This window comes from Mucilaginibacter celer, assembly GCF_003576455.2.
In the GTDB taxonomy this organism is placed as follows: domain Bacteria; phylum Bacteroidota; class Bacteroidia; order Sphingobacteriales; family Sphingobacteriaceae; genus Mucilaginibacter; species Mucilaginibacter celer.
In genome coordinates this window covers 6512078-6569748 of record NZ_CP032869.1, presented here as the reverse complement: position 1 = coordinate 6569748, position 57671 = coordinate 6512078, and the positions used below count along the sequence as shown (strand labels likewise).

55 protein-coding genes (1 of these 55 cut by a window edge) are annotated in these 57671 nt (G+C 43.0%); 22 read left to right on the top strand and 33 right to left on the bottom strand.

Translation table 11 applies throughout. The features are described 5' to 3' along the window. Both HYN43_RS27440 and HYN43_RS27435 read right to left on the bottom strand, forming a co-directional pair. Positions 1 to 799 carry the beginning of a sensor histidine kinase gene (locus HYN43_RS27440; protein WP_119407044.1) on the bottom strand. The gene continues 848 nt to the left of window position 1, outside the view, so only the first 799 of its 1647 coding nucleotides appear in the window; its start codon is at positions 797 to 799; its stop codon lies off the left edge, out of view. A 9-nt stretch (positions 800 to 808) separates the two neighbouring features. After that, positions 809 to 2701, bottom strand: a complete 1893-nt coding sequence (locus HYN43_RS27435) for an alpha/beta hydrolase family protein (protein ID WP_119407043.1) — start codon at positions 2699 to 2701, stop codon at positions 809 to 811. A 153-nt stretch (positions 2702 to 2854) separates the two neighbouring features. Between HYN43_RS27435 and HYN43_RS27430 the strand changes: the two genes are divergently transcribed. The 3 genes from HYN43_RS27430 (at position 2855) to HYN43_RS27420 (ending at position 6680) form a co-directional block, all read left to right on the top strand. Beyond that, on the top strand, positions 2855 to 4657 hold the full coding sequence (locus HYN43_RS27430) for a tetratricopeptide repeat protein (RefSeq protein ID WP_119407042.1): 1803 nt from the start codon (positions 2855 to 2857) through the stop codon (positions 4655 to 4657). 126 nt (positions 4658 to 4783) lie between these two features. Then, positions 4784 to 5086, top strand: coding sequence for a DUF4286 family protein (locus tag HYN43_RS27425; RefSeq protein WP_119407041.1), 303 nt, complete (start codon positions 4784 to 4786; stop codon positions 5084 to 5086). A gap of 274 nt (positions 5087 to 5360) precedes the next feature. Further along, positions 5361 to 6680, top strand: coding sequence for an IS110 family RNA-guided transposase (locus HYN43_RS27420; protein WP_119406063.1), 1320 nt, complete (start codon positions 5361 to 5363; stop codon positions 6678 to 6680). Positions 6681 to 6847: 167 nt separating this feature from the next. Here HYN43_RS27420 and HYN43_RS27415 read toward each other — a convergent pair whose 3' ends face one another. The 21 genes from HYN43_RS27415 to HYN43_RS27315 all read right to left on the bottom strand — a co-directional run bounded on the left by HYN43_RS27415 (position 6848) and on the right by HYN43_RS27315 (position 27388). Then, on the bottom strand, positions 6848 to 7678 hold the full coding sequence (locus tag HYN43_RS27415; protein ID WP_119407040.1) for an OmpA family protein: 831 nt from the start codon (positions 7676 to 7678) through the stop codon (positions 6848 to 6850). A gap of 25 nt (positions 7679 to 7703) precedes the next feature. Further along, positions 7704 to 8366 (bottom strand): DUF2461 domain-containing protein, encoded by a 663-nt coding sequence (locus HYN43_RS27410; protein ID WP_119407039.1) that lies wholly within the window; start codon positions 8364 to 8366, stop codon positions 7704 to 7706. Beyond that, positions 8344 to 8721, bottom strand: coding sequence for a DUF983 domain-containing protein (locus HYN43_RS27405; RefSeq protein ID WP_245447044.1), 378 nt, complete (start codon positions 8719 to 8721; stop codon positions 8344 to 8346). The genes HYN43_RS27410 and HYN43_RS27405 overlap by 23 nt, the downstream gene beginning before the upstream one ends. Before the next feature lie 95 nt (positions 8722 to 8816). Then, complete coding sequence (locus tag HYN43_RS27400) at positions 8817 to 9095, bottom strand: hypothetical protein (protein WP_119407037.1); 279 nt, start codon at positions 9093 to 9095, stop codon at positions 8817 to 8819. A 25-nt stretch (positions 9096 to 9120) separates the two neighbouring features. Next, a complete protein-coding gene (locus HYN43_RS27395; protein WP_119407036.1) occupies positions 9121 to 9696 on the bottom strand; it encodes a DUF420 domain-containing protein in 576 nt (191 codons plus the stop codon). A 6-nt stretch (positions 9697 to 9702) separates the two neighbouring features. After that, on the bottom strand, positions 9703 to 10401 hold the full coding sequence (locus HYN43_RS27390) for an SCO family protein (RefSeq protein ID WP_162996655.1): 699 nt from the start codon (positions 10399 to 10401) through the stop codon (positions 9703 to 9705). Next, entirely contained in the window at positions 10401 to 10748 is a 348-nt protein-coding gene (locus tag HYN43_RS27385) for a cytochrome C oxidase subunit IV family protein (RefSeq protein ID WP_119407035.1), read from the bottom strand. The genes HYN43_RS27390 and HYN43_RS27385 overlap by 1 nt, the downstream gene beginning before the upstream one ends. A gap of 13 nt (positions 10749 to 10761) precedes the next feature. Then, positions 10762 to 11481, bottom strand: a complete 720-nt coding sequence (locus tag HYN43_RS27380; protein ID WP_119407034.1) for a cytochrome c oxidase subunit 3 — start codon at positions 11479 to 11481, stop codon at positions 10762 to 10764. 21 nt (positions 11482 to 11502) lie between these two features. After that, complete coding sequence (locus HYN43_RS27375; protein ID WP_245447042.1) at positions 11503 to 12087, bottom strand: cytochrome c oxidase subunit 3; 585 nt, start codon at positions 12085 to 12087, stop codon at positions 11503 to 11505. 1 nt (position 12088) lies between these two features. After that, positions 12089 to 12952 (bottom strand): heme o synthase, encoded by an 864-nt coding sequence (cyoE, locus tag HYN43_RS27370; RefSeq protein ID WP_119407033.1) that lies wholly within the window; start codon positions 12950 to 12952, stop codon positions 12089 to 12091. Further along, the gene (locus HYN43_RS27365) at positions 12949 to 14007 is read right to left on the bottom strand and encodes a COX15/CtaA family protein (RefSeq protein WP_119407032.1); all 1059 of its coding nucleotides are present in this window, start codon (positions 14005 to 14007) and stop codon (positions 12949 to 12951) included. Before HYN43_RS27365 ends, cyoE begins: the two co-directional genes overlap by 4 nt. Before the next feature lie 141 nt (positions 14008 to 14148). Further along, positions 14149 to 16038, bottom strand: a complete 1890-nt coding sequence (locus tag HYN43_RS27360) for a cytochrome c oxidase subunit I (RefSeq protein WP_205589836.1) — start codon at positions 16036 to 16038, stop codon at positions 14149 to 14151. Between the two features lie 20 nt (positions 16039 to 16058). Beyond that, positions 16059 to 17246, bottom strand: a complete 1188-nt coding sequence (locus HYN43_RS27355; RefSeq protein WP_245447041.1) for a cytochrome c oxidase subunit II — start codon at positions 17244 to 17246, stop codon at positions 16059 to 16061. Positions 17247 to 17295: 49 nt separating this feature from the next. After that, positions 17296 to 18564, bottom strand: a complete 1269-nt coding sequence (locus HYN43_RS27350; RefSeq protein WP_119407029.1) for a quinol:cytochrome C oxidoreductase — start codon at positions 18562 to 18564, stop codon at positions 17296 to 17298. Positions 18565 to 18579: 15 nt separating this feature from the next. Next, on the bottom strand, positions 18580 to 19164 hold the full coding sequence (locus HYN43_RS27345) for a c-type cytochrome (protein WP_205589835.1): 585 nt from the start codon (positions 19162 to 19164) through the stop codon (positions 18580 to 18582). Next, complete coding sequence (locus HYN43_RS27340; protein WP_119407027.1) at positions 19148 to 19684, bottom strand: DUF3341 domain-containing protein; 537 nt, start codon at positions 19682 to 19684, stop codon at positions 19148 to 19150. Before HYN43_RS27340 ends, HYN43_RS27345 begins: the two co-directional genes overlap by 17 nt. 7 nt (positions 19685 to 19691) lie before the next feature. Next, positions 19692 to 21164: an NrfD/PsrC family molybdoenzyme membrane anchor subunit gene (gene nrfD, locus HYN43_RS27335; RefSeq protein ID WP_119407026.1), complete on the bottom strand. Its 1473-nt coding sequence runs from the start codon at positions 21162 to 21164 to the stop codon at positions 19692 to 19694. A gap of 25 nt (positions 21165 to 21189) precedes the next feature. Beyond that, entirely contained in the window at positions 21190 to 24252 is a 3063-nt protein-coding gene (locus HYN43_RS27330; protein ID WP_119407025.1) for a TAT-variant-translocated molybdopterin oxidoreductase, read from the bottom strand. A 36-nt stretch (positions 24253 to 24288) separates the two neighbouring features. Further along, the gene (locus tag HYN43_RS27325; RefSeq protein WP_119407024.1) at positions 24289 to 25572 is read right to left on the bottom strand and encodes a c-type cytochrome; all 1284 of its coding nucleotides are present in this window, start codon (positions 25570 to 25572) and stop codon (positions 24289 to 24291) included. 252 nt (positions 25573 to 25824) lie between these two features. Continuing rightward, entirely contained in the window at positions 25825 to 26805 is a 981-nt protein-coding gene (locus HYN43_RS27320) for a deoxyhypusine synthase family protein (RefSeq protein ID WP_119407023.1), read from the bottom strand. A gap of 109 nt (positions 26806 to 26914) precedes the next feature. Then, a complete protein-coding gene (locus HYN43_RS27315) occupies positions 26915 to 27388 on the bottom strand; it encodes a hypothetical protein (RefSeq protein ID WP_119407022.1) in 474 nt (157 codons plus the stop codon). A gap of 100 nt (positions 27389 to 27488) precedes the next feature. Here HYN43_RS27315 and HYN43_RS27310 point away from each other — a divergent pair, with 100 nt between their 5' ends. Further along, positions 27489 to 28616 (top strand): BamA/TamA family outer membrane protein, encoded by a 1128-nt coding sequence (locus HYN43_RS27310; protein ID WP_162996654.1) that lies wholly within the window; start codon positions 27489 to 27491, stop codon positions 28614 to 28616. Between the two features lie 117 nt (positions 28617 to 28733). Here the strand turns inward: HYN43_RS27310 and HYN43_RS27305 are convergent, their stop codons facing one another. Further along, positions 28734 to 29336: a hypothetical protein gene (locus HYN43_RS27305; RefSeq protein ID WP_119407020.1), complete on the bottom strand. Its 603-nt coding sequence runs from the start codon at positions 29334 to 29336 to the stop codon at positions 28734 to 28736. Between the two features lie 44 nt (positions 29337 to 29380). On the opposite strand from HYN43_RS27305, the gene HYN43_RS27300 reads away from it, so the two are divergent. From HYN43_RS27300 to HYN43_RS27290, 3 genes are all read left to right on the top strand, one after another. Continuing rightward, on the top strand, positions 29381 to 30256 hold the full coding sequence (locus tag HYN43_RS27300; protein ID WP_119407019.1) for a transglutaminase family protein: 876 nt from the start codon (positions 29381 to 29383) through the stop codon (positions 30254 to 30256). A gap of 239 nt (positions 30257 to 30495) precedes the next feature. After that, entirely contained in the window at positions 30496 to 32025 is a 1530-nt protein-coding gene (locus HYN43_RS27295) for a sensor histidine kinase (RefSeq protein ID WP_205589834.1), read from the top strand. A gap of 3 nt (positions 32026 to 32028) precedes the next feature. Beyond that, the gene (locus HYN43_RS27290) at positions 32029 to 32706 is read left to right on the top strand and encodes a LytR/AlgR family response regulator transcription factor (RefSeq protein WP_245447039.1); all 678 of its coding nucleotides are present in this window, start codon (positions 32029 to 32031) and stop codon (positions 32704 to 32706) included. Between the two features lie 500 nt (positions 32707 to 33206). On the opposite strand, the gene HYN43_RS27285 is transcribed toward HYN43_RS27290, so the two are convergent. From HYN43_RS27285 to HYN43_RS27270, 4 genes are all read right to left on the bottom strand, one after another. Further along, positions 33207 to 33638 (bottom strand): hypothetical protein, encoded by a 432-nt coding sequence (locus tag HYN43_RS27285; RefSeq protein WP_162996653.1) that lies wholly within the window; start codon positions 33636 to 33638, stop codon positions 33207 to 33209. Between the two features lie 102 nt (positions 33639 to 33740). After that, positions 33741 to 34655, bottom strand: a complete 915-nt coding sequence (locus tag HYN43_RS27280; RefSeq protein ID WP_119409149.1) for an alpha/beta hydrolase — start codon at positions 34653 to 34655, stop codon at positions 33741 to 33743. Positions 34656 to 34947: 292 nt separating this feature from the next. Further along, positions 34948 to 36040 (bottom strand): peptide chain release factor 2 gene (gene prfB, locus HYN43_RS27275; protein ID WP_119407017.1). Its coding sequence is split into 2 segments (ribosomal slippage): positions 34948 to 35979 and positions 35981 to 36040, totalling 1092 coding nucleotides; the frame shifts between segments, so codons are not numbered across the junction. Positions 36041 to 36148: 108 nt separating this feature from the next. Then, on the bottom strand, positions 36149 to 36586 hold the full coding sequence (locus HYN43_RS27270) for a hypothetical protein (protein WP_119407016.1): 438 nt from the start codon (positions 36584 to 36586) through the stop codon (positions 36149 to 36151). 253 nt (positions 36587 to 36839) lie between these two features. Between HYN43_RS27270 and pgi the strand changes: the two genes are divergently transcribed. Further along, positions 36840 to 38486 carry a glucose-6-phosphate isomerase gene (gene pgi / locus HYN43_RS27265; protein ID WP_119407015.1) on the top strand — a complete coding sequence of 549 codons (1647 nt, stop codon included), beginning with the start codon at positions 36840 to 36842 and terminating at the stop codon, positions 38484 to 38486. 316 nt (positions 38487 to 38802) lie between these two features. Here the strand turns inward: pgi and HYN43_RS27260 are convergent, their stop codons facing one another. From HYN43_RS27260 to HYN43_RS27240, 5 genes are all read right to left on the bottom strand, one after another. After that, positions 38803 to 39879 (bottom strand): glutaminyl-peptide cyclotransferase, encoded by a 1077-nt coding sequence (locus tag HYN43_RS27260; RefSeq protein WP_119407014.1) that lies wholly within the window; start codon positions 39877 to 39879, stop codon positions 38803 to 38805. A 4-nt stretch (positions 39880 to 39883) separates the two neighbouring features. Next, the gene (locus HYN43_RS27255) at positions 39884 to 40252 is read right to left on the bottom strand and encodes a YraN family protein (RefSeq protein ID WP_119407013.1); all 369 of its coding nucleotides are present in this window, start codon (positions 40250 to 40252) and stop codon (positions 39884 to 39886) included. Next, positions 40252 to 42195 carry a DNA primase gene (gene dnaG, locus HYN43_RS27250; RefSeq protein ID WP_119407012.1) on the bottom strand — a complete coding sequence of 648 codons (1944 nt, stop codon included), beginning with the start codon at positions 42193 to 42195 and terminating at the stop codon, positions 40252 to 40254. The genes HYN43_RS27255 and dnaG overlap by 1 nt, the downstream gene beginning before the upstream one ends. A gap of 92 nt (positions 42196 to 42287) precedes the next feature. Next, complete coding sequence (locus HYN43_RS27245; RefSeq protein WP_162996652.1) at positions 42288 to 42704, bottom strand: hypothetical protein; 417 nt, start codon at positions 42702 to 42704, stop codon at positions 42288 to 42290. Positions 42705 to 42785: 81 nt separating this feature from the next. Continuing rightward, positions 42786 to 43655 carry a DMT family transporter gene (locus tag HYN43_RS27240; protein WP_119407010.1) on the bottom strand — a complete coding sequence of 290 codons (870 nt, stop codon included), beginning with the start codon at positions 43653 to 43655 and terminating at the stop codon, positions 42786 to 42788. A 106-nt stretch (positions 43656 to 43761) separates the two neighbouring features. Here HYN43_RS27240 and HYN43_RS27235 point away from each other — a divergent pair, with 106 nt between their 5' ends. The 14 genes from HYN43_RS27235 (at position 43762) to rpsJ (ending at position 57625) form a co-directional block, all read left to right on the top strand. Further along, positions 43762 to 44253, top strand: coding sequence for a hypothetical protein (locus HYN43_RS27235; RefSeq protein ID WP_119407009.1), 492 nt, complete (start codon positions 43762 to 43764; stop codon positions 44251 to 44253). A 62-nt stretch (positions 44254 to 44315) separates the two neighbouring features. Further along, entirely contained in the window at positions 44316 to 44525 is a 210-nt protein-coding gene (locus HYN43_RS27230; protein WP_119407008.1) for a hypothetical protein, read from the top strand. A gap of 181 nt (positions 44526 to 44706) precedes the next feature. Further along, positions 44707 to 46146 carry an asparagine--tRNA ligase gene (gene asnS / locus HYN43_RS27225; protein ID WP_119407007.1) on the top strand — a complete coding sequence of 480 codons (1440 nt, stop codon included), beginning with the start codon at positions 44707 to 44709 and terminating at the stop codon, positions 46144 to 46146. A gap of 111 nt (positions 46147 to 46257) precedes the next feature. Continuing rightward, positions 46258 to 46737: an SRPBCC family protein gene (locus HYN43_RS27220; RefSeq protein WP_119407006.1), complete on the top strand. Its 480-nt coding sequence runs from the start codon at positions 46258 to 46260 to the stop codon at positions 46735 to 46737. A gap of 351 nt (positions 46738 to 47088) precedes the next feature. Further along, on the top strand, positions 47089 to 47460 hold the full coding sequence (locus HYN43_RS27215) for a methionine-R-sulfoxide reductase (RefSeq protein ID WP_119407005.1): 372 nt from the start codon (positions 47089 to 47091) through the stop codon (positions 47458 to 47460). A 560-nt stretch (positions 47461 to 48020) separates the two neighbouring features. Further along, positions 48021 to 48995 (top strand): ribonucleoside-diphosphate reductase small subunit, encoded by a 975-nt coding sequence (locus HYN43_RS27210; protein WP_119407004.1) that lies wholly within the window; start codon positions 48021 to 48023, stop codon positions 48993 to 48995. A gap of 172 nt (positions 48996 to 49167) precedes the next feature. Continuing rightward, positions 49168 to 51540 carry a ribonucleoside-diphosphate reductase subunit alpha gene (locus HYN43_RS27205; protein ID WP_119407003.1) on the top strand — a complete coding sequence of 791 codons (2373 nt, stop codon included), beginning with the start codon at positions 49168 to 49170 and terminating at the stop codon, positions 51538 to 51540. A 216-nt stretch (positions 51541 to 51756) separates the two neighbouring features. Beyond that, positions 51757 to 51963 (top strand): cysteine-rich CWC family protein, encoded by a 207-nt coding sequence (locus tag HYN43_RS27200; RefSeq protein WP_119407002.1) that lies wholly within the window; start codon positions 51757 to 51759, stop codon positions 51961 to 51963. A gap of 121 nt (positions 51964 to 52084) precedes the next feature. Next, positions 52085 to 52963, top strand: a complete 879-nt coding sequence (locus tag HYN43_RS27195; RefSeq protein WP_162996651.1) for a PepSY domain-containing protein — start codon at positions 52085 to 52087, stop codon at positions 52961 to 52963. 103 nt (positions 52964 to 53066) lie between these two features. Then, the gene (locus tag HYN43_RS27190) at positions 53067 to 53246 is read left to right on the top strand and encodes a hypothetical protein (RefSeq protein ID WP_119407000.1); all 180 of its coding nucleotides are present in this window, start codon (positions 53067 to 53069) and stop codon (positions 53244 to 53246) included. 700 nt (positions 53247 to 53946) lie between these two features. Beyond that, the gene (gene rpsL, locus HYN43_RS27180; RefSeq protein ID WP_073405808.1) at positions 53947 to 54360 is read left to right on the top strand and encodes a 30S ribosomal protein S12; all 414 of its coding nucleotides are present in this window, start codon (positions 53947 to 53949) and stop codon (positions 54358 to 54360) included. 19 nt (positions 54361 to 54379) lie between these two features. Next, complete coding sequence (rpsG, locus tag HYN43_RS27175; RefSeq protein WP_022830654.1) at positions 54380 to 54847, top strand: 30S ribosomal protein S7; 468 nt, start codon at positions 54380 to 54382, stop codon at positions 54845 to 54847. Between the two features lie 188 nt (positions 54848 to 55035). Continuing rightward, a complete protein-coding gene (fusA, locus tag HYN43_RS27170; protein WP_119406998.1) occupies positions 55036 to 57147 on the top strand; it encodes an elongation factor G in 2112 nt (703 codons plus the stop codon). 172 nt (positions 57148 to 57319) lie between these two features. Further along, entirely contained in the window at positions 57320 to 57625 is a 306-nt protein-coding gene (gene rpsJ / locus HYN43_RS27165) for a 30S ribosomal protein S10 (protein ID WP_022830652.1), read from the top strand. Positions 57626 to 57671 lie beyond the last annotated feature (46 nt).

Sequence of the window (57671 nt, the reverse complement as noted above, 5' to 3'; positions counted from 1 at the left end):
GGAATGCCACCTCGGTAATCAGTTTATCGCCTTCACTATCTATCGGATCATACACAACGGGCGCAATGGTTACATTTTCATAAAGTTCGGGATGGGTGTTTTTTACCTTCATCAAATACGGATCAAGATAAAAAGTCATCATGTTTTGCTTGTATGATGCCCCCCTGCTGTTACCCAGCAATTGCAGATCACGGTAAATCCGCACATCCTCCCTACGCAAAATATTGGTATAACTTATCTTATCGGGTTTTACATCCCAAAAGGCTTTAAACAATTCATCCTGGCTGGATACCCGCGAAGTATCCGAAAAGGCAACGTAATTACTCAGCTTAACGGCCATCTCCCTAAAATCATCTTCATTTGCCGGGTTGTGCTGCTTAACGCCTTTTACTACCCCTTTAATATGCCAATATTGATAAACCGCCCTGGCGGCTATGCTCAGGTTGTTTTTGCGCACCGTCATGGCCGTTTTGCCACCAATAAGGGCATCGTAAAAAATAATACGGCGTACAAAGCCATAATCGTTAAAAACCGTTGTAGCATATTTGCCCGCCGAAGCCGAATCCAGGAAACCCTGGTATGAAGTTATTTCGGGAATTTTGTTCTGAAAAAAATCGTTGTAAGGTTTGATGGTTTGTTCCAGCACTTCAATTTTTTTCGAGGCAAACTCGTTTTCAACATATTTGGCCGTTAAGTTATAAGATATAAACAAGGCCACCACAAAAGTTATGGAGATGAACACCAGGAAAATGATGATCAACAAACGATTTTGCCGGTAAGCGTTTTTCTGTACTGCCATAACCGCGGCTTACGGTTTAACCCGCATATTCTTATCCAAAAATTTCTCAATCTCAGTATACATTTCCATGCGGTTATGTTCGCTCCTGAACCAGGCCCGCTCGTTGGGTTTTAAAAAGTACTTAACATCAACATTGCGTTTGCGCAGTTCGCGCACAAACTGGTTAAGCTCGCTGATATTTGCCCGCTGATCTTTTGCACCCTGGAAAATAATCAGAGGTACTTTAATCTTGTCGGTATGGAAAACCGGCGAAATAGCCCTCAACTGGTCGGCATCAGTTTCGGGATTGCCCACCATTTCGTAGGTCATTTTTAGATAGGGCTTAACAAAAGGCGGAGCATCTTTAATGTAAGTAAAAAAGTTAATGAGGCCATACTGCACCACCGCGCAATTGTACAGTTCAGGGTGGAACGACACGCCGTACAAGGCCGAGAACCCGCCGAAACGGCCGCCAAAAATAGCTATCTTTTTAGGATTGGCTATTTTGGTATCAATAAGCCAATGCACCCCATCGGTAATATCGTCCTGAATTTTGCCACCTACCTGTTTGTACCCTGCGCTGCGGAAAGCCTTGCCATAGCCTGTTGATCCGCGGTAATTAACCTGGAAAACGGCGTAACCACGGTTGGCCAAAAACTGAACCTGCTCGTCATACCCCCAAGAATCGCGGTTCCATGGCCCATCATGAGGCAGTACAACTACCGGAAAATTATCTTTTTTATCGCCGCGGGGCAAAGTTAAATAACCGTTAATCAGCAAACCATCGCGGGCTTTGTAGGATATCGGTTTCATTTCACATAACTCAGCCGGCACCAGGCTCGGATTCGCATCGGCAAGCTTGCTGAGCTTACCTGAACTTTTTTCATAAAGGTAATACGAACCCGGATTGCGGTCGGTATAAGTATTTACTATAAACTTATTTTCGGAACTGTCGCGGTCAACCACCCTAATCTGGTTGCCTTTTAACTGCTGCTGAATTGTATTGTAAACCTGCTCAATATCCGGTGCCAGGAAATGTTTATGTGGCATGGCCTCATCCCAGGCCGCAAACTCAACACGGCGCTTATTCCTCGAATAATCAACCCAGGCAATATCGGCCTTGTTACAACTAAAAATAGTTTGTTGTTCTTTGCCATCTTCGGCATTAATTTCTACGAGGGCTGTTTTGTCTCTATTAACATTTGATAGTGCGTAGAAATAGTTTTTTACCCCGGTAAAAGCTATTGGCCGTACGCTGTTTTTAAAATTATTTTCAATGATGGGCTTAAACGGCGCATTTTCATCCGGGCGGAATAAAATGGTTTCATTCACCCCGTCGGATGCCCGCTCCAGCCTGATGCGTCCATCGGCGTCGGCAAACCAGTCGGTAATATTGCCGGGGTTAAGCAGGTAGGTTTTCATTTCGCCGGTTTTGATGTTCAGGCGGTAAACATCAAAATTGGCCGGATCGCGTTCGTTTGTTTTTATGGTGATGATATCCGGCTGCAGCCTGTTGCGGTTTACCAGCCCGATGCGCACGTTGCCGAGCGAAAGAATGGTGCGGATACTGTTTGATGCAACATCAAGCGCATACATTTTCACCGAATCGGTAGCGATAAGATCCTGCGAAAAAACGAGTTGGTTGGCGTAAGTCCAGAAATAATCGCCTCTTACCGAGTAGTCTGCAAAAGATGTAGCCATATGCTCCTTACCATCTGTAAGCGATTGTATAAAGATGTTTTGCTTATCTTTATAAGGCTTAAGGTAGGATACATACTTACCATCGGGCGAGATCTTGTAAGAGCTTCGCTCGGGAGTTTTGAAAAAATCGATAATAGGGATGCGCCTTACCTTATTTCCGTTGCAGGAAAAGAAAGTGATGATTACGCTTACAAAAAGAAAAAACCTGGTCCGGCTCAGCATGTTATAAGTACCCTATTTTATTAGTGGCGTCAAATTAGATAAATAAGTTCGATGTTATCAAGATGTCACTACAATTTTACCCTGATATTCCGTTATATAAATAATACCATAAACTACGTAAATGGATACCTTTAATTGATTATTTTTGGACAGATGAGGGTTTTATATGCAGTTATTATTTTAGTTTTTTGCTTTAGTGCCAACCTGTTGGCTCAGGATAACGAGCTGTTGTTGGCCAGGCAGTACAGCGCCAACGGCGAACCGCAAAAAGCACTCGAGATCCTCCAGAAGCTCTACAAGCAAAACAACGAAACGTATTACGGCAACTATGTAAACGCCCTGCTTAATCTTAAAAAATTTGATGAGGCCGAAAGCATCACCAAAAAGCTCCAGCGCCGCCATCCCGAAGATCATCAGTATGCCATAATGCTGGGCAATATTTACACCCAGCAGGGCAACAGCGCCAAGGCCGATGCCATTTATGATGATCTGCTTAAAACGCTCCCGGCCGATCAGGGCGAAATTTCGGCCCTGGCATCGCAGTTTTATCAGAACGCCAATATGGATTATGCCATCAGGATTTTTCAGCAGGGCCGCAAATTGCTTAAAAACGATAATGCCTTTACTTACGAACTGATTAACCTGTACCGTTTTAAACGCGATAAGGTGGCATTAACCGAAGAGTACCTTAACTTTTTGCCGCAAAACCCCAGCTTTATCAACCAGGCTCAAAACGCTTTTTCAAATGTATACGAGGGAAGTACCGATTATGATATGCTGAAATTTGCGCTTTTAAAGCGTATTCAAAAAGATCCGCAGCAGACCATTTATGCCGATTTGCTTACCTGGCAATACCTGCAGCAAAAGGAGTTTGGCCTGGCACTTAACCAGGCTTTAGCCCTCAGCCGCCGTCAAAATGATGATGGCAACAGCATTTATGATTTGTGCCGCACCCTTATCCAAAACGAGGCTTATGATGAAGCTATCCGCGGTTATGAATATATTATTGAAAAGGGTAAAGCTTCGCCTTTGTACATTACCGCTAAAATTGAGCTGATTAACACCAAAAATCTTAAAATAACATCGGGCAAATACCAACAGGCCGATTTGCTTGGCCTCGAAAAAGATTATACCGATTTGCTTACCGAGTTTGGCCGCAACGCCAGTACCGCGTTTGCCATGCAAAAACTGGCCAATTTACAGGCCTTTAAACTGCACAAAACCATCGATGCGCAAAAGCTGCTTGAAGAGGCCGTTAAACTTGCCGGCGTACGCCCTGCCCTGCTTGCCGATTGCAAACTTGACCTGGGCGATATTTACCTGCTTAACAACCAGCCCTGGGAAGCCACCCTACTTTACAGCCAGGTTGAAAAAGATTTTCCTGCCACGGCCATCGGGCAGGATGCCATATTCCGTAACGCTAAACTGGCTTACTACACCGGCGATTTTACGTGGGCCAAAGGCCAGCTGGATGTATTAAAAGTGGCAACATCGCAACTGATAGCTAACGATGCGTTAAACCTGTTGTTGCTGATCCAGGATAATCTTGCAGCCGACAGCAGCGGTGCTGCGCTGAAAATGTATGCCCGGGCCGATTTGCAGATCTTTGCACAAAATCCGGATAAAGCGGTAATGACGCTGGACAGTATTGATAAAAAATTCCCGAACAATAACCTGGATGATGATATCCTGATGTCGAAATCGCGGATCCTCATCCAGAAAAAGGATTATGCAGGCACCGTTCCATTATTGAAAAAAATAGCCGAAGAGCATCCCAACGGTCTCTGGGCAGATGATGCCGTTTTTATGCTGGGCGATATTTACGAAAACCGACTGGAAGATAAAGCCACCGCCAAAAACTATTATCAAAAAATCATAACTGATTACCCCGGCAGCCTTTGGATTAATGAGGCCCGGAAGCGGTTTAGGCTATTGAGGGGGGATAAACCGGTTTAGTCATTGTTTCATTGTGTCATTAAGTCATTGCTCAGCACCTGGGGTATCTACGCTACTCAAAAAAATGACTCAATGACCTAATGACTCAATGACTCAATGACTGATGGAAAATGATTATTTTTGAAGATGATTGTATACAACGATACCATAATAATTGACGAAAGCATTCACGATGAATGGCTTAACTATATCAAAACCGTGCATATACCGGCCATTATGGCTACGGGGCTCTTCAATTCATATAAAATGCTTACGGTGATTGATTCGCCTAACGAGGGCGTTACTTACTGTATCCAATACAATGCAGATACTATCGATCATTTTCACCAGTTTTACATGAATCATCTGCACAAGTTTCAGGCTACCCACCAGGAAAAATTCGCCGAAAAGTTTGTGATGTTTAACACTTTGATGGAAGAGGTGGAGTAGGCGGGATTTGCCTGTCACCCTGAGTAGGGTTTATTTGCGCACAAATAATAGCATTGCAGATGACAAGCGAATGCTGAACTTTGCAAAAGCAACTTATGGCAGAGTAGCAGTTTAGCTCTTGGTGTTATTTACCCGCCCCTGAGATTTGCTTTAGGAAATAGCGTAAGCATTTTGGTGATACTGTTACCTGCAGTATTCCCGTATGGCAGCGTGCCTTTTATTTATCGCTTTCCTGAGCCATAAGTTGCTTGATTTTAAAATCTAAAGTAAAGTTATGGCAAAAGAAACGACTTTTGAAACAGTCCACCAAAATGTTGCAGGTATTGATATCGGTGCTGAGCAGATTTTTGTATCCCCTGATGGGAAAGAGGTGGTCAGCTTTGAAACCTTCACATCAAGTTATTATGCTTGTGCAGTGTATCTGAAAGAGAGAGGCGTAAAAAAGGTAGCAATGGAAGCCACAGGTGTTTACTGGATCGCTTTATACTTTCTGTTAGAAGAACTTGGCATATTGGTTTGCCTGGTCAACCCTAAAGAAACCAAACAGGTGAAAGGCAGAAAAACTGATGTAAGGGATTGCCAGTGGATCCAGAAGCTGTTTTCTGCCGGCATCCTCAGACATAGCTTTATCCCCCAGGGCAAGTTCATGGAACTTCGTCATTTGGTGCGGGAACGCCTGGATATCATCAGTATGGGCAGTACCTATGTTAACAAGATGCAGAAATGCCTGGAGTTGATGAACATCAAACTTCCGGAGGTACTTAGCCAGATCCATGGTACCAGCGGCATTAATATGATCAAAGCTATATTATCCGGGAACCGGGACAGCAACTATTTACTTAGCCTTTGTGATGAACGCATTCAAAAATATAAAGGTGAAAAAGTATTAAAAGCATTGGAAGGCCGGTATAATGATACCTATTTATTCATGCTTGAGCAGAACATGCAGCTTTGGGATATACACCAAAACCAAATAAAAAAGATAGACGGGGAGATTAGCCGCCTGTTGGACGAACTAAGTGTAGATAAAGAAGAGGTAGTTACAGGAAAAGCCAAAGCAGTACGGCATCATGCCCCAAAAATACCGGGGCTTCACGCCACTATGGCGCGCTTATACGGTGTTGACCTTACCAGCATTCCCGGGATAAATGATTATACGGCATTGCGGCTGATTGGGGAAACTGGTGTGGATATGAGCCGTTTTCCTACAGTTAAAAGCTTTGTAAACTGGTTAACCTTATCCCCTAAAAGTCATCGGAGCGGAAAAATGAAAAAGAATGTCAGGGGTATGCCTTGCAATGTTGCCGGGCAGATCTTTAAACAATGTGCCCAGTCATTATTGAATAGTAAGAATAATGCTATCGGTAGTTTCATGAGAAAGCTCCGTGGCCGTAAAGATTCGCGGATTGCTATAAAAGCCGGTGCCAGAAAGTTGGCCATTGCTTACTATAATACATTAACCAAAGGAACCGCATATGTTGAGGAAGGAACTAAACGCTACGAAGATCAATTGCAGAGAAGAGAAATGGCATTGTTGAAAAAAATGGCTAAAAAATACAATATGCAACTTTCTGAAAACCAAATAGCTGCATAATGTGTCAATGGCAGCCTGTCGAAGGGTCGCGCGTAAAGGCCCTCCCCACCATGCTTCGACAGGCTCAGCATGACACCCATTTTCAAAAATGTTATAGGTAGGCGCGGTGATTACCGGGCAGGTATTTAACAAAAAAGGCTTCCGATATTCCCGGAAGCCTTTTTCATTTATTTGGTAGTTATCAAATTATATAACTCATCCAGTTTCGGCGTAAGCACAATTTCAATCCGCCGGTTTTTGGCACGGGCTTCATCGGTGCCTGTAGCATCTATCGGCTGAAACTCGCTTTTACCTGTAGCGGTGAGCCTGTGCGGATCTACCCCTTCAACTTCTGTAAGGTAGCGGGTTACGGATGTGGCGCGTAGTACACTCAAATCCCAGTTATCCTTTATCTGGCCAAGGTTTTTCACCTTTTTATCATCGGTATGGCCTTCAACAGCCATATTTATATCGGCCTCCTTATTCACAACAACCGCCAGTTGTTTCAGCGCAGCCTTGCCTTTTTCATCAATAATAATACTGCCCGACGGGAATAGCAGTTTATCGGCCAGCGATACATAAACCTTTCCGTTCCTGATATCAACCGTTAAGCCGCTTTGCTGAAAGCCCAGCAGTGCCTTTTGCAGTTTATCTTTCAGGGCATTAGTGGCTTCGTCGCGCTTCTTTAATATATCTTCCACCTCTTTTAAACGGGCTTCGCGCTTTTTCAAATCATCGGCTAATTTTCTTGTTTGCGCTGCCAGCTCGTTTGCTTTTGATGAGGTGGCATCAAGGTTACTGTTCAGCACATTATTGTTGCTGCGTAAATCGGCAAGCTGGCGATGCAGGCGCATGGTATCGGCTTGCAGCTGTGCAAGCTGGCCTTCTAACGTATTAGTACGATTAGCCAGCGAGTCGCGTTCGGCAACCAAACTTTTGTAGGCCTTTGGCGACATAATTTTGCATGAGTATGTTGCTAAACATACTACAAGCGCTAATAAAGCATATTTAATTTTCATATGATAATTAGGATTTAATGTATAACTACGCAAGCGCGTTTTTCAAAAAAACATTTAACGGAAGGATGCGGGCGCACATACCTGCAACCAGTTGCACCGAGTTTGGATCAGTTATTTCTTTATCGCTTATTTTATGCCAGGCTACAAAGCTTTTTAGCTTCAACAAGTCGATATTTTCATTATCAGCCTCATATCCCTTAGGTACAGTTTTTAGTTGTTCCTGCGCCCTGAAATCGCCAAAAAGCTTCACAAACTCCTTGTCATCGATAATCTTTTTCAAATCGGTGGCGTTGTAATCGATTTCCTGGCGGATGGCCTTAAGGTGCGGTGCCTCGGGCATCCAATATCCCCCGCCTATAAATGAATTGCCGGGCTGAATTTGCAGGTAGTACTCCACTCCGCCGCCTTTTGTGCCTGTGGTTGGTAAACTTACCCCAAAGTTATTTTTATAAGGCGTTTTATCAATTCGGAAACGGATATCCCTGTAAATCCGCATCACGCTTTTTTTAGCATCAAGGTTCTCATCCATGCCGGGATTGGCTTTGCGTACAATCTCCAATAGCTTGCCAGTAAAATCAATCACATTTTCGCGGGCCTTTTCGTAGCGTTGTTTATTGGCTGTAAACCATTCGCGGTTATTATTTTCGGCCAGATCTTTTAAAAAATCAAGACTTTCCTGGTATATCATCGGTATCTAAATAGGATTGGTAGTGTATTTTGGGCGACAACCAATATAACAAAATAACACGCGAATATCTGAAATTTATAGGAGCCAGCACAAGGCAGCCTAAAATAAGCGTACCTAAATACAACCAGGGCGAATCCTGGTTATTGGTAATTATATACGTAAGCATGGCAATACCAATCGCCTCACCCACATTTAGCGCATAACTAACATACATGGCCGCATAAAAGTATCCCGGCTCAATCTCGAAAAACAAATTGCAATGCGGGCAATTTAAGTTGATTTTGTTGGAGAAACTGTAGGGGCCGCCCTGAAACATATCGCCCCGCCTGCAGCGCGGACATTTACATTTAAGCATTGCCCATGACTTTGGGGTTTGAGGCATGGGGAATAAATCGTTATTAAACAACAATGCCGGTAATGATCACATCAACCGGCATCAGTATATTTTAATTAATTGAGATGTAGTTTTTCGCTGCGGATATCCAGTTTCACATCTTTACGGCGATATTTTTTATACCATACATATCCGCAAACGGCAACAGCCAGGTAGGGTGCAGCCAATAAAAACAGGATTCCGTTATTTAAACCCCTTGTTTTTGAACTGCCGCTTTGTGCATTAGTTTCAACCTGGGCGGCACATTGCGCGCATTGGGCATCTGCCGGTTGACGGGCAATCAGCATTAAACCAAAAGCCAATACAAAAAGGATAATTTTAAAGCCGTTTTTCATACATTACAAAGTTAACCAATTATAACTAAAAGTGGTAATAAGGGCGAATCATTAAATAAACCACCACGCCGCTGGCTGTAACATACAGCCATATCGGAAAGGCCCAGTGTACCAATTTACGGTGCTTTTCAACCTGCATTTGCAAACCGCGGTGAAAACTCATTAATATTAACGGCAAAACCGCTGCGGCAAGTACAATGTGCGGATATAATATGATGCGGTATATCGTTCTTAAAACTCCCGCTGCGTCAAGCTCGGCATCTGAAAGTTTACTATCTCCATCAATATCACCATAATAAATCTCGTTACGCATCAGGTAATGAAACAGGATATACGATACCAGGAAAAGTGACGACAAGCAAAACGTAATAATATTAAGGCGTTTGTGCACTGCAACATTCCCCTGCTTAATGTAATAAAGCGAGGCCAGCAACAATAGGGTGCAGGTGGCGTTCAAAACAGCGTTAAGCATAGGCAAATAAGGCGTAAACGAAGGCGCAACGGCCGGCCCGGGAATAATATGCCTGTTTAATACTATTACTACTACAATTACAAATATGGTTACCACCGCCACAAAGCGGATTATAAATTTATCACTCATAACTAATTAATATAGGGGCTTATCAATTTTACGCAGCTCCTCGGCTATCAATACTTTAATCTCGTCATTAAGGCGGTTAACCTCGGGGGTTACGGCGGCCTTATAATATCCACGGATGCGGTGCTCCTGGTCTATCAAGATAAAACTATCGCTGTACACAAAATCGCCGCCAACCTTAGCTGCGTTAACGTAAAGGCCATTGCGGGCAAAACTGTAAACAGATGAGGTATCGCCGCTGCACATCAGCCAGCGGTTTGATTCGGGCTTAAATGTTTGCAGGTATTTATTAAGCACTTCGGGGGTGTCATGCTCCGGATCAACAGTGATGGTTAAAAAATAAACCATCTTGTTTTTATAGTACGTACCCACCAGCCAGCTCATGTTTTTATTGATGGTTTGGCAAACGGAGGGGCAGTTTTTATAAAAGAAATTGATCACGAAGATCTTTCCTTTTAAATCGGCCAACGTTACCGTTTTACCCTCCTGATTGGTTAGCTTAAAATCGGGGATGGTATGGTAAACGGTATCCGGGATATACTTCCCGTGGTATTTATGCCCGGTTTTGGCAACATGTTTGGGGCCAAAAACCGCAAGCGGTTTGTACCTGTTTTTACCTTTAACGGTAAGTAAATAATATAAAAATCCTGGTACTGCTAAGATGAGCACCAGGATCGCTATTTTTTTTCCTATAGAAGCCTTGTTCATCAGAACGCCGGGCGCAGGTCAACCCAGTGGTGACTTTCGTTGGTAAGTACCAGGATTAAACCGATTATAAATATTACCGGGACTACTATTGAGAGAATCAAACCCATTTTCTCAAACTTAAGATGCATAAAGAATGCTACTATATAAAATGCCTTAAGCAATGTTAAAATGATATAGATAGGATTTGCAAACTTTAAAAAGTTGGGATGGCCCGGTACTATTGCAAGTGCGATAACGAACTCAACACAGGTAATAGCCGTTAATATAAGCGCAACTTTTACAATCCGCTTTCTGCTCATTGACTCGTGTTCACCGTCGTGGTGAACTTCATGCGATTCTGCTGACATATCTAAATATTTTTTATACTAAGTAAAAGAATGTAAATACGAATACCCAAACAAGGTCTACAAAGTGCCAGTATAAACCTACTTTTTCAACCATTAAATAGCTGCCACGTTTTTCATAAGTGCCAATCAACACGTTAACCGTGATAATGATGTTGATAATAACACCCGTAAATACGTGGAAACCATGGAACCCTGTAATGGTAAAGAACAGATTAGCAAACTCCTGGGAGGTCATGTGCTGTACGGCTTCGTTACCACCCGAAAACAAATGTTTAAGTTCTTCTGCAGATGGCACGCTTCCCCACCAAAAACCTTCGTGGTGTAAGTGTCCCCACTCCAAAGCCTGGCAGCCCAGGAACATAAAACCACCAATTACGGTAGCAATCATCCAGCCTATAACTTCTTTTTTTGCGTTGCGGTGGCCGGCCTCAACAGCCAAAACCATGGTTACCGAACTTAAAATAAGGATAAAGGTCATTATACCCACAAAAACCAGCGGCGCGCCGCTATCTTTAACACCGGGGATAGATTGAAAAACCTTATCAGCCGCAGGCCATACACTTGCGCTGAAACGCAATGAGCCATAAGCTATCAATAATGATGAAAAGGTGAACGCATCCGAAAGGAGGAAAAACCACATCATTATTTTTCCGTACTCCACGTTGAACGGGGATCTTCCTCCCGACCAGGGCGAAGTTTTTACTTCGTCAATTTGTGAAACTGTTGTACTCATCTGTACTAATCTATGGGTGTATTAATTATGATTCAAAAGTAAAAAAACATACAGATAAATCCATATAATATCGAGAAAATGCCAGAAAATGGAGGTCATCTCCATCTTAAACAGATTCTTGATTTGAGGATTTTTACGGTATGTACCTATAAGCGTATTTATTAGCAATAATACTGCGGCAAAAATGTGCAGCAAATGCGCACCAATAAAAACATAAACAAAGGAGCGCGACGCGTTAGGATCGGTAAAATAGATCTGCATTTTGTAGGTTAACACATAACATGCGTAAACCTGCAAAGCAAAAAATGCCAAACCTAAACCCAGCGTAATCCACAAATACAGCTTCTGCTTATCAAACTGTGAAGCCTTTGCCGCCCGCGATGCCAAAAACAACGTACCGCTGCTTAAGGCAATAACAATGGTGCTATACAAAAACGAGGTTGGCATAATTACGTTTAAGCCGTGGCCACTGCCGCCGCTGTAAACAATAAACCCACTGGTAAGCGCCGCAAAGAGCATAAACGATGTGAATATAAAAATCCACATGTTAAACTTTTTGGCACCAAGGTTAAGCCTGTCGTTATCTTGTTCAATCCTTGCCATCATCTCACTTAACTATAAAATCAACTAAAAACATTATCTGAACTACCGGCAGGTAAAAAAACGAGCCGAACATTAACTTACGCGCCTCAGGGATCTGGCGGGTGCGCAGCAACATAAACGCCTGGTATAAAAATATCAGGCTACAAACCAACGATACACCTCCTACCCAGTAACCGCCGTAACCATAAATGGTTGGCAGCAAACTTACAGGCACCATAACAATGGCAAATATAAGGGTAATTACCGCGCTGGTAACATCTCTTTTACCCGATGGCAACAACCTGAAACCAGCCAGTTTATAATCATCATCCAAAACCCAGGCAATTGCCCAAAAGTGAACAAACTGCCATATAAACTGGATGCTGAACAATATAATGGCTATCTCATCTATCCTGCCGTGTACCTGTGCCGCAACATAACCAATAAGCGGAGGCAAGGCTCCCGGAATAGCGCCTACAAAAACTGCAATTGGCGATTTCCTTTTTAACGGCGTATATGCAAAAGCGTATAACAGTATCGAAAATACCGATAACAAACCAGTAAGCAAGTTCAGGCTGCCCAACAGGTAAGTACCGGCCATGCCCATCCCGAGGCCTAAAACAAGCGCCTGGCCGGTGGTCATCTTACCCGATGGGATCGGACGGTCCATGGTACGCTTCATCAGTTTATCCAAATCTTTTTCAATAATTTCGTTGAACGAGTTGGCTGCCGCAGTTACCAAAAAACCGCCTACAATCAACTTTACCCAATCAACCCAAATCACATGGCCATTAGCCCTGCTACCTATTAAAAAAGATATTGATGCAGAGAACACTACCAAAAAGGTAAGCCTCACTTTAATTAGCTTCGAAAAATCAGCCCATTTCATTTGCTTGCCTCCCTGCCTTTAACTCCCCGAAATAAATTTAACAGCAAATAAAACTGTGCTCCAAACAGCAAACTGGCCAGCACAATGTGTGATGCCTGCGCCACCGGCGGCAAACCCGAATATGATAACAGAATACCGGTAACTATTTGCAATGTAATGATCAAAAATGTAAAACTCATCAGTTGCTGCTGAATGGAGTGACGATTAAAGCCCCTGCGGATCAGTACAAACAAGGCGATATTCAAAATCAAAACAACAACGGCTATATCCCGGTGATGCTGAAAAATTTCGCCGGCATTAGCCACCCATGTATTGCGGTATCCGCCCTGAAAATGATTGGCAACAGCATCAATCTTTTCGCGTACTTCGGTACCAAAGGTTATCTGCAAAATGCTAACAATTAAAGCCAGCAAAGTAACCAGGTATAAAAGTGGTTTGGCACCCGATGTACGCTTACCCGAAATACGGGCAGCATGATAGGTGCAAATACATATAGCCAATATAGCCAAAGCCAGTAGCATATGTACCGTAACTATCCAGGCTACTAAATTGGTTGATACAACGATAGAGCCCAACCAGGCCTGAAAACCAACCAAAATCAGGTTGAAAAAACTCAATACCGCAATACGTTTATCGGTTTTCCAATAACTGAATGAAAAAACCAGCGATAACAGCAGGAAAAAACCAGATAACGCTCCAACCAAACGGTTAATATACTCTGTCCAGGTTTTACCGGCATTAAACTCTTCCGGAACCAGGATTGAGCGGTCCTCACGGATACGTTTGGCCAGATCGCTGTAACCAAATACATCCAGTGTCTTAGCAAAACGCTGATTCTTTTCAAGTCGTTTGGCTACGTATTTTTGCTTGTAATCCTTCGGTAACTCGTTGATATCGGTTGGGGGAATATACCTTCCGAAACATTTTGGCCAATCGGGGCAACCCATTCCCGAGCCCGAGCTACGTACAACACCGCCGGCAAGTATCAAAACAAAAAGCAGAACAATTGTAGTCAGATTGATCTTTTGAAACCTATTTTGTGCGGCTGTGCTCATCTAAATATTTCTAAAAATTTAGGGCACCTTGTCAAGTCGGAAGTTCTAAGTTTCAAGTTCAAAGTTGCTTAACTTATGACTTAAAACTTCCGACTTAAGACTTAACCGGGTACCCTAAAAGATCAGATTATAGTATTAAATCTATTTAACTTGTTCGTTTGCTTTCAGTGTACTTGCGTACTTATTCAATGCTTCCAAGCCTGCAGGATTATCTTCAAAATCGTGCGGAAGGTTTGAACTCATGGTTTGAGAATAAGGCACTGTTTGCGGGATATAATCCTCTTCGGCACCTGGCTTGCTGTAATCATAAGGCCAACGGTAAACAGTTGGGATTTCGCCCGGCCAGTTACCGTGCAGGTGTTCAACAGGTGTAGTCCATTCAAGGGTATTTGATTCCCATGGATTTTGAGTGGCTTTCTCGCCTTTAAACATCGATACAAAGAAGTTATAAAGGAAACCGAACTGGCTTAACGCTGCAATAATAGCCGCCCAGGTAACAAATGTATTGATGGTTAACCATTTTGACATTGAAGCAAACTCGGTGAATGCATAGTAACGACGAGGTACACCATCCAGACCCATAAAGTGCATTGGGAAGAATACCAGGTAAGCGCAGATAAATGTTAACCAGAAGTGCAGGTAACCCAATTTCTCGTCCATCATGCGGCCGAACATTTTAGGGAACCAGTGGTAAACACCGGCAAGCATACCAAAGATAGCTGCCGAACCCATTACCAGGTGGAAGTGAGCTACAACGAAGTAGGTATCGTGCAGGTTGATATCCAAAGCAGCATTACCCAGGAAGATACCTGTTAAACCACCAGAGATGAAGAACGAAACCATGCCGATAGCGAACAGCATAGCAGGCGTAAACCTGATGTTACCGCGCCATAACGTAGCTAACCAGTTGAATGTTTTTACTGCCGATGGTACCGCGATGATCAGCGTAGTAATCATGAACACGCCACCAAGGAAAGGATTCATACCGGTTACAAACATGTGGTGCCCCCATACAATGAATGATAACACGGTAATACCGATGAGCGAATAAACCATCGCGTGGTAACCGAAGATCGGTTTGCGTGAATTTACCGACATAACCTCTGATGAGATACCCATCGCAGGCATAATTACGATATATACTTCCGGGTGACCAAGGAACCAGAACAAGTGCTGGAACAGGATTGGGCTACCACCTTCAAACGGTTGCTGTACACCGTTCAATACGATATCAGATAAGTAGAAACTTGTACCAACGCTACGGTCGAAGATCAACAATACCACACCGGCAACTAAAACCGGGAAGGCAAGGATACCTAAGATAGCTGTTAAGAATAAAGCCCAGATAGTTAAAGGCATTTTCCAAAGGTCCATACCTTTGGTACGCATGTTTAATACGGTACTTACGTAGTTGATACCACCCATTAATGACGATGCTACGAACAACACCATACTGACTAACCAAAGCGTCATACCTTCGGCAGAGCCCGGCATTGCTTTTGGCAAGGCAGATAGTGGCGGATAAATTGTCCAACCGCCGCTTGCAGGGCCTTTTTGTACAAAGAATGATGATAACATGATAACGCTGGCTAAAAAGAAAAACCAGTATGAAAGCATGTTCATGAATGGCGAAGCCATATCACGTGCACCTACCTGCAATGGGATTAATAAGTTGGCAAAGGTACCGCTCAGGCCTGCGGTTAGCACAAAGAATACCATGATGGTACCGTGAATAGTAACCAGAGCCAGGTAAAAATCGGGGCTGATACGACCGTTTGGTGCGAAACGACCTAACAAAGTAGTTAACAGCGGGAATGTTTTATCAGGATAAGCAAGCTGGATCCTGAAAAGGATTGATAATATCATCGCGATAACCGCCATAGTAATACCTGTAATCAGGAATTGTTTGGCAATCATCTTGTGGTCCATGCTAAATACGTATTTAGACAGGAATGATTGGTCATGGTGATGTTCGTGACCGTGGTCGTCGTGGTGGGCTACTTCGTGGTCGTGAACTGCTGATGTTGACATATCTCTCTTTCTTATCTTAATTAATTATTTAACGCTAACCTATTTGTTGAACCATTGCTTTGCTCGTTAGCCGACGCAAAATGCAATTCTTTCCTTAAAGCATCGTTGAGGTAAGGTTTTTGCCTTGACAACCATGTTTGATATTCGGCTTCGGTAACCACACGCACAACTTTTTGCATGTTGTAATGGCTTCCACCGCATATTTTGTTGCAATAAAGGGTATATTCAAATTTAGGATCGTCCAGTTTAGAACGCATTTGCGCAGTAGTAATAGTAGGCACAAATTTAAAGAAGGTAGGTAAACCCGGAACCGCATTCAACTGTACCCTGAAATATGGCATGTAAACACTATGGATCACATCCTGAGCCAAAATGTTTAAGCGGATAGATTTATTAACAGGGATGTACATGGTATCAACCCTTAAATCGTCAAAGCTGGCTTTCTTTTTAAAGTTAACACCTAAGTTATTGGTGCCGGTTACCAACGTATAATCTTTAGGGCCTAATACACCATCTTTACCAGGGTAACGCAATTCCCAGGCAAACTGGTGACCGGTTACATCGATGTTGATATCTTCCTTAAGATTCTCGCTGTTCATGATTTTTTGCCATGTAAAAAAGCCGAATACAACCAGGATAGTTAACACTATAGCCGGAATAATAGTCCAAACTTTCTCAATAGTATTGTTATGTGGCAGGAAGTGCGCGCGGCGTTTATCTGAATGACGGTACCTGAACAGGAATGTAAACAGCAAAATCTGGGTGATAAAAAACACTATCATCGTTAAAATTGTAGTGACGGTAAACATCTCGTCAATTTTAACACCGTGTTCCGAAGCTGCTTCCGGCAAAGTCATGCTGCCCTGCTCTGTAAACGACCAGTAAGCGCCGTAAAGACCAGCCACAAGGAATACAATACAAATGGTTGCCATTACGGTATTCCAGTTCAATCCTTTTTTACCCTGCATTTTCAGCGTAAGATCATACACTTTCAGGATTTTGCCAACAATGGCAACACCTAAACAGATCAGGAAAAATATAAGTACGTAGTAGGCAACACCTGTCCAGTCAACCTTAGGAGCCTCGGCCTGGCCTGCGGCTGCACCGCCGGCTTCGGTTTGCGCCATCAGCAGGTTTGTGCCCAAAAGCATAAACGCTGCGAAGAACGATAGTAATTTTTTAGAATTTATTAGTTTTCTGAATCCCATTTTAGTAAGCTGTTTGGTATTCTGTATTTTGGTGCAAATGTAATAATTATTATATGTGTAGGTGTAAGCTTTCCTGCAGGAACGGGTGCTTTTTAGGTACCAGCGATTTGAATTTGCTTAAAGCAGTCATCGCCAGGAAAGTGAATAAACCTGCAAAACCTATTAAAGTACCAATTTCAATCGGACCTATTTCATGCCACCATGCTTCGGTTGGGCCGGTAGTACCAGGCATAACCATCATGAAGTAATCAAGCCAGTGACCGATGATCAGGATGATACACATAATTTGTACTGTGCTATACACACGTTTTGCATCGCGGGACATCAGTACCAATAACGGTGTAAGGAAATTCACAACGATATTAATCCAGAACCATGGTTTAAATTCAGGCTCCCAGCGTTTAAAGAAGTAAACAGTTTCTTCAGGTAAGTTTGCGTAGTAAATCAGCAAGAACTGAGCGAACCATACATAAGTCCAGAAGATAGAGAAACCGAAAATAAATTTGGTTAAGCTGTGGATATGATCTTCAGTTACCCAATCAAAATAACCTATTTTCTTTAACCTGATCAGCGTTAAGGTGATAACAGATAAACCGCTTACCCACATAGCCGCGAAATTATACCAACCAAACATGGTTGAAAACCATTCGGCCTCTAACGACATGATGGTATCGAAAGCGTAGATAGGTGTTGTAAAGCCAAAGATCACCAGGAAAAGGCATGACATGTTAAAGCTCTTTTTGTAGTAGAACATGCCACCCAAATCATCTTCCATTTCTGAATATTTAGCCAATAACCGGCCGAAAGTGATATAAGAACCAAGGAACACAACCAAACGAATAAGGAAAAACCATTTGTTCATGTAACCTGATTTACCTGCTATAACCGCATTATAATTTTCGCTATGCGGATCGGTAACCCCAACTGCACCCCAGATCTTGTAAAGATAAGGAGCAACAACGTCCTTACCCTCTTCATTGGTGACGTGGTGGGTTATTGACAGACCTGCAAAAACTACAATGACTAAAATTACTGCAGCTATCAAAAGTACTCTTCCGAAAGCTTGTGGAATCCTGATCATTGAGGCCGACCAACCAGCCTGCGCTGCGTACTGCACTGCGCAAAAGAAAATGCCGCACATACAAACCGCTGCAAAGTAGTAGCTCATGATCAGTAAGTTTGCGAATGTACGCTCGGTATAGCCTAAAGCAAAACCGGCGGCAATTGCAACCAAACCTACTACAATGCCTGCTAAACTCAATGTTTTGGCTTTGCCGACAAACTCGTATTGCCTTTCAAAATTATTATGAGTCTTCATTAATCTCTATATCTTTTATAAGGTTTGTAAATGGTGAACATACATGATCACTTTCCAACGCTCTTCGGGTGACAGCTGTGACGCGTATGAACCCATTGCGTTTACGCCGTAAGTAATAGTATGATAAATTTTACCGTCGGTAAGATCCTTCATGTTGCCACCGCGTGATGACTGGCCTTTTGAATATGATGGCGGCGGCGGATAACCATGTTTGGTTACTTCACCATCGCCCTGGCCGTTAACACCATGACACGGAGAGCAAAAATGCTCGAATAAAACCTTACCATCGGCGTAGTTTGCCTGTGTTTGGGCAATTACGGTTTTAACCTCAACACTTGCCAGTTCATACCCTTCTTTTGTGTTAGGGTAATCAAAGCGTGTAAAGCCCACCGGGGTGGTACCTGCCGGTGGCAATTGTGCAGTTTTACCGTCTTTAAAGTTTGGATTTTTTTGATCCGGATCGTATGCCAAATGCTCGTACATATTAGGTGCATACTCCCAACCGGTGCTCCTTTTATCTTTGCACGATGTAAAAACTATCGAGGCGGCGATAATGGTAACTACAGTTCCTAATATTTTAATTTTATTCATAGCTAACATATTTTCTGGTATTGTGCTTCACTTCTGTAGCACCCGCCTCTTTTAGTAAATTAGTTATATCGTCGTGTGGAATGTTTCCTTTTGCATCGATAGCGATCACAAACTTATCATCTGTTGCTCTCAAATCCATTACCCTTGGCGTACGGCCCGGGAAAAGGTGGGTAGCGAAGAAGAAAGTGAATGTCATACCGAACGAGGTCCACAGGATTGTCCATTCGAAAGTAACAGGAACAAAATCCGGGATGGCGAAAGCATTTTTACCACCGATGTTCATAGGCCAGTCATGAACCAACATATAATAAACCATGGTAAACATGATCGAACCACCTAAACAGCCGAACATAAATGCTGCATAGCCCAAACGCGAATCCTTAACATTCAGCTTAGCCTCAATACCGTGAATAGGCATTGGGGTGTACACGTCATAAATTGGTACGCTGTTTTTTTGCAGCTTATCAATCCCGTGCATCATTTCATCGGGATCATCAAAAACGCCTAATATATATTTAGTGCTACTCATTGTAATATTATGCTTTTAGGTATTCAGACTGGTCAACACTATCAAATTTCTCCAATGAAGCGATATAGAATTCAGCCTCGGCCGGTTCAACATGGCCTTCAGCCATAAGCTTTTTCTTAGCTTGCTCGCTTGAGCTTTTCAGCAGTAGTTTAACTTCGGCCATAGCCACTGAAGGTAATACCCTGATGAACAACAGGAACATGGTAAAGAATACACCTATCGAACCGATAAACACGCTTACGTCAACCCAGGTTGGATAGAACATCGCCCAGCTTGATGGGATAAAGTCGCGGTGTAATGAGGTTACTATAATTACAAAACGCTCGAACCACATACCGATGTTTACCACGATTGACAGCACCCATGACAATGGAATGTTGGTACGGATCTTTTTAAACCAGAACAGCTGAGGGGTAATTACGTTACAGGTCATCATGCTCCAGTATGCCCACCAGTACGGACCAGAGATACGGTTTGCAAACGCGTATTGCTCGTATTCGTTTTGTGAGTAGAAGGCGATGAACAACTCTGTTAAGTAAGCCACACCTACTATCGAACCGGTTAACATGATGATCTTGTTCATCGATTCGATGTGGAACATGGTGATGTAGTTTTCCAAACCTAATACTTTACGTGCTATAAGCAACAGGGTTTGCACCATGGCGAAACCTGAAAAGATAGCACCCGCAACGAAGTATGGAGGGAAGATGGTTGTGTGCCATCCTGGTTCCAGTGATGTTGCAAAGTCCATTGATACGATGGTGTGTACCGAAAGTACCAGTGGTGTTGAAACACCCGCAAGGATAAGCGATACGGTTTCAAAACGTTGCCAGGTTTTTACCGAACCTGTCCAGCCGAATGAAAGTACTGAATAGATTTTGCGGCGGATACCTTCTGCACGGTCGCGGATGGTAGCGATATCAGGCAATAAACCTGTGTACCAGAACACCAATGAAACCGAAAAGTATGTTGAGATCGCAAATACGTCCCAGATAAGCGGTGAGTTCCAGTTTACCCATAATGAGCCATACTGGTTTGGAAGCGGCAATGAATATACTGCCATCCATGGGCGACCCATGTGAGCAGCGATATAAGTTGCCGCGCAAATTACCGCAAAAATTGTCATCGCCTCAGCAGAGCGGTTGATGGAGTTACGCCAGTTTTGACGGAACAGTAACAATACGGCCGAGATAAGTGTGCCGGCGTGACCGATACCTACCCACCATACGAAACCGGTGATATCCCATGCCCAGCCTACTGTTTTGTTCAGGCCCCATTCGCCCAAACCGAACCAGAAGGTCCAGCTGATAGCGAAAACCCAAAGCATGGCGCCAAGCGAGGCTACGCTAAAACCGATCCACCAGGCTTTTCCCGGCATATTTTCTACAGGGCGTAATACATCATTCGTAATTTGTGCATACGTGATGTCCTTACCCGTAATTAACGGTTCCCTTATTATTGATTCACTATGAGATGCCATATATCTTAATCTCTGTATATAAAATTTATGCCTGAGCTTCAGTTTCTACTATATTCCTGATTTTGGTTTGGTAACCGATACCTGGTTGTACGTTCAATTCTTCAAGCACGTAGTAAGTTCTTTCGCTTGCAAGTGCTTTTGAAACTTCCGAGTTAGGATCGTTCCTGTTACCGAACACGATAGCGTTGGCCGAACAAGTTTGCTGACAAGCCATTTTGATCTCGCCATCTTTCAATGGACGTTTTTCAATTTTAGCTTTCAGTTTACCAGCCTGGATACGTTGGATACACATTGAGCATTTTTCCATAACACCACGGAAACGTGTAACTACGTCTGGGTTCAATACTAATTGTGTATGCTCGCCTTGCAGGTAGTTATCGAAACGGGCGTCGTTCCAGTAGTTGAACCAGTTAAAGCGGCGTACTTTGAACGGACAGTTGTTAGCACAGTAACGTGTACCTACGCAACGGTTGTAAGCCATGTGATTCAAACCTTCCGACGAGTGAACGGTAGCTAATACCGGGCACACAGTTTCGCAAGGTGCGTGGTCACAGTGCTGGCAAAGCATTGGCTGGTGAACAACCGATACGTTATCAAAGTTATCAAGCTTCTCGATCTCTTTTTCTTTAGATACTGCTTCTTCTGCATCACCGTGATCGTTGTAAGCATAGTAACGGTCGATACGGATCCAGTGCATTTCACGGCGACGGGCAACCTCTTCTTTACCTACAACCGGGATGTTGTTTTCGGCGTTACAGGCTACCACGCAGGCACCGCAACCGGTACAGGCGTTAAGGTCGATAGCCATAACCCAGTCATAAACAGGGCGATCATGATTATCCCAAAGTGATTCCGCATTGTAATCTTTACGGCCATGCTCGTTACCGCTACCGGTAGCAGGGTTCTTTTTGTATTCAACAAAAGTAGCCTCGCGAATTACGCTCCTGCCCTCGTACGAGTGGTGGGTTTGTGTTTGCGCCAACGGCGATTTGTAACCGGCAGATTTGAATGAAGCTACAGCTGCAGTTTGGAAAGTACCATTGCTTAAGCTGAAGAATGGATAAGCGTTTTTACCAACGTTGTTACCAACCGGACCAGCATTTGTACGGCCGTAACCTAAAGCTACTGATAAAGTACCTTGAGTTTGACCAGGTTGAGCCAATACCGGCAATTCAACAGAGTAACCGTTTGCATCAATTTTGATCACATCACCTTCTTCCAGTTTCAATTTCTTCATATCAGAAATTGACATGGCCGCGAAGTTATCCCAGGTAACTTTAGATACCGGATCAGGCAACTCCTGTAACCATGGGTTGTTGGCACGTTTACCATCGCCAATGGCCTGGCTTACGTAAAGACTCAGTTCAAATTTGTCGCCATCGGCGGTAACAGCTTTGCTTTGAGTTAATATTTTTTGTGCTACGCCGGCAAGATCGAGGCTGAAGGTATAAGTTGACGCAGCTACGGGAGCGGCAATCACCATACCTGTTTGCAACAGGGTTTCCCAACCTTTTTGGCCGGTTAAACCGCCTTTTGCCAACAAGCCCGAATCCCAGGTTTTACGAACGTAGGTGTAGTAATCTTTTATAGGGTTTTCCATCCAAACCAATAAGCTATGCTCGGCCTGGCGGGTGCTGTAAACAGGGTTGATTGTTGGCTGTACTACAGTGTAGTAACCTTCAACAGCGTTAGCATCACCCCACGACTCAAGGTAGTGGTGGTTTGGAGCAATAACAGTTGAAAGTAAAGCGGTTTCATCAGCATGATCAGCAAATGATACGCTTAAACGTGCTTTCTTCAAGGCTGCTGTAAACTCGGCACCTTTATAGTAATCGTAAGCCGGGTTAACGTTCAGGAACAATACTGCGCCTACGTCACCGCGATTTAATTCATTTACAAACTCAACAAAAGTGGCGTCGTTACCAGCGTATTGTTTTGATGGGTTATCTAAGTCGATAGTAGTACCGTAGCTGCCTAATAATGAGTTGATAGCGTTAACCAATACCTGTGTAGCAACATCGTTTGAACCTGAAACAACCAAGGCTTTACCTTTAGCTGCAACCAGTTCTTTAGCTGCCAGCATAATAGCGGTATCAACTTTTTTGCTGCCGGTTGCTTTCGAACCCGGCAAAGTAGTACCCGCAATAGCGTTGTATAAGTTAATTAACGCGGCACCCATTTCTGATGGCTTGGTAGTGATACGGGCATCGGCATTGGTACCGGTTAAGCTCATACCAGTTTCAAACTGAATGTGGCGCGACATTTTTTTAGCTGCCAGCGATTTGCTGTTACGGTTTGATACGTACTGGCGGGTAAATTCTTCGCCCGAGATCCAGGTACCCAGGAAATCAGCACCAAAGCTTACAATTACATCAGCTTTATCAAAGTTGTAGTGCGGCAATACTGCTTTACCAAAACTGTTTTGATTAGCCTGGATGATACCGGTATAAGATACCGCATCATAATTGATATGTTTTGTAGTAGGGTATTTAGCGATAAACTCGGCAATAACAGCTAAAGTTGAAGGGCTGTGTACGGTTGAAGTAACCAAACGGATACCTTTACCCGAAGCTGCAACAGCAGCAAGCTCTTTCAATACAAAAGCATCTGTTTCTTCCCAGCCTGCTTCAACACCTTTAATTTTAGGGTTTTGCAAACGGTTTACATCATACAGGTCAAGTACAGAAGCCTGCGCCTGCGCACTTAAACCACCTTTTGAAAACAGATCGTTAGGGTTACCTTCAACTTTAATAGGGCGGCCTTCGCGGGTTTTAACCAGGATAGCCTGACCTTCGTAGCTTGAAGAGTAGTAGTTGGCCACACCCGGGGTTACCTCTTCAGGTTTAATCAGGTATGGGATAGATTTATGCACCGGCACTTTCTGACAAGCCGCCAATGTAACCGCACCAACACCAAAGCCAAGCGCCTTTAAAAAGTCGCGGCGAGGGGTTTTAGCAGATAAACCAGATCCGCTAAGCACTTCCTCGATAGGAATAGGCTCGGCAAATTCGTTCTTATTTTTCTCAACAAATTCTGGGGTTCTGTTTAGTTCTTCTAAACCTTTCCAGTATTTTTTATTGCTGTCCATTTAAGCTGTATAAACTGTAATGCTAAATTCTTTTGATTAATAGTGACACTTACCGCACTCGATACCACCCAACACGGCGGCTGTAACTTTCTCACCTTTCTTGATCTTATCGTGTGCAGCCAGGATGCTGTCATAGTAAGCATTGCCTTTACCGTTAACTTCGGTACGTTTGTGGCACTGGATACACCATTTCATGGTAAGCGGAGAGTATTGGTAAACCTCTTTCATGGTTTGTACCGGACCGTGGCACTGCTGGCATTTAATACCGCCAACTTTTACGTGTTGAGAGTGGTTAAAGTAAGCAAGATCAGGCAGGTTGTGGATCCGTACCCACTGGATTGGTTTAGCCATTGTGCTGTCATACTTTTGAGTTTTAGGATCGTAACCCAAAGCATCATAAATTTTATGAATCTCTTCCGACTCGGTTTTAACAACCTTGTGGCAGTTCATACATACGTTTAATGATGGTATTGAAGCATTTTTTGATTTGTATGCACCAGAGTGGCAATACTGGCAATCAATTTTCATTACACCGGCATGCAGCTCGTGCGAATATTTAATTGGCTGAACCGGCTGATAACCTGTGTGAACGTTGGTGTTCCACAAGCTTTCCCAGCCCCAGCTACCCATAGCAATAGTACCGCTAACCAATATAAAGAATACCAGTTTTTTGTTTTTAAGAATTTTGGTGATGAACGCTTTTCTCGCGTCGATAGCAGCTGCACCGGCAGCTTCTGCAGCAAGCTCGTCTTCAACCAAAAGATCTTTGTTTTTCAGCAATACACGCTCTAACGAACCTACAACCCTGTTTAATACCAGGATAACGATGAACGCAATGATAATAATGGCAATTAAACCGAAAACTACCATTTCGCTTGGGCCGCTTTCAACTGTAGCGCCAGCTTTAGCATCGCCGCCTGCCGGCTTGTCTTTTTCTGCCTTCCAGGTATCACGAACATAAGTGATGATATTACTTACGTCTGCATCGCTCAGATCAGCAAATACGGTCATGCCCGCACCGTTAAACTTTTTAACGATAGCAACAGCCTTAGGATTGCCTGCAGCAATTAGCGCCTGATTGTTCTGGATCCATTTGATAAGGTATTTATCATCTGTTTCCTCTGTCATCTGCGGACCTAAAGCCGGGCCAATTAATTGACTTTCGATTTTGTGACAGGCAGTACATTTCGATTTGAAAATAGCCTCGCCTTTTGCCGCGTCTGTTTGCGCGTTAGCGATGGATAAACTTCCAAATGCAAACCCTGCAATCAGTAAAACCGACCTTGAGAATTGTTTAAGAATCAATGAGAAGCTTCTCATACAGTGTATTTATGCTTAATAAATTTGTATTAGATGTGTGAAATTGTTGAAAGAACTTCGTTTCCTCGGGCAATTACAGGCACAAAAGTATAATTTTATACACTATCGGTGACACATTTATGACACCAAGTAACAATTTATAATCGTTCTAAATAGACAAAAAATGCCTTTTAAACGTTGCTAAATGCCTATTAATGTCATTTAGCACTTTTTAGCCCAAATTACCGCTCAACTTTAATTATCAAATTTTATCTATTGCTTTAACAACCAGGCAAAAATAAGCGGTGCAACAATGGTTGCGTCACTTTCTACTATGAATTTTGGTGTGTGGATATCCAGTTTACCCCAGGTAATTTTTTCGTTTGGTACAGCACCTGAGTATGAACCGTAAGAAGTGGTTGAATCAGAGATCTGGCAGAAATAGCTCCAGAACGGAACATCGTGCATTTCCATATCCTGGTAAAGCATCGGTACTACACAAATAGGGAAATCGCCGGCAATACCACCACCTATCTGGAAAAAGCCGATGCCTTTACCCGATGAGTTTTTGGTGTACCAATCAGCAAGCCAGGCCATGTATTCAATACCGCTTTTCATGGTTGAAGCTTTAAGCTCGCCTTTAATTACGTATGAAGCAAAGATGTTACCCATGGTGGAATCTTCCCAACCCGGCACTACGATAGGCAGATTTTTTTCGGCAGCGGCCAGCATCCATGAGTTTTTAGGGTCGATCTCATAATATTGCTCCAGCTCGCCGCTCAATAATATTTTGTACATGTATTCGTGCGGGAAGTAACGCTCGCCACTGTCATCAGCATCTTTCCAGATCTTGTGGATATGTTTTTGCAGGCGACGGAAGGCTTCTTCTTCGGGGATACAGGTATCGGTTACACGGTTGTAGTGGTTTTCTAACAAATCCCACTCTTCCTGCGGGCTCAGGTCGCGGTAGTTAGGTACGCGCTTGTAGTGCGAGTGCGCTACAAGGTTCATGATATCCTCTTCGAGGTTGGCACCGGTACATGAAATAATGGCGATCTTATCCTGGCGGATCATCTCGGCCAATGAAATACCCAGCTCGGCTGTACTCATGGCACCGGCTAAGGTTACCATCATTTTACCGCCTTCTTCAAGGTGTGTTTCATAGCCTTTAGCTGCATCCATTAATGCCGCGGCGTTAAAATGCAGATAGTTTTTTTCAATAAACTGCGAAATAGGTCCTCTTGTAGTGCTCATAGTATTTCATTAAAATTCAGCCGCAAAAGTAGGCATTTTAGTTAAATTGAATTTTAAATGATTATTTATCTTTTTGTGAATAAAACCTATGGCTATTTTATGCTCCCAATCAGCTACTCACCTGTTTAAATACCAAAGCATTTATAGCCATACCCATAGTTATTTTAAATGAATCCGGAACGCGGGGCAGCTCGTCGTTTTCAAATTTATCAACCATCCGCAAAAGTTCAAGATTGCTTATCTTTTTAAGTTCAGGCTCGGGCTTTAATCCTTTTATATTCATATCGGCGGAGGTATCAAAAACATCGTGAAAAGCTGCAACTTTATCTGCAATACTGTCAACAGGCATGTTATAAGTATCTGATAATTTGATCAGCAGCTTTCTGATGTTTACAATGGTGGTATCGGCAGGTTTGGGCTGATCTCTTATAGCCAGCGCTATGGTTAGTTGATCAATATGATCATGGTTATGATTTACCGGCTCATTTCGCTGTCTAAATAAAAAGATGCAAATAATAATTGCCGCAAGTATCACAAAAAACCAGGTGCCTGTCTTTTGTTTATAAGTACTGTAAAAACGCATAGAATTTTGATAAGGTTTCGATAATCGAAATTAAGATTTTTAAGTATAAATGATAAACCAAAAGGAACAAAATAGGTTATATTAGCCGTTACAAATGGCTATGAAGAAACTTATCACATTAATATTGCTTTGCGTTTGTTCAACCGGCGCCTTTTCGCAAATATCACGCGCAATAAAGCGTATGTACTTTGATAAAGATACTACCCGCAAAAGCAGTTTTGTTATTTTACCGGTATTAAGTTCGGCCCCCGAAACCGGCCTCGAAGTTGGCGGTGCCGGCCTGCTTTCGTTTTATACCGATACCTCTAAATTAAACACCCGTGTATCAAACGTTTTTGGTTATGCATCATTAACTACCAAAGGCCAAAGCCGCGTAAGCTTAACCAGCAGCTACTGGACACCGGGCAACAAATATCACCTCACAGCCGGTGTTAGCTACATCAATTTTCCGTTTAACTTTTACGGGATAGGTAACAATACCCTCCGGATCAACTCCGACCGCATTGGCCAGAAACGTTTCCGCGTGCACTTCATCGGCGAAAAAAAGATCACCAATAACCTGTATGCCGGGATAACCGCCGGAGCCTGGGATTACAGTTTCAGAGACGATGACCGGACAGGCATATTTTATACCGACCCGCGGGTTGAATACCGCGGCGGCGGCCCGAGTGCCTATATCGGTCCAACTATCGTGTTCGATAACAGGAACAATAATACCTACACCACTAAAGGCCTTGTTGTGAATGCCTATTTCCAGGCCATCCATGGCATGTTTGGCAATAACGATTATAAGGGTGGATTTTTCAATATCGAATACTCGCAGTTTTTTTTGCTGGCACCTAAATGGGTGTTGGGTTTCGATATCCAGGAGCAAAGCCTTACCGGCAGTAGCTCGCCGTTTTATTTACTACCGGATATAGGCAGCGACGAACTGATGCGCGGCTATTACAACGGCCGTTTCCGCGATCGCAATATGATTGCCGGCCAGGCCGAGTTACGTTACCGCCTCAGCAAACGCATTGGCTTTGCAGGTTTTGTAGGTGGTGGCGAAGTTTTTAAAAGCAGCTTCAGCACATCCGAACTAAAACCCAACTACGGCGGCGGCATCCGCTACTTTTTTGATGTGGAAAAAGGATTGGCCGTGCGTGTTGATTATGGCGTAGGGCAGAAAGTACCTAACGAGAAAAGGCTGACAGGATTTTATATTGGGTTGGGGCAATCGTTTTAGTTGTCTGAATCAGAATTTACAGAATTTTAGGATTCACAGAATTGCATAGCAATATCGGTTAACTTTTAAACACTCTTTATTCTGAAAATTCTCAAATTCTGTAAATTCTGATTCAGACTAATACCTCACCCTAAAATCTTCCTTACTCATCCCCGGTTTAAAAAACACCAGGCCAAGGTAATACAAATCAATAGTTACCCGTACCCGCTCATCTGCTTTCAAAACAGTCCAACTTTGTTTCGCTTTTTTAGTGCGATGGATATTGGTAAACATCAACGTGGTGTCATCATGAATATGCGGCATACTTTTTTCACGATATTGGGTAATATCATGCGCAGCGGCATCAATAATGATCATATCGGCCGTTGCATTATCCGCTAATTTCAAAAGATCTAAAAATACAGCATCGGCAATTGCGGTTTTGATGGGTAGCGACAAAATGCCACTCTCATCATCAGTCAAAGCAACCGTTCGCGGCTTAAAATAAACGGCAAGGCGATAGATTAACTCATACACTTTTAAAGGCAGGTTATTTATCACACACCTGTCAGGATGTTGTGCATTAAGGATACGCTGAATTTCCCGGTATACTTTTTGGGGGCGATAATCATAAATAACCGTATCAATCAGCTTGTAAACAAATGGTGAGTGGATTCCGTGCCTGTTGTTGGCTACAAAACGGTGCCGCAGGTAATTTAGCCCGTACCTTATATTATACATCGCTGTAAAAATAAAAAAGGTTTAGTATTTTAGCATTACAGCGTATGATTAATCCCAACGAAGTAAATTCACTGATCCGCCTGCTTGACGATCCGGACGGCGAAATTTTTGAACATGTGTACAGCAAGCTCCTCTCCTACGGCGCTGAAGCGATAAGCTATCTCGAATCGGCTTTTGAGCAGGCTTTCGATCCCATATTGCAGGAACGCATTGCCAACCTGGTTCACGAGATCCAGTTCGGCAATCTTAAAAACGATCTGAAACTATGGAACCAAAGCGGGGCTTTTGATCTGCTGCAGGGCATCCTCATCATCAACCGCTATCAATACCCCGATCTGGACGAGCAAAAGGTGATTAACCAGATTGAAGCCATAAAACGCGATATCTGGGTGCAGATGATGAACGAAGCAAGCCCCAAAGAACAGATCAAACTCATTAACCACGTTTTTTATAATATTTATGGTTTCAGCGGCAATACCGCCAACCACCTCGATCCGCAAAACAGTTACCTGAGCCAGGTGCTCGAAACCAAAAAGGGCAACCAGATTTCGCTCGCCATCATTTACTCTATTGTGGCCCAAAAGCTGGATATCCCGGTTTATGGTGTAAACCTGCCCCAGCACTTTATCCTTGCCTATCTTGACGAAAGCCGGCAAAGCGAGTTTGAAAGCGGCATCCTGTTTTATATTAACGCCTTTAACAAAGGTTTTTTATTTGGCAGGCGCGATGTTGATATGTTCCTGAAACAGCTTAACCTGAAGTTTGATAAACAATTTTATGAGCCCTGCTCCAATACCGATATCATTAAGCGAGTAATCCGCAACCTCATCAGCGCTTATGAAAACCTGGGCTCGGTAGATAAGGTTAGGGAGTTGAATGAGCTGCTTGGAATAATGGAAAGTAATAAAAGCACGATTTAGCGGCAGTTGCAGTTTTAAGTAGCAGTAGCCGCCAGATGTAAGCTGCCACTAAAAATATAAGTGGCAGTGTATAGCAGCGGTAGCAGCTTTTAGTTACATAAGACAAAGTAAATGATACTGAAAACTGCCACTGCTACTGTCACTAAAAACTAAACCTATCACACAGAGAGGCAGTTTCATCCCATTTATTTATTCAGTAGTATTGTGCATTATACCTTGCGGCATAATTAAAAATCAATATGACTGAGTTACTGAAAAAAAACCTCGACCTGAAAAAAATTGAATTCTGGGCCGCAAGCACCGTTTATGCTTTTGGGCTAATGTTGTTACTGGCCAAAGTAGCCAATAGCGGCGATACCGAGATCTGGACTCCATACCGGTATATGTTCAATAATTATCACCTGCATTACTCCTATTCCAAATATTACTTCTTTCCGCAGGTATTCAGGTATACCGGTTACTATGGTGGCTTTTTATTCTGGAATTTTGTAATTGTACCGGCCCTTGCCGAAAAACGCCGGGTAGTTTGGAATGTTATTTTAGGCCTGATGCTGCTGGCATTTTTCTGGGGATTGTTCGGCATTACCGATACCTGGCTTAAAGGCTATCTTTTTTATCATAAAACTGCCGATTATGTGTACAACCTTGTTTTTAAGCTAAACGTTATTTATGCGCTGTGGGTAATGATGATGCTTACCTTTTATAGTGCCATCAAATACTCGGCGCAGTATCTGCTTGGTAACGTTGATAAAATTCAGGCCAAATACCGCATCCTAACCCGGAATTGCATTATTGCCATTGTGGTTGTCATGATTGTTACCTTTTTGATGACCCTTAGCGATTTCCCGGTCGAACTTATTACCTGCTTTGTTATTACCGCGCCAACAGCCATCGGCATTTATGCCTTATCATTTTATAGTTTAATACCTCAAACCCTGGCTCAAAACAAGGGCATATTTATTTACTTACTGAAGGTGGCTGGTATAATGATTATTATCGGCCTGCCGATAGGATTTATTACCAACCTGATATTTGAACACAGCGAAGCGGTATTTATTGTATTTGGGTTTAACAGCGGTGCTCAAATTTTACTGACTGCCCCTTTTGCCTGGATAGTTTATAAACGGATGCTGGCAGGCAACCAGGAAATCACTTACCTTAAAACCGCCCTCGGCCGCTCTACCGCCGATCTGGATTTTCTCCGTTCGCAAATCAATCCGCATTTTTTGTTCAATGCGCTTAATACGCTTTATGGCACAGCCTTGCAGGAAAATTCAGAGCGTACCGCCGAAGGCATCCAGCGCCTGGGTGATATGATGCGCTTTATGCTGCAGGAAAACATGCAGGAGAAAATACTGCTGGTGCGCGAGATCGACTACCTGAATAACTATATCGCCCTGCAAAAGCTGCGTGTGCAAACCTCGCCCGATATTGTGATTGTTTTGCAGATAGAAGAGCATTTGGATGGCTTGCAGATAGCACCCATGTTGCTGATCCCATTTATTGAAAACGCTTTTAAACATGGTATCAGCCTTCGCGAGCCTTCGCATATCAATATCAGCCTGCAAACAAAGGATAATACGCTTTACTTTGATGTGCATAACAGCATCCACCCCAAGGTGCTTAACGATACCGAAAAATATAACAAAGGCATTGGTTTGGAAAACGTAAAACAACGCCTCATTCTGTTATACCCCAACAAGCACGAGTTGGTGATCCGCGAAAGCGCTAAAGATTTTTTTATACATTTAACCATCCAACTTAAATAAGCATTGATAACAGCCATTGCCATTGATGACGAACCCATAGCACTTGATGTGGTGCGTGCCCATGCAGCAAAAGTACCTTTTGTTGATTTGAAGGCTGAGTTTACCGATGCATTTAAAGCGATGGAGTACCTGCAACGCCAGCCTATCGATCTGCTGTTTTTAGATATCAAGATGCCCGATATTTCGGGCATCGACCTTTTAACCTGCCTTAATAAAAAACCACTGGTAATTTTCACAACGGCTTATACCGAGCATGCGGTAACCAGTTTTGAACTTGATGCGGTTGACTACCTGCTGAAACCTTTCGCGCTTACCCGCTTTATGAAAGCCTGCAACAAAGCCTATGAGCTTTACAATTTCAGGAACACTGCCGAGGTTAAGGATTATGTGTTTTTAAAAACCGGTTATGAACAGGTACGGGTTAGTTTTGATGAGATCTGTCACCTGGAAGCTACGGGCAACTACGTTAATTTTATTTTAAAGGATAATACCGTAATAACCCGGATGACGATTACCGAGGTGGAAGCCCTGCTGCCTGCCGATAAATTTGTACGCATCCACCGCTCATTTATAGCGGCCATTAACAAAGTTGATAAGGTAGAACGGCACCAGCTAACCGTTAATGGCTTTGTGCTGCCTGTGGGTGGGGCATATGTGCAGAATTTGGGAATGATAAAATAAGCCTTGAATCCAAAGTGAGACTTTTAAATTCCCTCTTTGGGGTTTAAGTTTACCCATAAAAATCGGACCTGTTAAATGCCTTGTTTTGCACCTCTGGTGCAATAAATATGGGTAATTTGATATTACTACAAACCTTTTGCACCTCCGGTGCACCTATCATGGTGCTATAAAAGAAACAAAAAGATTGACAAATTATCAAAATCCCCCAGAGGGGGTAAAGGTTTGTAGAAAAAACACGCTACGCTCCTTCCGAACCCCAGAGGGGTTCAACTCAAGTTGCTATTCAATTTCACCAATGCTGTTTTATGGATACACTTAAATTTGGGGGAGGGGTGCAGTTGTATGTGTGGTGGCAGGGAGGGTTTTATACGCCTGTTTAGTTAATAAGCATGTAGGAGAAACCCCTCCCTACACCCTCCCCGTGTAAGGGAATCGCACGAGCCACCGCTTTTTTATTTCTTCCGAACGCTTATGATGGAACACGGCCTTACGGGCATCCCTTACTCCACCACCAATTTCTTCAGCATTATACCAACCGTAGCGGTTTTCCGTTTCACAGCCGCGCCGTAGCTGAAAGCGATCTTATACATTTTTTTTGATTTGATCCAGTTGATAAACTTCGGATCGCAAACAGGGTTTAGTTTATAGACGTGCTGCTCCGGATCGGGTTTATTAACTTCCGATACAGCAACATAGATAGATTCGGGACTTTTACAATCGGCAGGCGCATCCGGATCGCCCTGCTGATCGGCCACCAGGTACACTGCTATGTTCAGGGTTTTATGATCGGTATATACGTAGCGCTTTTGCAGGTTATTTAAAACGTAGGTTAGATCCTTGTTCGATACGTTTTTATAATTGATAGATTGGGCTAAGCAATTAAAAGCGGCCCCTATGGTAATCAGCGCCGCCAGCAATATTTTCTTCAACATAAAATGATCTGTTGTTAAGGTAAACTTTATAAAAAGACTGTTTACCTCAACAACAAAATCAAACAACGGTTTTTCCGTGTAAAAGAAATTGGTTTTACATGTTTATTTACCGCTCAAAAATCCGTTCTCGTCCAGCCACGAAGCAGCCCATTCAAACCATTTGCCTTTGTTTTTAGGATTGTTCATACCAAAACCGTGACCGCCTTCCTGAAAAAGGTGCATTTCGGCCTTTACTTTATTTTTGAGCAGGGCATCATAAAACAGCAAACTGTTTTGCACCGGCACCACGTTATCATCTTCGGCATGGATTAAAAAAGTTGGCGGGGTGTTGGCAGTAACCTGTTTCTCGTTCGAGTACAGATCAACCTGCGCTGCCGAAGGCGTTTTACCTATCAGGTTTTCCCTCGAGCCAACGTGAGCATATTCGCCAAATGAAATTACCGGGTAGATCAGCATCATAAAATCTGGGCGAACGCTGATGTTTTCTTTATCCTCGATTAACGGCTTATCAAAATGTGTTCCTTCGGTAGATGCCAGGTGCCCACCTGCCGAAAAACCGATGATACCTATTTTGGATGGATTAACACCCCATTGAGCGGCATTTTTACGTACAGTGTAAATTGCCATCTGCGCATCCTGCAACGGACCGATGGATTTATCGGCCATGATATCATCGCTGGGCAAACGGTATTTTAATACAAAAGCTGTAACACCAATATCGGCAAAGGCTTTAGCCACAGCCCTGCCTTCATGATCTGATGCCAGGCCCGAATAACCACCGCCAGGGCATACAACAATTGCGGCACCATTGGCTTTCCCTTTTTCGGGTAGGTAGGGTGTCAGTGTCGGTTCAGTCACCATTGTTATCCAGCTTCCGTTATTCGTTTTTTCAACATAAGCTGTCGGAGCTTTTTTTGAATTAGGTATACCTTTCGGATACAGCGGCATAGATTTTTCCTGTGCGCAGGCAGATAGGATTGTAATAGTCAAAACAAGGGCTGATAAAATAGTTTTCATAATCATTTAAGGCAAATTGGATGTGTACAAAATACAATTAATCTGCCTAAAACAAAAAACGGAGTATCATTTCTGATAACTCCGTTTTTTAAATTACATTCTATAAAGTTCGTCATTGCGAGTATCCATCAGGGAAAACCCTGAAAAAAAACGTGATGACGTGTAAAAAAACATATTTGATAATCAGACATTTACGATTACGTCATTATAAGGAACGAAGCAATCGCAAGTAGGCAGGTCCGCCCTGTATAGTCCGCGATTGCTTCGTACCTCTCAATGACGAGTGTTGGTTTTAACTCTTCGGCCCGCCAAACTCCATCAGGTAAGCTTTCAGAAAATCATCCAGATCACCATCAAGTACGGCAGCCGCATTCGATGTTTCATGATCGGTACGCAGGTCTTTCACCAGTTTGTACGGGTGCAGCACGTAGTTCCGGATTTGCGATCCCCATTCAATTTTCTTTTTATTGCCTTCAATGGCGTTGGTGAGTTCCATACGCTTACGCATCTCAATTTCATACAACTGCGATTTCAGCAAGCGAATAGCATTATCTTTATTCTGTAATTGCGAGCGCGATTCCTGGTTTTTGATGATAATGCCCGATGGTTTGTGATATAAACGTACTGCGGTTTCAACCTTGTTCACGTTCTGTCCACCTGCACCGCCCGAGCGGAAGGTTTCAAATTCGATATCGGCCGGGTTAACCTCAATCTCGATAGTATCGTCAACCAAGGGGTAAACATATACCGATGCAAATGAGGTATGGCGTTTTGCATTGGCATCAAACGGCGATACACGCACCAGGCGGTGCACCCCATTTTCGCCTTTAAGATAGCCATAGGCAAATTCACCTTCCAGCTGTAGGGTAACGGTTTTAACACCGGCAACATCACCTTCCTGGTAATCCTGCTCGGTTACTTTGTAACCGTTTTTTTCGCCCCACATAATATACATACGCATCAGCATACCGGCCCAGTCGCAGCTTTCGGTACCACCGGCACCGGCAGTGATCTGTAATACGGCGTTCAACTGATCCTCTTCGGCCGAGAGCATGTTTTTAAATTCAAGCTCTTCAACCGCTTTTATGGCGATATTAAACTGCTCCTGCATTTCGGCCTCGGTGGCATCGCCGCCCTGGTAAAATTCAAACATCACCACGGCATCGTCAACTACCGATACTACTTTTTGAAAGGCATCTGTCCAAACTTTTTTTGTTTTGATGGATGCCAGCACTTTCTCGGCCTCTTTAGGGTGATCCCAAAAATGCGGACCGATGGTTATTTCCTGTTCTTCGTGTAGTAATTCGAGCTTCTTATCAATGTCAAAGATGCCTCCTCAGGGAAGTTACTCTATCCCTTAAATCCTGAACCTGTTCTTTAGTCATGCAGCAAATATATGCAATTTGAAAATCGCCCTAAATAAAAAAAAGACCTGCAAATTGATTAACAATCTGCAGGCCTTTCCGGTAGGTAGATGTAATAATATAATATTGTTAAGCAACCATCAGGTTTTTTACAAGCGGATTTAAATCCGTACGGTTACCGTTAAGCTTGGTAAGCATAGCGCCTAAAGCAAACTCTTTAGCCTCGCCGCTTTTGGTTTCTTTAACCAACTCATTCATTACGGTAGGGATCAATGCTTTTGCGGTAGCTAAAGCATTAGCCGGATCGATACTATAAAAAGTATTCAATTTGTTTGCAAAGCTGTTGGTGATGCTTGATACTAATGAATTATTGTAACTACCCGAAAACTGAAAATACTTGATCAATTCTTTTACTTTACCACTCTCTAACTGGCCCTTTAAAACTTCGATGATAGAACTTGAAGCTTCATTGATTACCGCATCGTGGTGTTTTGCCGGAATTATCGGGTTGTTGATAACAGCCATCCCGGCGTTATCTTTTACAAGCAAAAACAGTTTTTCAAACATAGCAGTACGTGTTTTTAAAGTAAATTGACATATTGATGATAAATACCTCATTTGATTATCATCGATACAAATATGATAAATAAAAATTTTAAATTCCTAAATTATTTTGTAATTCTTTTGTAATTCTCATAATTTTTAGGTGTAAAACAAACACTATCCGTACGGTGTTTAACCAACACTATGCCAGACTATTATTTTATTTAACAGCTACCTTACAATTAACTTTTTACTTTTGTTAAAAAACAACACAATTATGCTGCCAACTACCGATTTTACAACAACCCAGGCGTATAAATACCTTACAGATCATTACATCTCCATCGTATCAAAAAGCCTTAAAGAACTATTCGATGCTGATGATCAGCGCTTTAATAAATTTTCTATCCAGTTTGAGGATATCCTGTTAGATTATTCAAAAAACCGTATCAACGACGAAACCCTTGCTTTACTGATCCAGCTGGCTAAAGAATGTTCGTTAAAAGAGGCGATTGAAGCCATGTACAGCGGCGAAAAAATCAATGTAACCGAAGGCCGCCCGGTGCTGCACATCGCTTTGCGTAACCGCAGCAACACACCTATTTATGTTGATGGCAAAGATGTTATGCCCGATGTAAATAAAGTGCTTGATCAGATGAAAGCTTTCAGTGAAGCCATCATCAGCGGCGAATGGAAAGGCTATACCGGCAAAGCAATCACCGATGTGGTGAACATCGGCATCGGCGGTTCGGACCTGGGCCCGGTAATGGTTACCGAAGCTTTGAAAGCTTATAAAAATCATTTGAACCTCCACTTCGTATCCAACGTGGATGGTACTCATATTGTTGAAACCCTTAAATCGGTTGACCCTGAAACTACTTTATTCCTGGTAGCTTCAAAAACTTTCACCACGCAGGAAACCATGGGTAATGCCCACAGCGCCCGCGATTGGTTTTTGGCCAGCGGTGCTACCGAGGCTGATGTGGCTAAGCACTTCGCGGCCCTTTCAACCAACGCTGCCGCGGTTGAAAAATTTGGTATAGATACCAAAAACATGTTTGAGTTTTGGGATTGGGTAGGCGGCCGTTATTCTTTATGGAGCGCTATCGGCTTGTCAATTGCCCTGAGCATTGGCTTTGAAAACTTTGCCGATTTGCTTGCCGGTGCGCACGCCACTGATAACCACTTTAAAACTGCCGAATTTGACCAGAACATCCCGGTTATTATGGGCTTGTTAGGCATCTGGTACAACAACTTCTTCGAGGCTGAAACCAATGTAATTTTGCCTTACGATCAGTACCTGCACCGTTTCTCGGCATACTTCCAGCAGGGTGATATGGAAAGTAATGGTAAACACGTTGACCGCAACGGTAAAGATGTTGATTACTCAACCGGCCCGATTATCTGGGGCGAGCCCGGCACCAATGGCCAGCACGCGTTTTACCAGTTAATTCACCAGGGCACAAAATTAATCCCTGCCGATTTTATCGCTCCTGCACAATCACACAATCCGTTGGGCGAGCACCACAATATGCTGTTATCAAATTTCTTTGCCCAAACAGAAGCTTTGATGAACGGTAAAACCGAAGAAGTGGTTATTGAAGAGTTGAAAGCTGCCGGTAAATCGGACGAAGAAATTGCCAAGATCGCGCCATTTAAAGTATTTGAAGGTAACCGCCCAACAAACTCGTTCCTGATTAAAAAGATCACACCTTATACATTAGGCGCGTTAATTGCGGCGTATGAGCACAAGATCTTCACCCAGGGTATAATCTGGAATATTTACAGCTTTGACCAGTGGGGAGTTGAGCTTGGTAAACAGCTTGCGGGTAAAATTTTGCCTGAGTTGAAAGATGATGCTGAGATCAGCAGCCATGATTCATCAACCAATGGTTTGATTAATCAATATAAAGCCTGGAGGTAATCGCCCCCGCGGCCCCCTGAAGGGCATAGCCGTCAACCTAAGCAAAAAGCGGCGGAATTGTGCGATTCCCCTCTTGAGAGGGGTGGAGGGGTGTGTTATTCTGCGCGAGGTTCATCGCTTGTATAACACACCCCTGCGCTCGCTCTTTCCCACCGCGCCCCCTCTCAAGAGGGGAGCTTAAAAGCTTGATTTTTTAATTTATGATTATGCCCTAAAGGGGCGTACTACTGTATAACAGAAACGCCCGGAAATCCGGGCGTTTCTGTTATACATTTTTTTTTCGAACCATAGTTCCCCCTTCATGGGGTTAGGGCGCTTAAGGGACCGGTACAAACTTCACCTGGTACAAATGCGGCCATTTTTTTCCGGTTACAAACAATCGCTGGCCTTTAGCATCCCACGCAATACCATTCAACACGTTATTATTCCAATCCCTATCCTGCGGACGGCCGGCCACCGGGTAAATCTCCTTCATATCAATCACCTGCTCAACGGCACCGGTTTTGGGATTTATTACCAGGATATTATCGGTTTGATAAACGTTGGCGTAAATTTTACCGTTGATGTATTCCAGTTCGTTAATCGAATCAATCTGCTGTTTATCATCACAAACATCGATATGACCAATCTGGTGATAATCGTTTTTATCTAAAAACCAGATGCGGTTGGTGCTATCGTCCATGTATAGTTTAGTACCATCATAACACATTCCCCAGCCTTCGGGGCCAATATTGTTGGAAAAGTTGTTTAGCAGTTTGAGCGTATTTTTATCGTACACAAAACCAACCTTCTCTTTCCAGGTAAGCTGAACTACCTTGTCGCCCACTACCGATAAGCCTTCGCCAAAGTATTTGCCGTCCAGTTTGGTTTCCTGCAAAACTTTGCCGGTGTTCAAATCAACCTTGCGGATAGATGAATGTTCATAATCGCCAAGGCTTTCGTACAAAATGCCGTCAACATACTGCAGTCCTTCAGTATAGGCGGCGGTATCATGCGGAAAAGTTTTTTCAACCTTGTAAGTGTACCTTGCGGGAGCTTTGGCTGCCAGTAACAGGATATTGGTTGATACCTCGTTGCTGGTGCCGGCAGCGTATACCTTGGCTGTAATTATCCTGATGCCTAAACCAATGCTATCCGTTTTAAGACTAACGACGGCGGTATCTTTACTCGTAGTGATCCTGGCCGAATCCAGCAGATACACCACCGAGTCTACTTTTTTACTGTCTTTCGGGTATCCAACTTTGATGTCGATTTTATCGCCGGCTTTGTAAGTGGTTCCTGCTTCGGGGGTTATCGAATAATCGTTGGCTGATGTATCGGGATTGTGCTTACAGCCGTAACCGAAAGCCGTTAGGGCAAGGGCGGTAAAAAATAGCTTTATCTTGTTATTCATAATGTTATGTGGCCGAAGGCCAAAACGCATCTTCAATATGGTTTAGTATGTAATTGCCCGTTTTATCAAACAAAATAGCAATGATATCAAAGCGCACTTCGCCCTGATGGTTCATGAGGTAAATGTATTCATCGGCGGCATCGGCCAGCAGCCTTTGCTTGCGGTTATCAACAAAATCCTCGGGTTCGCCAAAGCTGTTGCCTGTACGGGTTTTTACTTCGGTAAATATAATAACCTTGTGTTTATAAGCAATGATATCTATCTCGGCTTTTCCAAAAGTCCAGTTCTCGTCAAGAATTTCGTAGCCGTTTTTTTCGAGGTGGGCTTTTGCCAGTACTTCGCCATCGCGGCCCAATTGCAGGTGTTTGGCCATTATTTAATAATTACCGAACCAAGGAAATCAGAAATGGATTTTTCAACTTTTTTCATCTTCACATACTGGTTAAGCAGTATTTCCTGGTCGGCCTCATTATCTGCTTTTTGCAGTTGCGAGCGCAGATCATCCAATATTTTACCCACCTTGTGTTTTTTTAGATGAAAGATGGCACCAAGAATGGTGGCTTTCATATTTACCTGCTCATCGTGCACGGTAATTTTATGCATTTCGTACCAGTTATCGCTTAACTGATATCGGGTTGCTAACATGTTCACCGCCAGATCGACAATGTTTTTATCAGGATGATGGATAAAGAACGAATCCTCGGGCAATTCGCCATTCTCTACCTGCGTACGGTAAATCTCGGCAAACTGCCTGCAAACCGGGTGCTCGAAGGTAACATCGCTTAGCTCGGCTATCATGAACGGGCCTATGTAAGTATTGGCAATGCCATCCCAATCAATCATCCGGCTACCGTAAAGCAACAGCAAACGAATAATTTCTTTCTCCTGGTGGCTTTCATCTTTTACAGCAGGTGTGTTAAGCTCAACCGGTTCGTCAAAAAAATGCGGCTCGTCGGGCATTTCTTCAAAGCGACTGCTTTGCTGTTGCCTTTGTTGCTCATCCTTTTTTGCCTTGGCCGTGCGCATCTTATTCAGCTCCGATAGCAGCGCCCGCTCATCTATCTGCAATAAACTGCTGCACTCCTTTATAAATACCGAAGCTTTAATGCTATCAGGAATTTTGGCAATGCTTTCCACAATCTCCCTGATCACATCAGCTTTCTTTATGGGGTCGTTGCCAACCTCTTTAAGCAGGATCTGGGTTTTATAAAGAATAAAATCTTTTTTGTTTTCGTCGATGTGCTTTTTAAACGCATTCGATCCTTTGGATTGCACAAACGAATCCGGGTCGTGCCCATCCGGAAAGGATACTACCTTTACATTTAGCCCGGCCTCTAAAATCATATCCAGGCCGCGAAGGGATGCCTTAATCCCCGCCGCATCGCCATCATATAAAATGGTGATATTTTTGGTAAAGCGGGCAATCAGTTTAATCTGCTCGGTAGTGAGCGATGTACCTGATGAAGCCACCACGTTTTCAACCCCGGCCTGGTGCACCGAAAGCACATCGGCATAACCCTCAACCAAATAACAGTTATCCTGCTCGCGGATAGCTTTCTTGGCAAAGTAAAGCCCGTAAAGGATGTTTGATTTATGGTAGATTTCCGACTCGGGCGAGTTAACGTATTTGGCTACGTTTTTATCTTTTTTTAGCGTACGGCCGCCAAAACCGATTACCCGGCCCGTAAAACTATGAATAGGGAACATTACCCGGCCGCGATACCTATCGAACAGCGAACCGTTATCGCGCTTTACCGAGAGGCCGCTCTCTACCAGAAATTGTTCTTTATAGCCCTGATTTATGGCCGAACCGGTAAAGGCCTCCCATTGATCGGGCGAGTAGCCTAACTCAAACTTTTTAATCGTTTCGGCATTAAAGCCCCGTTCCTTAAAATAACTCAGGCCTATGCTTTGTCCCTCTTCGGTATTCAGCATGGCTTCATGAAAGTATTTGGCAGCAAATGCCGTAACGATCATGAGACCTTCACGATGCAATTCTTCTTCCCGGTTTTCGGGAGCTTCAACTGTTTCCTCTACCTCGATGCCGTATTTTTTGGCAAGCCATTTTAGCGCTTCCGGGTAGCTGAATTTTTCAAGCTCCATCAAAAAAGTAACTGCCGAACCGCCTTTACCTGTAGAGAAATCTTTAAAAATACCTTTGGCAGGCGATACCGTAAACGATGGTGTACGCTCGTTGGCGAATGGCGAGAGGCCTACATAATTTGCTCCGCGCTTTTTTAACTGCACAAATTCCCCTATCACCTCAACAATGTCGATGGCTTCCATAATACGGTCGATAGTGGATTTTTGGATCATGAGTTAAGTGCAAATGTAGGCAAAGATCATCCCTCGCTCTAAATTCGAAAACGTTAAAATACGGTTTTGTTTGATAACGAGTGGTTTAAAATTCACTCCTCTTTTGAGGCAAGCCTGCCGTTTAGTGTTTTGAGTAAAATCCTGCGATATATTCCGGTTTCGTATTTTACAAATACTATTAGCAGGAAATATCCAAACAGGCCAACAACAATAGGTATCCAAAAAGTAATCCCTTTACCTTCACCCGCAAATACCATGTAAGTAAGCATAAACTCGAGCAAAAGAAATAAAAAAACAGACAATGCGCTCCATCCGGCTGGAGATACTTTTATGGCTGTCTTACTTCCTTCGTTGATTGTAAGAATGTTCCCCTTTAAACTTATCATTGGCCCTCTCTTGCCTTCCCTTGTTTTCTCAATCTCAAGCCTTCCATTAGCTACTATACCGTTATAATTCGGGTATCTTATATTTTTAGGATTGGTAAAATCGGGGGCAGCGAGGTTATACAAGCAGACTTCTGCTTCTTCCGGCCGAAGCGGACTGATAATATTAAAATTCTGATAAGGGTATAGGTTCATTTTGCGGAAAAATTAAGCCATAACATCTTCTTTTCGGCCGCGGGGCTTTAAAAATGTTACCGCTATGCCTCCTAAAACAATAACACTACCTAATATCTCATTAAACCCCAGGCGTTCATCAAGCAAAAAAGCAGCAAGCAAACCTGCAAATACAGTTTGGCTAAGTAAGGCGATAGATACCCTGGTAGATTCAAGATATCTTAAAGAATAATTAATGGTAATCCATCCGGCCAGTTGGCAAATCAATCCCATCCCAATAAAACACAACCATACTTTTAATGAAAGATGGGTAATATTATTGTGCATATACCCGTTTATCAGCAGTAAAAAAACACTGGCGCTCAGCATACTGTAAAACATAAAGGTAAACACATCAATACCAGCCATTATATTTTTGGTAATCATGATATAGGTGGCATAAAAAAAGCTGGCCAGCACAGCCAGTAATATGCCGGTGTTTAATTCGAGGTGTAAAATATGCTGGTAGCCCACCAGGATCACCATGCCGGCAACGGCAATAATAGTGCCTATCCAAAACAACCTGCCCGATGCTTTTCTGAACAGCAAAAAACTCAACAGGCCCACCCATACCGGGGCCAGGTTGGCAATAAGGGTTGAAACTGTGGCGCTGATTTTTAGCAGTGAAATATTCCAGACTGCAATATCAAGTGCGAAAACCATACCGGCTGCTACAGAAATAAGGAGTTGCCTTTTATCAATCTTCAGTTTTCTTTTAAAAATGCAATAAGGCACCAGGCATACCCAGGCTACAAAAACCCTGTAAAATGCCGAGCCAATTGGCGATACACCGGCCAGCTTAACAAATATAGGCGAGAAGGAAATGCATAAAATGCCAATAATGAGGCTTAACCTGGGGTTCATAGGGCAGTAAATATCAATAAGCCCGCAAACTTACTGAAAGCCTGTTTAATATGCCTTACTTTTAAATACCTTTATATTTCCTGTACAATTTTAACCTGCTATTAAAATGAAACCTATCCGGATTGTGTGCGCCACTATGATTGTTTTGTTTTTTGTAACCTGCAAAAAAAAAGAGTGCTGCGATATTCCGGTGGCGCCCGATTTTATGCTGGCACAAAAAAACGGCGTAAAATGGGAAGCAGATCCCTCCGGCTCAAACCTGCTGGGTGATACCATCACTATATCGGCAAAAAGCAACACAGGCGGTGAGGAAGAAACAATGAATTTTAAGATAGTTTTTGACGGCCTGGGCTATTACTCGCTCAGGGCAAATGAAAACTATTACGGCATTAGCAAAGCAGGAGCGCCCTCGGCCGTTTATAAGCCCGACCCTACCCATGTTAACAACGTAACTATAATAGCTTACAACCAGAGCGGCAGAATTTTACAGGGATTTTTCGACCTCAGATTTGTAAAAATAAGCGATAATGCAAACAATTTGCACCCTGATAAGATTATTATGAGTGAAGGCAAATTTAAAGCTACTTTAAATCAATAATTTATGTTAACTTTGAAACCAATTCCAGCTATTATTCGTAATAGTTGTAAACCGTATTTAATATGAAAAAAACCTTATTAGCGATGGCCGCGGTAGCATTTTTGTTATTTGCGGGCTGTGAGAAAAACAATGTGGCACCTAAAAAAGATAGCGTTTCAACAAAAAGCACTACTATCAATGCCGTGAGCAAAGGTAAAGATACCATCTGGTTGGCACCAAAAACTGCCCCAACCCCGGCTAAAACTTCAAGGGACACCATCTGGTTGCGTTAAAAAATTGTTTACAACCTGCCCCGACCGGCAGGTTGTTTTGTTTCAGACCCTCTTCTTTCTTCCTCTTACCTAAATCTTCCGATACAACAGCTCCTCTTTTTTACCACTCCTGTAAATAGCGGTTACATAATTAATTGTATTTTTGCGGCTCTAAATTTTTATAAATACATAATTACACATTATGAGCCAGCGAACTAAGATCAAAGCATTGCTGCAAAGCCAGCAAACCGAAATTGATGTAACCGTAAAAGGATGGGTGCGTGCATTCCGTTCAAATCGTTTTATTGCTTTGAATGATGGCTCAACTAATAATAACATTCAGATTGTAGTTGACTTTGAAAACACCGATCCGGCTTTGCTTAAACGCATTACCGTTGGTGCCGCGCTTAGCGTTCAGGGTAAACTGATCGCATCGTTAGGTAAAGGCCAAACGGTTGAGGTTGTTGCAAATGAAATTGAGATACTGGGAGATTGCGATCCGGAAACCTATCCTCTCCAATTAAAAAACAGGCCAAGCCTTGAGTTTTTACGGGAAAAAGCGCACTTGCGTTTTCGCACAAATACATTTGGTGCCATTTTCAGGGTGCGTAACAGCCTGGCATTCGCGGTACACCAGTTTTTCCAGGAGCGGGGCTTTGTTTACCTGCACACGCCTATCATCACCGCTTCGGATGCGGAAGGTGCGGGCGAAACTTTCCACGTAACTAACTTCGATCTGGATAACATCCCGAAAACTGATACCGGTGAGATCGACTTTAAGGAAGACTTTTTTGGTCGCCCAACCAACTTAACCGTATCCGGGCAGTTGGAAGGCGAGCTTGGTGCTATGGCCCTGAGCGATATTTATACTTTCGGCCCTACATTCCGTGCCGAAAATTCTAACACTACCCGCCACCTGGCCGAGTTTTGGATGATTGAGCCCGAAGTTGCCTTTAACGATTTGGTTGACAACATGGACCTTGCCGAGGACATGTTGAAATACGTAATCAAATACGCGTTGGATAAAAACGCTGATGATATCGAATTTTTAACCCAGCGTTTGCTGGAAGAGGAAAAAACAAAACCGCAAAACGAGCGATCAGAAATGACGCTGTTAGAAAAACTACAATTTTGTTTAACCAACGATTTTGAGCGCCTTACTTATACCGAGGCTATCGATATATTAAAAGAATCGACCCCGAACAAAAAGAAAAAGTTTGTTTATCCGGTTGAAGGCTGGGGCACCGATCTGCAAAGCGAGCACGAACGTTACCTGGTTGAAAAACACTTTAAAAAGCCGGTAATCCTTACAGATTATCCTAAAGAGATCAAAGCCTTTTACATGCGCCAGAACGATGACGGCAAAACCGTACGCGCCATGGATATCCTGTTCCCTGGCATTGGCGAAATTGTAGGCGGTTCGCAGCGTGAAGAACGCCTGGATAAACTGGAGCAACGCATGAACGAAATGGGCATCCCTACCGAAGAGCTTTGGTGGTACCTGGATACCCGCCGTTTCGGCTCATGCCCACACGCGGGTTTTGGTTTAGGATTTGAGCGTTTGGTACTGTTTGTTACCGGCATGGGTAACATCCGCGACGTGATCCCTTTCCCAAGGTTCCCTAAAAACGCGGAATTTTAACCGTTGATTGTTTTTTGATTTTTATGATTACGCTGATTTTTTGCAAGGCGTAGTATTATATTTAGGCTGTTGTTATACAACAGCCTATTTTTTTTACATCTATCTACAGCCATGCCTTCGCAGATCTTACTTGCCACCCATATTAATGCCCCGGTTGAGAAAGTTTTCGATATCGCCCGTAATATTGATATACACATAGAATCAACCAAACATACCGGCGAGCAGGCCATTGCCGGGCGCACCGGCGGCCTGATAGAATTAGGCGAAACTGTAACCTGGCGCGCCAAACATTTTGGCGTGTGGCAAAACCTCACCTCAAAAATCACCGAGCTGGAATATCCTCATCATTTTACAGATATTATGGTTGAGGGTGCATTTAAAAGCTTTACGCACGAGCATTATTTTTATCCCATCCTTAATCAAACCATGATGAGGGATATATTCACTTTCGAATCGCCGGGCGGGATTTGGGGAGAAGTGGTAAATAAGCTTTTTTTATCGAATTATATGACGAGGTTGTTGCTGAAGCGGAATGAGGTGATTAAACAATATGCTGAAGCCGCCAAAACTCCATCAATTACAGATTTTTAAATAACTCTCTAAATCCCGATTGCTTAGTGCTAACCTATGACAATATTTAAAAACACGTTGTCATGCTGAGGAACGAAGCATCTTCTACTACTTGCATGGCGGCTATACAGGGCGAAGAAGATGCTTCGTTCCTCAGCATGACAAGATGAAGATGTCCTATTTCTTTCAGATGCCCCCACCTTGATTCACCTACAACTATGTGGATTATATCTATCCGCACATCTCCCCCTCCCGTCAAACCGTTGTCAACATCATCCCCGTAAACATTATATCGCCTCAATTTGTCGTATCTTTATATAGTGAAACATCCAAAATTCACTAACTCACTAATTCAATAAATCACTAATTAGCATGCAATACAATCAATTAACGCCCGAAGAAGAAAGGGTAATATTATACAAAGGCACCGAGCGCCCATTCACCGGCTCATTGCTCAATAACAAAGCACAAGGCCTGTACGTTTGCAAACGCTGCGATGCACCGCTTTACCGATCAGAAGATAAGTTCGAATCATTTTGCGGCTGGCCAAGTTTTGACGATGAAATTCCGGGCGCGGTTCGCCGCGAGGTTGATGCCGATGGCCGTAGGGTTGAAATCCTGTGTGCCAACTGCGGTGCCCACCTGGGCCACGTGTTTGAGGGCGAGTACATGACCCCTAAAAATACCCGCCATTGTGTCAACTCAGTATCGATGAAATTTGTTCCGGTAGAAGACGCGAAATAAATCGTAAAACTTTAAGGAGTACGCCCCCAGGTTCATCGCCTGCGGGCGTTTTTGTTTTCCACATTGTTCATCAACAGGGAGTTTGAAGCACCCGTTTCCATTTTGATACTGGTTTAAAGCAAAAGCATTGCGTTATTGGTAATAATTGTCGGTGTTAAGTCAAGTAATTTATAATGTTAAATTATTGTAATCCGCAAGTCTTTAGGCCATTATTTTCCTATCCACATTTTAATTAACTGTTTTCAAGTTGATTAATTTTTAGTGTTGATAATTCTGAGCGCCGAAGTGTTGATAACTCGGGGGTTTGTGAAAAACTATCGTTTACAACATCACAACCCAAACATTAACTTTGCTGTACAAGGTAATAAAAAGGCATTCAGCCGACAGCCCGACGCACTCGTCAATCCCTAATTAAACTACTGGCTGTCAGAGAGTTACACAAAACAATTGCTAAGGAGCAATCCGATGGCAACAAATTGTAAGGCTTTATTGAAAAATAAGGCCCGCTTTCGTGTCTGAACACCTCAACTGAAGGAAAAAATAAAAAAAGGTAAACGTCTATGAGTTTGGAAAACGAATTATTGCTACGGGAAAACAAGGACCGTTTTGTTATCCTTCCCATCAAGTATCCCGCAATTTGGGAGATGTACAAAAAAGCGGAAGCCAGCTTCTGGACTGCCGAAGAGATCGACCTGTCGGACGATATCAAACATTGGGAAAGCCTTAATTCGGGCGAGAAACATTTTATCTCGCATGTACTTGCTTTTTTTGCCGCCAGCGATGGTATCGTAAACGAAAACCTGGCAGTAAATTTCATGAGCGAAGTGCAGTTGCCCGAAGCACGTTGCTTCTACGGTTTCCAGATCATGATGGAAAACATCCACTCGGAAACCTATGCCCTGCTGATAGACACCTATGTAAAAGATTCGGCCGAAAAAGACCGTCTTTTCCATGCTATTGAAACGGTACCATGTGTAGGCAAAAAAGCCGAGTGGGCGTTGAAATGGATCAACAACGGCAACTTTGCCGAGCGTTTGGTTGCTTTCGCCGCGGTTGAAGGTATCTTCTTTTCGGGTAGTTTCTGCTCTATCTTCTGGCTTAAAAAACGCGGCCTGATGCCGGGCTTAACATTCAGCAACGAGTTAATCTCGCGCGATGAAGGTTCGCACTGTGAATTTGCCTGCTTATTATATAGCATGCTCGAAAACAAATTGCCACAGGAGCAGGTTACCAAAATCATTACCGACGCGGTAGAAATCGAAAAAGAATTTATCACCGAGGCCCTGCCGGTTAACCTGATAGGCATGAACGCCAAACTGATGAGCCAGTACATTGAGTTTGTGGCCGACAGATGGTTAAGCGAACTGGGTTACGCTAAATTTTATAATGCAACCAACCCGTTCGATTTTATGGAGATGATCTCCTTACAAGGCAAAACCAACTTCTTTGAAAAACGCGTAGGCGATTATCAAAAAAGCGGTGTACTAAATGCATCTGCCGAGAGCAAAAGCTTCTCGTTGGATGATGATTTTTAGTGTTAGAGATCAGAGGTTGATGAGAGAGATTAGAGGTTGGAGATCAGAGATTAGTTAGTTGCGCCAATTTCATGTTAATCCTCAAATCAAGAGAATCAAGGTTTAAAACAATCAAATCACAATAATATTAACTTAAAAAAGCTTCGCTTTTAACGGGGCAAGGAGGGGGAAAATGTTCGTAGTAAAAAGAGACGGTAGAAGAGAGTCCGTAAAATTTGACAAGATCACAGCACGTATTGAAAAACTGTGCTACGGGTTTCAATTAGTCGACCCGATTGATGTAGCTAAAAAAGTAATTGAAGGTTTATTTGATGGCGTAACCACCTCCGAGCTGGATAACCTGGCTGCCGAAACCGCCGCTTCATTAACCACCAAACACCCGGACTACGCTTTATTAGCGTCGCGCATTGCGGTATCAAACCTGCACAAAAACACCATCAAATCGTTTTCTGAAACAATGCGCCTCCTGCATGAGTACGTTGACAAGAAAACCGGCAAAGATGCATCGCTTATTGCCGATGATGTATGGGAAGTGATTCAGGAAAATGCCGAGCTGTTAGACAGTACCATTATTTACGATCGTGATTTTGGTTTCGATTATTTCGGTTTCAAAACCCTCGAAAAATCGTACCTGTTAAAAATTGATGGTAAAATTGCCGAGCGCCCTCAGCATTTGTTCATGCGCGTATCGGTAGGGATCCACAAAAACGATATCGAGAGCGCCATTAAAACATACCATTTAATGAGCGAGCGTTGGTTTACTCACGCTACACCTACATTATTTAATGCCGGTACACCAAAACCACAAATGTCATCATGCTTTTTGTTAACCATGAAAGATGACAGCATTGAAGGTATTTATGATACACTGAAACAAACCGCCAAAATTTCGCAAAGCGCCGGTGGTATTGGTTTAAGCATCCACAATGTAAGGGCTACAGGTTCATACATCAGCGGCACCAACGGTACCAGCAATGGTATCATCCCGATGTTGCGTGTATTTAACGATACCGCACGTTATGTTGACCAGGGCGGTGGCAAGCGTAAAGGCGCTTTCGCTGTATACTTAGAGCCATGGCATGCAGATATCTTCGAATTTTTGGATCTGCGTAAAAACCACGGTAAAGAAGAAATGCGCGCCCGTGATTTGTTCTATGCCCTTTGGGTATCAGACCTGTTTATGCAACGCGTTGAAGCCAATGAAGATTGGAGCTTATTCTGCCCGCACGAAGCACCAGGCCTGGCCGATTGCTGGGGTAAAGAATTTGAAGAACTTTACGTTAAATACGAAAAAGAAGGCCGTCAACGCCGTACAGTAAAAGCACAGGAACTTTGGTTCGCGGTGTTAGATGCACAGGTTGAAACCGGTACTCCATACTTATTATATAAGGATGCAGCCAACGGTAAATCGAACCAGCAAAACCTGGGTACCATTAAAAGCTCAAACCTTTGCACCGAGATCATCGAGTACACCGATGCAAACGAGGTAGCTGTTTGTAACCTGGCTTCATTAGCATTGCCACGCTACATCAATAACGGCACTTTTGATCATGATAAACTTTACGAAGTAACTTACCAGGCAACCGTGAACCTGAACAGGATTATTGATGGTAACTACTACCCGGTTAAAGAAGCCGAATATTCAAACCTGCGTCACCGCCCTATCGGTTTAGGTGTACAAGGTTTGGCCGATACTTTCATCCAGCTGCGTATGCCGTTTGAAAGTGATGAAGCTAAAAAACTGAACATCGAGATCTTCGAAACCATCTACTTCGCGGCTATGACAGCTTCGAAAGATATGGCTATCAAAGATGGCGCTTACGAAACTTTCAAAGGTTCGCCACTATCGCAAGGTAAATTCCAGTTCGATTTGTGGGGTGTTAAACCAGAAAGCGGCCGTTGGGATTGGGAAAACCTGCGTTTAGATGTAATGAACCATGGCGTACGTAACTCATTGTTGGTTGCACCTATGCCAACTGCTTCTACTTCACAAATTTTGGGTAACAACGAGTGTTTTGAGCCATACACTTCAAACATTTACACCCGTCGTGTATTAAGCGGTGAGTTCATCGTAGTAAACAAATACTTACTGCGCGATTTGGTTAACCTTGGCTTGTGGAGCACCGGCATGAAAGATAAGATCATCAGCGCTAACGGTTCGATCCAGGAAATTCCTGAGATCCCTGCTGATATCAAAGCATTGTACAAAACTGTTTGGGAGATCAAAATGCGTAGCATTATTGATATGGCTGCCGACAGGGGCGCATACATTTGCCAGTCGCAATCGTTAAACCTGTTCATCAACTCGCCAAACGCTTCGAAGTTAACTTCAATGCACTTCTACGCATGGAAAAAAGGCCTGAAAACAGGTATGTACTACCTGCGTACACAAGCAGCATCGCAAGCGGTTAAATTTACAGTTGAAAACCAGGGCGGTAAAAACATGGATCCGGTTATCCCGGCCGTTGTTGATGCCGTTGCCGACGAAATTCCTGCAGGTCCAACCTGCTCGATGGAAGAAGGCTGCGTGACTTGCTCTGCGTAAGTTTTAAGTCGGAAGTTCGAAGTCGGAAAGTCCGGATAATTTTCAAAGCCCATGAACTTCGGTTTGTGGGCTTTTTTAGTTCATAGATGATGGTTCATAGATCATAGTCACGCGAGGCTTCATTTATGACACTCACATTTTATAATTGACGGTGCCATTATCTATTTTTGCCTATCCATGATCTATGAACCATAGGCCATTAACCAACAAACACAAATGACCAAACACGAGATCATCCGTTGCGAACGCTGCCAAACGCCTTTTGAATGTAAAGCCAATTCATTCACCAAGTGCCAGTGCAGTACGGTGCAACTTACTATTAACGAGGTGCAGTATGTGAGTGAGTTGTATGATGGTTGTTTATGTGCTAATTGTTTACTGGTTATTCAGCAGGAGTATAGGGAGAGTATGGGGTTGGTTTGATAAAATCCGAAACATATTTTTACAAATACCTTTTTCTTTAAATCGTATATTAACTGTATCTATGAAATGCATGTTATTATACATTTTTATAAACTTATCATTATTGGCATCCGCTCAAACCATGCCAACCAGACGAACTTTTCAGTTCAAAATGTTAAATGCAGAAACCGGGCAGCCGATGGCGTCGAAATGGTGTACTGTATTAAAAAACGCCGACGAATACGTTGATGGAGCGCATACCGATGCCGAAGGAATAGGAACTTTTACTGTACTCAATTATGATTCAACAGCTACCTACCAGGTAGAAATCGGAAATCGATCCAATAACTTCGTAAAGCCTGGCTTGTTTGATATTACCGGTATCAAAAATTCAATACCCGTGATCAAGGTATCACCTTCAAAAACATCTACAGATTTTACCTGTGGCGAAGTATTATATGGAGGCTATCATCCGCTCGAGCCGTATAGCATAACAGACCTGCCAAAATCTATACAGGCAAAAACCAAAAGCTTATTAATAAACAGAGTTGGCCTCACCTATTATAAAAATTTAGTACTAAACGGCGGCCAAATACTCGACCTTAAAAAATTTTACGACCGAAACCCCAAGGCTAAGGAAAATGGATGGATCCCCCCTGCTTATTCCTTATGTTTTATGGTTTGGGATAGCGTTGCTAATAAAAACCTTTACAGTTTTAGCCTGAAGCTTAATCAGCAAGGCAAGCTTATAGGTATAGTTGAACTGCCAGACATTAAACACACCCCGGCTAAAGCGAAAATCATCAGCCAGGAACAGGCGAAGAACATCGCAAAAAAAGAAAACTTTGGGGATGCTGATGCACGAATGCAATATTCCACAACAGAGGGATCAATTTTATGGAAACTCGAACGCATGGATCCAGGCCCTGCTGATTCGACCGCTATCTCCACCCTTTTGATAAATGCACATTCGGGCAAGATTATTAGTAAAACGAAGGTCAATAAAATAGTGATGTATTGATCGATCATTGTACATTTTCAACTTCCCATTAATCCTTTTCCATTTCCATCAGTCATATAAATGTACATCTTCAATACAGATGATGGATTAAAGAATTTACGCCATGAAAAGGAAATTTGTTGCTTTGGCACTATTAATATCAACAGTAATATCAATATCAGGCTGTGTAGTACGTGAAGATTACGGCCGCCACCACAGGTACCGTAACGGGTATAATAACGGATACAATAATGGTTATCACAATGGTGAAGATCATGGCCATTATCACGACAGAGGTTATTAATTTAAGTTTTCCATAAGTAGTTTTATTGAGTGAGGGATGAAAGAGGGCGCCTGGTTTTACCGGCGCTCTTTTTGTTTAAACTCAATTCTTATCCGTCAAATCAACATAAAACAAATTAAATATCTTAAAAAAAATAAAAACAGAATTTAATTTTGTTTATTAATTATTAAGTTATAGATTTGATCAGCAACACCGCTTTCTCTTAACTAAAACTATTGATAAAAGTACTGGGCCGGCCCGCTGTATCCTAAACCAGGTCACATCGGTAACCGGCCCTTTTTGGTGCATTGGTTTATAAGCACAAACATCAATAACAACGAAATTTGCAATAGGATGGGAGCGGATACCGGCCTTGTGGCTAATGCCGGTGCAGTATGAGCGCACAGCCCGGGCCACAGGCATTGCCATTATTGTAAGCCGTTGACTAATTATGATTCCGGTGATTACTTCCGAGCTGATTATATCAAAAGCCGTCATTGCGAGGCACGAAGCAATCCCAAACTATACAGAGGGACTTGCAAAACGGCTCTGCTAATCGGGGATTGCTTCGTGCCTCGCAATGACGTCCGGGTTAGACCCTACTATAATACCTCTCCCCCTCCAAAAAAACTTTCACACAACTACTTGAAAATCAAAAATAATGTTCTTACTTTTGCAGTCCCGAAATGCGGGATAAAATAATTAGACAAAAAAGCAAGAAATGCCTACTATTCAGCAATTAGTTAGAAAAGGTAGAGTAGCTCTGGTTGACAAGAGTAAGTCGCCAGCGTTGGACAGCTGTCCACAGCGAAGAGGCGTGTGCACCCGTGTGTACACCACTACCCCTAAAAAACCAAACTCAGCAATGCGTAAAGTTGCCCGTGTGCGCTTAACCAACGGTAAAGAAGTAAACGCTTACATCCCGGGTGAAGGTCACAACTTACAGGAGCACTCTATCGTTTTGATCCGTGGTGGTCGTGTTAAAGACTTACCAGGTGTACGTTACCACATCATCCGTGGTGCACTGGATACATCAGGTGTAGCTGGCCGTAACCAACGTCGTTCAAAATATGGTACCAAACGTCCTAAACCAGGCCAGGTAGCAGCAGCGCCAACAAAAGGTAAAAAGAAATAATTAAGGAGGATAGAAAGCAATGAGAAAGTCAAAACCAAAAAAGAGAATTATCCTTCCTGATCCAAAGTTCAATGATACTTTGGTAACAAGGTTTGTAAATAACATGATGTATGATGGTAAAAAATCTACCGCGTACTCAATTTTTTACAACGCTGTTGAAATTGTTGAGAAAAAAACAAGCGAAAACGGCTTAGAAACCTGGAAAAAAGCTTTGAACAATGTAATGCCTGCTGTTGAAGTAAAAAGCCGCCGTGTAGGTGGTGCTAACTTCCAGGTACCTACAGAGGTTCGTCCGGAGCGTAAAATAGCTTTGGGTATGAAATGGCTGATCAGCTATGCTCGTCGTCGTGGTGAAAAAACCATGATGGAGAAATTAGCCGGCGAGATCATCTCAGCAGCTAAAGGCGAAGGTGCCGCTGTTAAGAAGAAAGAAGATACGCACAAAATGGCTGAGGCTAACAAAGCGTTCTCACACTTCAGATTTTAATTAGTGAATAACTGAATTAGTGAATTATTGATTTGGTAACATTTTACTAATCAATAATTCATTATTTCGGCAATTCATCCCATAAAAAATAAAATAAAGGATTGAATTATAGTTGAGTTTATACCGGGAGATGATCCTAATTTATTCAATCACTAATTCACTAATTCAATAATTCAACATTTGATATTATGTCAAGAGATCTAAAATATACAAGAAATATTGGTATTGCCGCTCACATTGATGCTGGTAAAACTACCACTACCGAGCGTATCCTTTACTATGCTGGTGTAAGCCACAAAATTGGTGAGGTACACGAAGGTGCCGCTACTATGGACTGGATGGCCCAGGAGCAAGAGCGTGGTATCACCATCACTTCGGCTGCAACAACCGTAAACTGGAAATACCGTAACCACAACTATCATATGAACATCATTGATACCCCTGGTCACGTGGACTTTACCGTAGAGGTAAACCGTTCATTACGTGTACTTGACGGTTTGGTGTTCTTATTCAGCGCGGTTGACGGTGTTGAGCCTCAGTCAGAAACTAACTGGCGTTTGGCTAACAACTACAACGTTCCGCGTATTGGTTTCGTTAACAAAATGGACCGCTCTGGTGCCGATTTCCTTAACGTGGTAAAACAGGTTAAAGAAATGCTGGGCAGCGTTGCTATCCCATTGCAGTTACCTATCGGTGCTGAAGACCAGTTTAAAGGTGTGGTTGATTTGATCAACTTCCGTGGTATTGTTTGGAATGAGCACGATAAAGGTATGACCTTTACCGAAGTGCCAATTCCGGCCGATATGCTTGACGAAGCTACTGAGTGGAGAGAGAAATTGTTAGAAGCTGTTGCCGAGTTTGACGACTCGTTAATGGAGAAATTCTTCGACGATCCTTCTACCATCACCGAGCGTGAAGTATTAGACGCTTTACGTCAGGCTACATTAGCCGGTAAAATCGTTCCGATGACTTGCGGTTCATCTTTCAAAAACAAAGGTGTACAAACCATGCTTGACTATGTAATGGAGTTAATGCCTTCACCTTTGGATTCAAAAGGTGTTGTTGGTACTAACCCTGATACCGGTGCCGAGGTTTTGGTTAAACCAGATGTGAAAGAACCATTTGCAGCATTGGCATTTAAAATTGCTACCGATCCATTCGTAGGTCGTTTGTGCTTCATCCGCGTTTACTCTGGTAACCTTGATGCAGGTTCGTACGTGTATAACATGCGTTCAGAAAGCAAAGAACGTATCAGCCGTATCTTCCAGATGCATGCTAACAAGCAAAACCCTATCCCTAATGTAGGTGCAGGTGATATTGCTGCGGTAGTAGGCTTTAAAGATATCAAAACAGGTGATACCCTTTGCGACGAGAAAAACCAGTTGGTACTTGAGTCGATGGTATTCCCTGAGCCGGTTATCGGCTTGGCGATTGAGCCTAAAACTCAGGCCGACGTTGATAAATTAGGTATCGCTTTAGGTAAACTGGCAGAAGAGGATCCAACTTTCCGCGTACAAACAGATCAGGATACTGGTCAAACAGTTATCTCTGGTATGGGAGAGTTACACCTTGATATTTTGATGGACCGCTTAAAACGTGAGTTTAAAGTGGAAGTTAACCAGGGTGCTCCGCAGGTAGCTTACAAAGAGGCTATCACCGGTACAGTTCAACACCGCGAAACCTACAAAAAACAAACTGGTGGTCGTGGTAAATTCGCTGATATCCAGGTTATCATTTCTCCGGCCGACGATAATAAAGAAGGCTTACAGTTTGTTAACGAGATTGTTGGTGGTGCTATCCCACGTGAGTTTATCCCATCTGTTGAAAAAGGCTTTAAATCGGCTATGGACAATGGTGTACTTGCAGGCTTCCCGCTTACCAGCTTAAAAGTTCGTTTGATTGATGGTTCATTCCACGCAGTCGATTCGGACGCGTTATCATTCGAGATCGCCGGTCGTTCAGCTTACCGTGAAGCGTTGCCAAAATGTAAACCGGTATTATTAGAGCCAATCATGAAAATCGAGATCTTAACCCCTGAAGAAAACATGGGTGACGTTATCGGTGACATGAACCGTCGTCGTGGCCAGCTGCAAGGTATGGACACCCGTAATGGTTCGCAGGTAATTAAAGCAATGGTACCACTTTCTGAAATGTTTGGTTACGTAACTCAATTACGTACTATCACTTCGGGCCGTGCAACTTCAACTATGGAGTTTGATCATTACGCAGAAGCACCTCGTAACGTACAAGACGAAGTTGTAGCCAAATCAAAAGGCCGCAAACAAGTTGCTATCGACTAAATTTAATTTTGAATTATTGAGTTAGTGATTTAGTGAATTAAAAACTAATAGCTAACTCAGTAATTTAATTAACAATAACCCGACCGGCCATAATAAATAGCTCTTATGGTTTGGTCAAAATCAAATCGGTGAAATCACCTTAATCAGTGAAATCACTAAAAATTAATTAACAATGAGCCAAAGAATCAGGATCAAATTGAAATCTTACGATTACAACCTGGTAGACAAATCTGCCGAGAAAATCGTAAAAACAGTAAAGCCAACAGGCGCTGTAGTTAGCGGACCACTTCCGTTACCAACCGAAAAGAAAATCTTCACCGTATTACGTTCACCACACGTAAACAAAAAAGCACGTGAGCAATTCCAACTTTGCTCATACAAACGCTTATTAGACATTTACAGCTCAAACTCAAAAACTGTAGATGCCCTGATGAAGCTTGAATTGCCAAGCGGTGTTGAGGTTGAGATCAAAGTTTGATAGAGGACCGGCCTACTGAAAGGTGTAGGACTAAAAATAAAAAGAC

Bases quoted from the DNA above. Each gene is read 5' to 3' on its own strand.
- HYN43_RS27435 (WP_119407043.1), bottom strand. From the start codon at position 2,701: ATGCTGAGCCGGACCAGGTTTTTTCTTTTTGTAAGCGTAATCATCACT.
- HYN43_RS27430 (WP_119407042.1), top strand. From the start codon at position 2,855: ATGAGGGTTTTATATGCAGTTATTATTTTAGTTTTTTGCTTTAGTGCC.
- HYN43_RS27425 (WP_119407041.1), top strand. From the start codon at position 4,784: ATGATTGTATACAACGATACCATAATAATTGACGAAAGCATTCACGAT.
- HYN43_RS27420 (WP_119406063.1), top strand. From the start codon at position 5,361: ATGGCAAAAGAAACGACTTTTGAAACAGTCCACCAAAATGTTGCAGGT.
- HYN43_RS27415 (WP_119407040.1), bottom strand. From the start codon at position 7,678: ATGAAAATTAAATATGCTTTATTAGCGCTTGTAGTATGTTTAGCAACA.
- HYN43_RS27410 (WP_119407039.1), bottom strand. From the start codon at position 8,366: ATGATATACCAGGAAAGTCTTGATTTTTTAAAAGATCTGGCCGAAAAT.
- HYN43_RS27405 (WP_245447044.1), bottom strand. From the start codon at position 8,721: ATGCTTAAATGTAAATGTCCGCGCTGCAGGCGGGGCGATATGTTTCAG.
- HYN43_RS27400 (WP_119407037.1), bottom strand. From the start codon at position 9,095: ATGAAAAACGGCTTTAAAATTATCCTTTTTGTATTGGCTTTTGGTTTA.
- HYN43_RS27395 (WP_119407036.1), bottom strand. From the start codon at position 9,696: ATGAGTGATAAATTTATAATCCGCTTTGTGGCGGTGGTAACCATATTT.
- HYN43_RS27390 (WP_162996655.1), bottom strand. From the start codon at position 10,401: ATGAACAAGGCTTCTATAGGAAAAAAAATAGCGATCCTGGTGCTCATC.
- HYN43_RS27385 (WP_119407035.1), bottom strand. From the start codon at position 10,748: ATGTCAGCAGAATCGCATGAAGTTCACCACGACGGTGAACACGAGTCA.
- HYN43_RS27380 (WP_119407034.1), bottom strand. From the start codon at position 11,481: ATGAGTACAACAGTTTCACAAATTGACGAAGTAAAAACTTCGCCCTGG.
- HYN43_RS27375 (WP_245447042.1), bottom strand. From the start codon at position 12,087: ATGATGGCAAGGATTGAACAAGATAACGACAGGCTTAACCTTGGTGCC.
- cyoE (WP_119407033.1), bottom strand. From the start codon at position 12,952: ATGAAATGGGCTGATTTTTCGAAGCTAATTAAAGTGAGGCTTACCTTT.
- HYN43_RS27365 (WP_119407032.1), bottom strand. From the start codon at position 14,007: ATGAGCACAGCCGCACAAAATAGGTTTCAAAAGATCAATCTGACTACA.
- HYN43_RS27360 (WP_205589836.1), bottom strand. From the start codon at position 16,038: ATGTCAACATCAGCAGTTCACGACCACGAAGTAGCCCACCACGACGAC.
- HYN43_RS27355 (WP_245447041.1), bottom strand. From the start codon at position 17,246: ATGGGATTCAGAAAACTAATAAATTCTAAAAAATTACTATCGTTCTTC.
- HYN43_RS27350 (WP_119407029.1), bottom strand. From the start codon at position 18,564: ATGAAGACTCATAATAATTTTGAAAGGCAATACGAGTTTGTCGGCAAA.
- HYN43_RS27345 (WP_205589835.1), bottom strand. From the start codon at position 19,164: ATGTTAGCTATGAATAAAATTAAAATATTAGGAACTGTAGTTACCATT.
- HYN43_RS27340 (WP_119407027.1), bottom strand. From the start codon at position 19,684: ATGAGTAGCACTAAATATATATTAGGCGTTTTTGATGATCCCGATGAA.
- nrfD (WP_119407026.1), bottom strand. From the start codon at position 21,164: ATGGCATCTCATAGTGAATCAATAATAAGGGAACCGTTAATTACGGGT.
- HYN43_RS27330 (WP_119407025.1), bottom strand. From the start codon at position 24,252: ATGGACAGCAATAAAAAATACTGGAAAGGTTTAGAAGAACTAAACAGA.
- HYN43_RS27325 (WP_119407024.1), bottom strand. From the start codon at position 25,572: ATGAGAAGCTTCTCATTGATTCTTAAACAATTCTCAAGGTCGGTTTTA.
- HYN43_RS27320 (WP_119407023.1), bottom strand. From the start codon at position 26,805: ATGAGCACTACAAGAGGACCTATTTCGCAGTTTATTGAAAAAAACTAT.
- HYN43_RS27315 (WP_119407022.1), bottom strand. From the start codon at position 27,388: ATGCGTTTTTACAGTACTTATAAACAAAAGACAGGCACCTGGTTTTTT.
- HYN43_RS27310 (WP_162996654.1), top strand. From the start codon at position 27,489: ATGAAGAAACTTATCACATTAATATTGCTTTGCGTTTGTTCAACCGGC.
- HYN43_RS27305 (WP_119407020.1), bottom strand. From the start codon at position 29,336: ATGTATAATATAAGGTACGGGCTAAATTACCTGCGGCACCGTTTTGTA.
- HYN43_RS27300 (WP_119407019.1), top strand. From the start codon at position 29,381: ATGATTAATCCCAACGAAGTAAATTCACTGATCCGCCTGCTTGACGAT.
- HYN43_RS27295 (WP_205589834.1), top strand. From the start codon at position 30,496: ATGACTGAGTTACTGAAAAAAAACCTCGACCTGAAAAAAATTGAATTC.
- HYN43_RS27285 (WP_162996653.1), bottom strand. From the start codon at position 33,638: ATGTTGAAGAAAATATTGCTGGCGGCGCTGATTACCATAGGGGCCGCT.
- HYN43_RS27280 (WP_119409149.1), bottom strand. From the start codon at position 34,655: ATGAAAACTATTTTATCAGCCCTTGTTTTGACTATTACAATCCTATCT.
- HYN43_RS27270 (WP_119407016.1), bottom strand. From the start codon at position 36,586: ATGTTTGAAAAACTGTTTTTGCTTGTAAAAGATAACGCCGGGATGGCT.
- pgi (WP_119407015.1), top strand. From the start codon at position 36,840: ATGCTGCCAACTACCGATTTTACAACAACCCAGGCGTATAAATACCTT.
- HYN43_RS27260 (WP_119407014.1), bottom strand. From the start codon at position 39,879: ATGAATAACAAGATAAAGCTATTTTTTACCGCCCTTGCCCTAACGGCT.
- HYN43_RS27255 (WP_119407013.1), bottom strand. From the start codon at position 40,252: ATGGCCAAACACCTGCAATTGGGCCGCGATGGCGAAGTACTGGCAAAA.
- dnaG (WP_119407012.1), bottom strand. From the start codon at position 42,195: ATGATCCAAAAATCCACTATCGACCGTATTATGGAAGCCATCGACATT.
- HYN43_RS27240 (WP_119407010.1), bottom strand. From the start codon at position 43,655: ATGAACCCCAGGTTAAGCCTCATTATTGGCATTTTATGCATTTCCTTC.
- HYN43_RS27235 (WP_119407009.1), top strand. From the start codon at position 43,762: ATGAAACCTATCCGGATTGTGTGCGCCACTATGATTGTTTTGTTTTTT.
- HYN43_RS27230 (WP_119407008.1), top strand. From the start codon at position 44,316: ATGAAAAAAACCTTATTAGCGATGGCCGCGGTAGCATTTTTGTTATTT.
- asnS (WP_119407007.1), top strand. From the start codon at position 44,707: ATGAGCCAGCGAACTAAGATCAAAGCATTGCTGCAAAGCCAGCAAACC.
- HYN43_RS27220 (WP_119407006.1), top strand. From the start codon at position 46,258: ATGCCTTCGCAGATCTTACTTGCCACCCATATTAATGCCCCGGTTGAG.
- HYN43_RS27215 (WP_119407005.1), top strand. From the start codon at position 47,089: ATGCAATACAATCAATTAACGCCCGAAGAAGAAAGGGTAATATTATAC.
- HYN43_RS27210 (WP_119407004.1), top strand. From the start codon at position 48,021: ATGAGTTTGGAAAACGAATTATTGCTACGGGAAAACAAGGACCGTTTT.
- HYN43_RS27205 (WP_119407003.1), top strand. From the start codon at position 49,168: ATGTTCGTAGTAAAAAGAGACGGTAGAAGAGAGTCCGTAAAATTTGAC.
- HYN43_RS27200 (WP_119407002.1), top strand. From the start codon at position 51,757: ATGACCAAACACGAGATCATCCGTTGCGAACGCTGCCAAACGCCTTTT.
- HYN43_RS27195 (WP_162996651.1), top strand. From the start codon at position 52,085: ATGCCAACCAGACGAACTTTTCAGTTCAAAATGTTAAATGCAGAAACC.
- HYN43_RS27190 (WP_119407000.1), top strand. From the start codon at position 53,067: ATGAAAAGGAAATTTGTTGCTTTGGCACTATTAATATCAACAGTAATA.
- rpsL (WP_073405808.1), top strand. From the start codon at position 53,947: ATGCCTACTATTCAGCAATTAGTTAGAAAAGGTAGAGTAGCTCTGGTT.
- rpsG (WP_022830654.1), top strand. From the start codon at position 54,380: ATGAGAAAGTCAAAACCAAAAAAGAGAATTATCCTTCCTGATCCAAAG.
- fusA (WP_119406998.1), top strand. From the start codon at position 55,036: ATGTCAAGAGATCTAAAATATACAAGAAATATTGGTATTGCCGCTCAC.
- rpsJ (WP_022830652.1), top strand. From the start codon at position 57,320: ATGAGCCAAAGAATCAGGATCAAATTGAAATCTTACGATTACAACCTG.